Origin of the sequence: Cellvibrio sp. UBA7661, from assembly GCA_002483365.1 — a bacterium.
Classification (GTDB): Bacteria; Pseudomonadota; Gammaproteobacteria; order Pseudomonadales; family Cellvibrionaceae; genus Cellvibrio.
On sequence record DLHT01000009.1, the window covers coordinates 16,844 to 74,514 of the forward strand.

Below are 57,671 nucleotides of genomic sequence, written 5' to 3' on the forward strand. Positions count from 1 at the left end.
TAGACGAAGGGGACATTTTGAAAGCTGTCTAGATGACAACAATAAAACGTACTTCACTAACAGATTAAAACGTATTGCTTACTGCTTTAACCTCTCTTTGAGAGAGAAGTTGGAGCGGGAAACGAGACTCGAACTCGCGACCCTAACCTTGGCAAGGTTATGCTCTACCAACTGAGCTATTCCCGCTAAATGTGGCGTCCCCTAGGGGACTCGAACCCCTGTTACCGCCGTGAAAGGGCGGTGTCCTAGGCCACTAGACGAAGGGGACCCGGACCATCTGGGCATTAACCGTTTTTCAACAAGTGTCTGCGTCAGAAGTGGGGCGCATTCTAGGGATCGCCCCCGTTCGTGTCAACACTTTTACTTCTTTTTTTATCAGAGTGGAAACAAGCACTTAGCGGTTATATAGGCCGCCCAAAACGCAAATTCTTGCGCCAGTTTTTTCAATGCTATACTTATCTGTAACTCTATGCCCAACATTTAACCAATAAGGTTTTAAAAACATCATGTCAGCTTATGTAATAGCCGCAGTATTTCTGCTTCTGATTTTGTTGGCTGGATATCTATTCTTGTCACATTCTATTGAAAAGCGCCGTGCACAACGACAGCGACTTATTACTGCGCTTCGCGCCAGAAGAAATACCTTTCGCGATCTTGCTACCGGATTCCCTGCCGGATTTTTATCGAATGACCTGACCGGTTTACTTTATCGCGCCATGATCGACTGCTGCGAACAGTTGTCGCGCCTGGAACCCAAGGACCCAACTCACGCAGAACAGTTAAGCCTTTATAGTAATTTGCTCGCAGCCCAAAAAGACAATCAATCTACGCAAGGGAGAGTCCGCCTGGACAATCCCCAACAAATCAAAGAAGCGCATCATTTATTACAAGAGCTATACAAATTTGTGCTGCAACAATCAGCAATGCAATTGATCAATCAAGTGCAAACCGATGCCTATACCGACCAAATCAATCGCTTGGTACTGCAGATATCTGTTGATGGTCATGCTTTTAATGCTCGACAAGCTCAGCAAGTGGGCAAAACGCGCCTGGCTATTCACCATTACGGGCTGGCTCGCAAAGCCTTGGCTGCAGAAAATGCCAGTCACGGCTTTGATAAACAGATCGCCCAACTTGACGCAGTCATTGCGAAGCTACAAGAAAAGGCTGATGCCGCACCAGAAGTCACTAATACTGAAAACCCGGCAACGACAACCACAACAAACAATGCAGATACTTCAAGCAAAGAATGGAAACACTTTGACGAAGAAAATGCAAAATGGAAAAAGAAACAGATTTACGATTAAACAAAAAAAGGTAACCAACCAACTTCCTAAAGCAACCAGTTACAAACTGGCGTTAAGGATAATTCAAGACTCTCTTTATCTGTTCGATATTCATAAGCACCCATTCACGATTAACGGCTCCCCAATCAACAACTCGATAAATACCTGCATTATTTTCTAATATAATTGCTAATTCATGGATAGCCGCCAATGTGTCTTGTGCCGTGCGCCGAGGCATTCCCGTTGCGGCAATAATCCGGGGCACACTATTACTGCCCTGCTCTATCAGCCAGGTTACATAAATGCGTCGATAAAAGCTGGTTTTGGTCTTGCTGTACTCTTCCATAGATTAATACCAAATTATAATTTTTCTTTCAGTGCTGCTTGCATAAGGCCGAACTTGTTTCTTTAAAAAAGCCAATCAGAAACAATACGACCTACAACAGTTGCGAGTCTTGTAAATTTTTTGTCGACTCTACCGAAAAGCACTCAATGTATTCGCCCTGCGCTATTTCACCAATAGATTTTTTAAGTGGCACACGACGCGGCGTAAAACTGAATAAATCACTGCGCTCCGCATAGTGACGCACCTTATGGCTCACCAATACCTCACCAGGCTCTGCTGCAGCCTCCATACGTGCAGCCATGCTCACAGCAACACCTTCCAAATCAGGAATATCGGTAACTTCGTTGTGAACAACAACCACTTCACCTAATTCCACACCTATCCGCAATTCAAAACCCGCAGCACGCAGTACATTACGCATCATGCAGGCACACGCCAAACCTGCTGTTGCATTTTTAAACGTGACACGTAACGAATCCCCTTCCATGTTTGGATGGCCTGCCGTCCATTTTTTCAAGATAGGTTTTATCAGCCCACGAAATAGCGATAACTTTTCCGAAAGCTCATCATTCCCCCATTTCGAAAAACCTTTTAGATCCATAAACAAAATAGTTAATTTACGTACCTGATCTTTTTCATAATCAGCAGCCAGCTCAAGTAGCCTGGGCCAAAACTCTTCGCGTATGGCAGCCATTTTTTCTTTTAATTGCAGATGCAGCTGTGTATTGGTGCGTAACATCAACTGCGCCAGTTGGATGCGCTCAGCTTCGGCCTGTAATTGGTTTTTTAACTCGGATGGGTTATGACTTCCAACCTCTTCCACAACAAACTTTACCAAGGCACCGCCCGCCACATCACTGATCGATTTCAAGTGCAATATCGTTCCCCAATGGGATGCAGCCAAATGCTCAATAAAAATAGGTAGTGTCGCCAATTCATGATCGGCAAGGCGATAGGGATAGCGCAACTCAACCGTAATCGATTCAGCAAAAATTCGTTCGAATTCATGCGCTCGATAGATTGTTTTTTCTTTGCCGTTTTTATCCCAATAAGCATATCCACATTGAATGTTTGCAATGCTCCATCCCGCACTGGTAATTTTCCACAATTTGCACCCAGTGATATTGGCTCCTGTGAGTTTAACTTTACCCAAATGTGCGCCGCGTAAATCGGCATCGACTAAATTAGCACCGGTAAAATCAGACTTGTGTATATCCATATGGCTTAAATCAACTCCCTGTAAATTAGCTGACTTAAATACCGCACCAACCAGCAGTGCATCACGTACATTGGCTCCAGACAAATTAACACCACTCAGAATGGCATTGGATAAATCTGCACGCTGTAAATTTACCTCGGCAAGGTTGGAATTACTTAGATCAACGCGTGCCAATTGCTGATTTTCCAAATTACTACCAGCAAGCGATATATCGCGCAAAATTAAGCCGCTAATATCATGTCCGCGAAAATCAATATTTTCCAACCGCGCATTGCGGGTATTGGCAGTGAGCATGTTGGCACGAAACAAAATTGAATGACTTAAATCGCAACTCGTAAGATTTGCTGCAATTAATTTTGCGTGGGATAAATCATTATGCTGAAACTGTGCAGATTGAAGGTTTGCAAGAATTAAATCGGCGTATCTAAAACTGCAATGCGTGATGCGGGAGTTGCGCAGCGATACTTTGGATAAATCATATTCATCAAAATTCATCCCTTCCAATTCAACACCATCAAGGTTGATTTCACCCATCAGTTGGTGTTTTCGCCAATGATTCCAGGATGAAGCCCCCTTTTTTAATTCTTGTAATATTTGCTCTTTGTCCATGTGCGTTTACATCTCATGAGTTTCGGGAGGCGCAGCATATCAACAGCTCCTTCCGCAATAACGGAAGGGATAATAAGCACGCCAGACTTTCGCTATCTTTCCAAACGGGGCTCATTTTATCTGCTGTGTATTTATTAGCCATAATATTCTGCGAATTTTTATTCAGGGCAACACAAAATCGGCAATCCTGCCCCAATGCTTTCACTCGCGGGACGCTTTCTTTATAGTACGTCCGCTGATTTTCACCCTGTTGGCAAATGCCAACCTTTTTTACCGAGGTCTAGCCCCATGGCTCAATACGTATACAGCATGCATCGGCTTGGCAAAGTTGTGCCACCCAAGCGTGAAATTTTAAAGGACATCTCCCTGTCGTTTTTTCCCGGCGCCAAGATTGGTGTGCTCGGTCTGAACGGCTCAGGTAAATCCACCTTGTTGCGCATCATGGCTGGTGTGGATCAGGATTTTAACGGCGAAGCCCGCCCAATGCCGGGTATCAAAATCGGCTACCTGCCGCAGGAACCGCAACTCGACCCTAACAAAGATGTATTAGGCAACGTGCAAGACGGTGTACGCGAAGCCGTGGATGCGCTGGCCGAGCTGGATGCCATCTACGCCGCCTACGCCGAACCCGATGCCGACTTTGACGAGCTGGCCAAGAAACAAGCCAAATGCGAAGACATCATCCAAGCTTGGGACGCCCACAACCTGCAGCACACCTTGGAAGTTGCCGCCGACGCCCTGCGCCTGCCGCCATGGGATGCCGACGTAACCAAACTCTCCGGTGGTGAGCGCCGCCGTGTGGCGCTGTGCCGCCTGCTCTTGTCCCGCCCCGATATGTTGTTGCTGGACGAACCTACTAACCACCTTGATGCGGAATCGGTTTACTGGCTGGAGCAGTTCCTCCACAACTTCAGCGGTACCGTGGTGGCGATTACCCACGACCGCTACTTCCTCGATAACGCCGCCGGCTGGATTCTGGAGCTCGACCGCGGCCACGGCATCCCCTACGAGGGTAACTACACCAGCTGGCTGGAACAAAAAGATGCCCGTTTGGAGCAGGAGCAGCGCGCTGAAGCTGCACACCAAAAAGCGCTGAAAACCGAATTGGAGTGGGTGCGCCAAAACCCCAAAGGCCGCCAAGCCAAGAGCAAGGCGCGTCTGGCCCGCTTTGATGAACTGCAATCGCAAGAATTCCAGGCGCGCAACGAGACTAACGAGATCTACATTCCGCCGGGTGAGCGTTTGGGCGATAAAGTCATCGTGTTGGAGAACGTCAGCAAGGGCTACGGCGACCGCCTGTTAATCGACAACCTGTCGCTGAGCATTCCTAAAGGCGCGGTAGTAGGTATTGTCGGTGGTAACGGTGCGGGTAAATCCACCCTCTTCCGTATGATCGCTGGCACTGAGAAACCTGACAGCGGTACTGTGACGATTGGTGACACAGTAAAAGTCGCTTACGTTGAGCAAAGCCGCGAAAATCTGGACGATAAAAAGTCCGTATGGGAAGCGGTATCCGATGGCTTGGACATTTTGAAAATCGGCAACTACGAAGTGAACTCCCGTTCCTACGTCGGCCGTTTTAACTTCAAAGGTTCTGACCAACAAAAACGTGTGGGCGAACTCTCCGGCGGTGAGCGTGGCCGTTTGCATTTGGCCAACACCTTGAAACAAGGCGCAAACGTACTCTTGCTCGACGAACCTTCAAACGACCTGGACATCGAAACCCTGCGCGCCTTGGAAGATGCGATCCTCGCTTTCCCGGGTTGCGTACTGGTGATCTCGCACGACCGCTGGTTCCTCGACCGTATTGCAACCCACATCCTCGCCTACGAAGGCGATTCCGATATTGTTTTCTTTGAAGGCAACTACACGGAATATCACGAGGATTTCGTCAAACGTAAGGGGCATGATTCACAGCCGAAGCGGATGAAATACAAACCGCTCAAGGCGTAAAAAGATCGAAAAAGGCAGCTCACACGAGCTGCCTTTTTTGTTTCCGGGGATCACAATAACCACACTACTGCTTATAAAAAACGATAAAGAACCTGTTCATAGGAGAACCCATGCTACATAAAATCCTGACGCTCCTTTCACCGCTCCTGCTTCTACTAATAGGCCCCAACGCCTATGCAGCTGATGGAGCCAACCTTGACTTAACCCAAACAACTGCAGGTTGGTTTTGCGTAGGCTTATTTGTCATTGCTTATGCGTTTGTGATGCTCGAAGAAAAATTGCATTTACGTAAATCCAAACCAGTACTCGCGGCTGCCGGTATTATCTGGGTCATTATCGGTTGGATTTACACACAACATGAACAATCTGCCTTAGCAGAGCAGGCCTTCCGTCACACGTTGCTTGAATTTGCGGAGTTGATGTTATTCCTGTTAGTTGCCATGACGTACATCAACGCCATGGATGAGCGCGGGCTGTTCAATGCATTGCGCGGCTGGCTGATAAAAAAAGGGTTTAGCTATCGTCAATTATTTTGGATTACGGGATTGATGGCTTTTTTTATCTCACCGATTGCCGACAATCTCACCACAGCATTGCTGATGTGCGCCGTGGTATTAAAAATTGCCGAAAATGAAAAAGCGTTTATCAATATGTGTTGCGTTAACATTATTGTAGCGGCTAACGCTGGCGGCGCATTTAGCCCCTTTGGTGACATTACCACCCTAATGGTCTGGCAAGCTGGAAAAGTGGATTTTTTTACTTTCTTCCATTTATTCCTACCATCGCTTACTAATTTCCTTGTGCCCGCAGCCATCATGAGCTTTTTTATTCAAAACAAAATTGCGCAAAAAGACGAGGAAGATTTATTTCTGGAAACACTCACCTATAAAGAAGGTGCATTCCCTATTCTGCTTTTGTTTTTGGCTACCATCGCCAGTGCGGTACTCGGACATGTGCTCATTCACATGCCGCCAGTATTGGGTATGATGCTGGGGCTGGCGTATTTAAAAATATACGGATTCTATTTACGTAAAAAAGGCATTGTCGATCTTAAAAAAGTAGAAGCAGTACAATCCGATTTTATGCCGGACAAAAATGAAAATCCGGTCACTAAAGTTCCCCTGCCTTTTGATGTCTTCCAGCCTTTAGCGCGCCTGGAGTGGGACACCTTGCTCTTTTTCTACGGGGTTATTATGTGTGTAGGAGGGCTTGGTTTTATGGGCTATCTGACACTCATGTCTGAATCACTTTATGGCAATTTTAGTGAAACAGTTTCCAACATAAGTTTGGGGTTGGTTTCTGCCGTTATCGACAATATTCCTGTGATGTATGCAGTGCTCACTATGGCACCGGATTTCTCGCATGGTCAATGGCTGTTAATTACCCTGACGACCGGCGTTGGTGGCAGTATGCTATCCATTGGTTCAGCCGCAGGTGTTGCACTGATGGGGCAGGCTCGTGGTTACTATACCTTTCTGGGGCACTTGAAATGGACACCGGTAGTTGCGCTGGGCTATTTCGCAAGTGTGTATGTTCACCTTTGGTTGAATCACTCACTTTTTTAAAATGATCAACCAACAACTTAAACGCGATTAATAACGCAGGCGCAGATACTACTGCGCCTGCGACAATACTTTTTCAATATCTACGCCAAATACCATCACCCCCAAGGGTTCAGATTTTTGCCCATTTGATTCGTTACTGATTGGCTCTGCGGAAGCGCCACTAAATAACGGAACGCTTAAATGTAACTGAAAGCGCTTGGTTGATTCATCGTAATTGATTGCGCCGAAATGCAAGGTATTCGCTGGTTTAGCAAATACTGTTGTGAATTTTTCTTCATCACCTTGCCAATAGTCTGACGTCATATCGCTGATGGCAACATTAATACCGCGTTCATCAGTCACTATAATTTCCGTAATCATATCTTGCGATTGTTTTTTGATTTCACGTAATTGTGCCGACAACTCCTGATCAACCAAATCCAGCGAATAAGAAAAATCGCCTTGCAAAAAGGTTTTTGTCCATTTTTTATCGCGCTCAATAATATCCTGTTTACTTAAAGAGCGATTTTTTACATTGTGACTTTTAAGTATCGATTCCAGTTTTGGCAGACGTTTCCAACGTTCAATTTTACGGATAAGCAAGTCCTTGATAAGTTGCTGTTCGTAGTCCGTCACTGCAAACTGGGCTGTCGCACAACCGGTTATGTGCTGATTAAATTGCACAAGAAAATCCGGGTTCTGATTTAAAAACTGCTCATTAAAATAAACGCCCAAAGGAACATAACGGAAAAAACGCGATTGGAAATGATCAGGATCTACTTTCAATTCTTTGGCAGCATGCAAAAAATTTTCCCGATCTGCCAGTATTACGTCGATACGTTTTCCCTGTAATAACCTGATCAACTGCGGCAAATTATTCGCGCTCATATCAACAGGATAACCCGCCTCTGCCAACCAGGTTTCCTGTTGGCTACCCAAAATCGACCCCAACTTATAACCTTCACGCCAGGATTCAGGCGCAATAGTGTCTGCGCGCCAGAACCAATACCAATTTTCCAGCACCATAGGAGCAGACAAGACCGCGTAAGGGTCAATTTGGCGCATAGGGATTGCGGTAAAAAAACCGTCGATGCGATTACTTTTAACATCTTGATAGGCGCGCCGCCAGGGAATCACTTGCACGCTGTAGTCACGCGTCATTTGCTTAAAAATACATTGCAAATGCGGAAGCAATGTTTGTTCGCTACCCACGGGCAAATCCGAGGTAAATGATGACGATATATTAGTAGCAAGATTGACTACATGAGGCTGATGGGATAACACCCCATCATCTGACTGGGCCACAGACTCCACAGCAAGGACGGCTGATAATAATGTTATTAAAACTACTCGCATAACAGCGCTCCTTAACGCTTGCCAATAAACCCTACAAACCTCTGAAAGTATAATCGTTAAAACTTTTCCTGCCGGGCTATCTATCGGGCTATAAGTACATAGTTGAGTGTTTAACGGCACAAATCCGATAAAAAATCAGGTCGCAAGACTTGCTCTACGCCCAGGGCAAGTTGCTCGATAGATTCTTCACGCAAACTATCGATCGATAGTTTGATAGGCTCACCGCTATCAGTCACTAACCCCGCCCATTCCAACAACAGCGCAAGCGCATCCGGCTGATCAAAAATACCGTGAACATAAGTTCCTAATATTTTTCCATCATCACTGATCGCACCCTCTGCCATCAGGGTTTCATGCCGATACAAATATCCTGCTGGTTGCTGTAATGCAGCACCCTCACTGACACCACAATGAATTTCATATCCACATATTGGGGTCTGCTTATCCCATAAATAACCATGACATTGATGTAGCTGCTTGAAGGGTTCCAATTGTGTCGTCATTGCAAAGTAGCCCAATCCGACAGAGCTTCCCGCTACGGACTCAATTCCCAATGGATCATGAATATAAGAGCCAAGCATTTGAAATCCACCGCATATTCCTATGAGTTTTCCACCATAACGCAAATGGTTTTTTATTTGCGGCTCCCATAATTGGTCTCGCAAAAATTGTAAATCCGCACGCACGTTTTTACTGCCGGGGATAATCAACAAATCACAGGGGGGAATTTTTTGCTTTGGCCCCACCCAAGAAAAATCGATTTGGGGATGCAAACGCAAACTGTCAAAGTCTGTGTGATTGGAAATACGGGGCAACGCCAATACCGCTACACGCAATGCTGCATTTGGTTTGCGTGAATGTTGTGTCAGCGCATCTTCCGCATCCAAATACAAGCCTTGAAAATAAGGGATCACACCCAGCACCGGTTTTCCGGTTTTTTGTTCCAACCAATCAAGGCCTGATTGCAATAATCCCATATCGCCACGAAAACGATTGATAACAAAACCGATGATGCGGGCACGCTCTGATTCACTTAATAATTCGAGGGTGCCAACCAAATGCGCGAATACACCACCACGATCGATATCGGCAATTAAAATAACCGGGCAATCCGCTGCTTCGGCAAAACCCATATTGGCAATATCGCGATCACGCAAATTAATTTCTGCGGGGCTCCCTGCACCTTCTACAACAATAACATCGTATTGTGCTTGCAGCCGCTGATAGGAATCCAATACAAATTCCATCGCCCTGGTTTTGTAATCATGATAAACCGCCGCATCCATATCGGTAATCGCTTTTCCCTGCACAATGATTTGCGCTTTAGTATCGCTGGTTGGTTTAATCAGAATGGGATTCATATCGGTATGCGGCTGTAAACCCGCCGCTTGTGCCTGTAACGCTTGCGCGCGGCCAACTTCCCCACCATCAATCGTCACCGCCGAATTCAACGCCATGTTTTGCGGCTTGAATGGAGCCACTGATACACCACGCTTTTTCAGGATGCGACACAGTGCCGCAACCAGCGTAGATTTACCCGCGTCGGACGTGGTGCCCTGCACCATTAGGGTTTTGGATTTTTTAGGCATGTTGCAACATTACCACTCAATACCCTTTTGTGCTTTTACACCGGCATTAAAAGCATGCTTGACTGACTTTACCTCACTGAAAGTATCGGCCAAATCTTCCAGATATTTTTTTGCACCTCGCCCGGTAATAATCACGTTTTGGTTGCGTGGGCGATTTTGTATTGCCTCAATCACTTTATCTTTATCGAGATATTTAAAATTCAACATATAGGTCAATTCATCCAACAACACCAAATGAATTTCAGGATCGCGAAACACATGTTCACACTCTGCCCATACTTTTTCAGCTGCTGCTTTATCCTGCTCGGCATTCTGGGTTTCCCAGGTAAAACCAGTGCCCATCACAAAATATTCAAGCTTGGGCGACTCACCACGAAAAATACTTTCCGTTAAAAAGTTTTTTTCACCGCACTCCCAGGTACCTTTAATGAATTGCACGATAGCAACTTTGTAACCATGCCCGAGACAGCGCAGTGCAGTACCAAAACCCGATGAGCTTTTACCTTTTCCATCGCCAGTTAGTACGATGACAACGCCGCGCTCTTCGTCGGCGCGTGCAATCGCAGCATCAACAATTTCTTTGCGTTGTTGCATGCGTTCTTTATGACGCTGGGCTTTATCACTATTGTCATTTGCATCATGGACCATGGAAACCTCCATCAATCAAAAAAGAAAAATGCCTTCAAGTAGCACTTGAAGGCATCACGTTAACAAGTAAACAGATTAATTGCCATTAGAAGCGATAACTAATGCTTGCCTCGTAGTTACGCTCTGGCTGTGGATATTGCCCCCATACGGAATGCAAACCCGCATAGAGTTCATTGGTAATATTATTGATACGGGCACCGAACTCCCATTGATCATATTGATAATTAATGGCCGTATTGAATACCACCAATGCGTCCAATCGCGGTGCGCTGTTAGCTTCATCATTTGCTCTGTAACGCGAACCGGTGTAAATACTTTCCACGGTGAGGTTTAACGAATCAATCGGCGTAAATACCACCGCTGCACTACCGGTATGCTCCGCAACAAACGGGACCTCTTTACCATCAAAAAGACCATCAACTACTTCTGCATCGGTAAAGGTATAGTTGAAGCGCAAAAACAACTCTTTGCTGATCGCAGAGTTTACATCCAGCATAAAACCTTTACGCTCTGAATCCGGCAAATTGATATTGGCACCATTGTAAAATTTATTGTTTGCAACAGTGCTATCGTAAACAATTTCATCGTTCAAGGTCATGCTGTAAAGCGAGTAGCTGACACTGGCAGCAGCGGACTGCCACTGGGTGCCTATTTCAAATGATTCGCCGGTTTGCGGCTGCAAAAAAACAACATCTTTCGCAACCAAACCATTTTCATCTGCATTGGCAAAACGGAAGCTTTCCGAAAAGCGGCCAAATGCTCGCCAGGCATCCGTCAATTGATAGCTCAAGCCAAACTCACTTGCAGTCAAGTCATCTTCTTGTTTCAAGACTTCAACCGCGCCCTGATTTTCATCTTGCACTTCTGACTGACGCGCGCCCAGAGTCGCCGTCAATTTGGGCAGCAATGGATAAACCAATTGCGCGTAATAACTATGTTGTTGCTGGCGGGAGTTGACCGGAGCCCATAGATTATTACTCTCATATTCGCTATCCAGATGATCATATCCCAAGGTCGCTATCGCAGTGCCATTCGCAGTTGCATATTCACCAATCAAACGCGGGGTGAAACTTTTAACACGCACAGAATATTCTGTTGGATCCGGTGTATTGCCACCCCAATAATCATCGTAAAAATGAACACCCTCTTCATTGCGATCAGAATACTCAGCTTGCAACTGCCAGTGCTCTGAAAAATCAACGCCTCCACCAACGCGCCAGTTATCAGTGTCTTGATTGCTGTAATCATTAGGTGAATCTGTGTGACGGCGATCAACGGCGGCTTGCATGTCGCTGATAGTGCCGGGCAAGCGCAACTCATCTTTTACTTGCTGTCCATCGATAAAAATAAAACCGTATTTCGCATCGTAGCGAACACTTGCCATCACATTTTCGTAGGCAGACTGGTTGTTGTCGCGATAATTATCAACATTGCGTTTTTGTGCAGTCAGGTTATAGCTAAAACCATTTTCAAAACCCTGACTAACGCGCGCGCTGTAATCTTCCAGATTATCCGAACCCGTTGCAGCACTGAGTGCCCCATCCGTTTCACCGGCTGCAGCACGCTTGGTAATGATGTTGATAACACCACCAACTGCTTGATCGCCATAAAGCACACCGGCACTGCCCTGCACAATTTCAATTCGCTCAACATCTTTCAACGCAACCGTATTTAACGCGGGAGCAGCAAGCGATGGATTATTGAGTTTACGGCCATCTACCAACACCAACACATTGTTGGCACCCGACAAACCACGCATGGATACAGTTACGTTACGCGCACCACTGCCATCGGAATCGGTTAATTGGATACCCGCCTGGGTGCGCAGCACTTCTGATAACAACTTCGCACCACTGATACGAATTTCTTCATCGGTAATGATCTTGATTTGTGTTGCCACCGGCATTTGCGCCGTTTCACTGCGCGTTGCACTGACGTAAACAGTTTCCAGTTTTTTAGTGCTGGTTTGATCGTCGGCTTTTTTGTCTGCTGCAAATACCTGCGCAGAACTCACAGCAACAATAGCAGCGCTCAAATGCGTGAGTGTGAAGAGAGTGGTTTTAGAAAGCATGAGATTCCTCAATCCTGAATTAGGGATGAGGGAGGGAAAGCGGAAAAAGATGCAACGGGCATAGCCCGTAAAAATACACAGATTTCCACCGATGTAGCCCTCCGCGACATCGTGAACAAATAAGAGCATGGCTCTGGTATTGAGGCTGGTATCGGACTCATCGATGCAGATATACATCATCGATTTACCGTTGCGGGGGCAGTGCCGGGATTGCTTGTCTTTATTCATCATTGAATGAATGGACAGGCGCACCGGCTTCCCATTGACTCTGATCCCGGCTACATCCCGCTCAAAGAATGATCACCCATCAGACACCTCGGCGCGCAAGGTACGGGGTTAGGCAAAGTGAGTCAAGCGATCATTCATCGCCACCTTGCGCTCGCGGGAATGGCTGTCACACACAGAAATTCCCGTTTCATCCTTGCCCCCAATTTACGACAAAGACGGGTTGCTTCTCTAAAAGACGGATTGTTTCTCTAAAGGACAGGTTGCCCTGTAAATTGTTATAATATAACATTGCTAAAAATTACGGTGCCTGCAGGCGCAATCCTCTTGATTTAGCAGTTTGATACGGAGTGAATAGATGAAAAAGTCGTTGTTATTTATGGCGATAGTTGCCGCCAGCCAATCTGCCCTGGCACAAGTGCAGGGCATAGTGCGCGATGACATGGGGCAGCCAATCGCCAATGCAACACTCGAAGTCGTCGGTGCCAACCTGCGCATTCAAGCCAATGAAAAAGGCCAATTCACTGTTCCCGCCCAACCCGGCAAGGAAGTTGAGCTGCATGTAAAAGCACCATCGTTTATGCACAAAACCTTTCATGTCACCCAAGGTTCGCAACAAACCGAATTGGTATTGGGTAACACCGCAATCGAAGTGGTGAACGTGATTGGCCTGCCCTGGCATGCATCCAATATGGAATCTGCCCAACCCGTGAATGTGTTAAGCGGTGAACGGCTGCGCGATCGCCAGGCATCCACACTGGGTGAAACACTCAAACATGAGGTCGGCGTGCACTCCAGCTATTACGGCCCTGTGGCAAGCAGCCCAATCATCCGCGGCTTGGAAGGCCCGCGTGTACTCATCACCCAAAACGGTTTGGATGCGGGCGATGCATCGCGCATTGGCCCAGACCATGCCGTGGCGACAGAAGCTTCTACTGCGCGTCAAATTGAAATCCTGCGCGGCCCTGCCACCTTGTTTTATGGCAGCGGGGCGATTGGCGGTGTGGTGAATATTGTCGATGACCGCGTACCACAGGGTTTGGATACTTACGGCGAATGGCGGCTTGAACGCGATTCGGTTGCCAATGACAAACTAGTATCCGCGAGCGGCAATTCCGGAGTAGGCAATGTTGGCGTGCACCTCGATGGTTTTTGGCGCAAAGCGAACGATTACAAAATTCCCGGCGCGGCAGAAATCGAAACCCATGAAGAACACGAAGAAGAAAATCACGCAGAGCACAATGAAGATCGTTTAGCCAACTCATCAACGGAAGCGAAAGGTTTTAACCTCGGCACCAGCTACATTATGGATGAGGGTTTTGTTGGTATTTCCTACGGGCATCTTGAACGCCAATACGGTATTCCTGGCCACAACCACGGCGATGAAGCGCTGGATGTCTATGCCGACCTTAAACAAGACCGCGTGCAATTACTGAGCGAACTTTCACTCGATCACGATTGGTTTAGCGCAGTGAATTCCCGTTTTGGTTTTACTGATTACGAGCACAGTGAAATCGAAAATGGCGAAGTGGGCACCACTTTCAAAAATGAAAGCCAGGAAGCGCGCCTTGATTTATTCCATCATCCGATTGCCGACTGGCGCGGAGCATTAAGCTTTCATTTTAAAAATACCGATTTTGAAGCCATCGGCGCTGAAGCATTTACACCTCCAAGCTCAACCCACAGTCTGGCAATTGCATTAATGGAAGAACGCCATTTTGGCGACGTGTTGGTGCAATTAGGTGCACGTATTGAACAGGTGAAAATCAGTGCCGATAATTTTCAAGTTGACTTCAATGAGCATAATCACGATGAAACAGAATCTCATGCGCAAGAACACTTGCGTGTATTTTCCATTGATAACGAATCAACTCCATTTAGTGCATCCGCTGGACTGGTATGGGATTTCACACCCGGCTATAACATCGGCCTCTCTTACACCCATGCGGAAAGAACGCCATCAGCCGCTGAATTATTATCCTTTGGACCGCATATAGGCTCAGGCTTATATGAAGTTGGTGCACTGTTGCAATTAATAGAAGACGATGACGGCGATTTCCATTTTGATCTGGCGCGCAACGAAGTAAAACCGGAAACATCCAACAACATAGATATCTCATTGAGAAAATTTGAAGGCGATGTTGGCTTCATCCTGAACGCGTTTTACAACCGCATTGATGATTACTACTATCTGACCGACACAGGTTTAACACACGAAAGTGAACACGCGCATGATCACGCTGAAGACGCCGGCGAAGAGGATCACGATCATGAAAGTGAATTACCTGTTTTTATTTATCGAGCACAAGATGCAGAACTGTATGGCTTTGAAGGTGAAGTGCTATGGCAGTTCACGCCTGCGGTAAAATTAAGCCTCACCAGTGATTACATTCGCGCAACACTTAAAGATTCGTTAGAGAGCAGTAGCGATCTGCCGCGCATTCCGCCCCTGCGCGTTGGCGCCAGAGCTGAATACGAGTTAGGTAAATGGCGCGCAGAAATTAGCGGCCAACATTATTTTGAACAGAACAATGTTGCCGCACTGGAAACCGCATCCAATGCTTACACACTGATTGATACGCAAATCAGTTACAGCATCAGTGACAACCTGAAAATTTATCTAAAAGGCAACAACCTGACAGACGAATATGCGCGCGTGCATGCATCTTTCCTGAAAGACAAAGCGCCCTTACCTGCGCGCAGTTATGCACTGGGCATCAGCGGCAATTTTTAATATTCATTAATCAAAGGGAATGATGATGGGATGAAGCTGGCAAGGGTTGCAGCTCAATCAATCGCCGTTGAGAATTTTGCAATTGCTCGATCCCCCATTGATAGCGGGGGATCGAGTTAAACAACGCATCAAAGCTGCCATCCTTCTGGGCAATAATCAAACCTTCTGATAATCGCTGTGCCAGTTTTTTATTATTCTGGTTAACAAAAAAATACACAGGGTTGGGATAACTTAACATCAACTCCTGTTCAATTTTTAATTCAAGTTCCGGATAAAAATTTACTTCCGATTGAATCTGATACAGGCCTCGAGAAAAGTAATCAAACCGCTTGGCAGCCAGCATTTTGAATAATTTTTCATAACCGACAGCCAATACCAGAGGCAAACGGTTGTGTTGCATGATGGCGGCATCTGTCCATTGTGCACCTATGCCCCCCTTTAGTTTGCGCAAGTCATCAAGTGATTTAACGGCTGAAAACCGGGGCTGATCATCCTTTCGAATAAGCAGCACGCGATAATTATTAAGTTCTTTCAATAAGGAAATTCGCACCGGCAGTAGTTGCTGTTCAAATTCCATACTGGTAGGAGACCAAAGAACATCTACAGCTCCATGAGCCAACCCCGCACGCAAGCGCTTATCTTCTAACCGATAGGGAAGCATCCTTATCTGTGCCTTGCCCCATTTGTCTGCCGTTTTATCCAACGTCAATTGCAGCAAACGATAAAAATAATAATCTTCGTTTTTAATATCTGAAATAAGGGATTGACGGATCACTATTTCATGAGCCGCATTTACATTCGCCTGAGCCAGACCAACACCGCTGTAGAGCAACAGGTAAATGCCGATACAACACAGTAGCTGATGCACAGGTTTTGACATAACTATCCCTAAATTTATGTATGAGTGCTGAAGGATAAGTATAGTTCTACAACCCATAAAACCAATCCGCACGGTAAAAATAAATTGCATATCCAACAACAGCAATAGATTAAATTATTTATGCCCAAAACACTGGGGAAGAACTAGACTACACGATGGGCCATTTGGAGATTCACACAAGGATTTTTCATGACGCAACAAACCAAACCCTCATCCCTAACACTGAACTCTGCCAAAATGCGCAGCAGCGATCGCTCGTCAACCCCGGCTACCCCGACTATCCACCAAAGTGCAGCCTCACTTGCCAGCGACCAGGCCACACTTATTGCACAGCATTTTTCTCATTATTTAGTCCCCGGTATCGCAGACTCAGAGTCACTCAAACAACAAGTTTATGCACTGCGCCATAAGGTCTATTGTGAAGAGTTGCATTTTGAAGAAACCAATTCACAGCAAATAGAGCAGGATTTTTTTGATAATCGCTCCCTGCATTGTTTCATTCGTCACTTAAGTTCCAATGCCATGGCGGGCACCTTACGGGTTATTACCAGTAACAATGCACAAGAGCTGCTTCCTATCGAAGCTTACTGTGCCCATGCCATGACACACACAAGTTTAACGCCGCGCAATTTCTTGCCACACCACATCTGCGAAATATCGCGTCTTGCTGTACCTGCTGCGTTTCGTAAACGCCAAACAGACCAGATTGAAGGAAGTGCAACCGGGGTTATTAACGAACACACATTTTCCACGCAAGAATTGCGCTTCTTTCCGTATATCGCCATCAGTTTATATTTATCGGCAATTGCTATTTGTTACAAAAGCAGACGCTACCATGTATTTGTGATGATGGAGCCCAGGCTTGCACGCAGCTTGGGCTTTGTAGGAATTCACTTTACCTCAATAGGCCCCACCGTGGAGTATCACGGTAAACGTGCGGCCTACTACGTGGATGTGCGCCAAGTGCGAAAAACACTGAGCGCAGGCTATAAACAGCTATTACACGTAATTGAACAGGAATTATTTTCACGAAAAAACTAATCCTGCCCAACTGTTATCGGCGATTAACGATTGTTAATGCCAGGTCAATTTTTCTTTTGGTTTTGTAAAATCACACGCGGTTCAGCAACCGGCACTAATTTGCCATCGCGCAACTGAATCGCTTGTGATGCCCCCATACTCGGCCATATTTTCAAGTCGTGACCTTTTTTCTGCAGTGCTTGTTGGATTTCAACAGGCATAGCCGCCTCTACAAATAACACATTGGGATTCCACTGTTGATGAATACGCGCTTGTGCCATGGCTTTTTCAACCGGCATTGAATCGTTAAGCGAATACAATAAAGTTTGTACCACTTGCGAAATAATCGTAGGCCCACCTGCTGCACCCAGTGTCATGACCGGCTCATTGTTTTTAAATACCAGTGTCGGGCTCATACTGGACAACGGGCGTTTTTTCGCAGCAACGGCATTTGCATCTGATCCCACCAAACCAAATGCGTTAGCCGCACCAACTTGTGCAGAAAAATCATCCATCTGATTATTTAACACCACACCGGTTCCGGGAATAACCACTTTGCTACCAAAGCTGGTATTAACGGTTGAGGTAATCGCCACCCAATTACCTTCCATATCGGCAGCAGCGATATGTGTAGTGTGTTTATTCATTAAATGTTGGATGTCTACATCAGGGTTGCCATGTGCAATATCGGCAGTAGTTTTTTCCAAGCTAATTTTTTTCGCGATCGTTTGTGCATAGCGTTTATCCGCCAAGCTCAATGGCACCTTGGTAAAATCACTGTCGCCCAACCAGTGCGCGCGATCTGCAAACGCAAACTTCATTGCCTCGGCAATTAAGTGATAGCGCTCTGCCGGTGCCAGTGTATCCAAATCAAATTGTTCAAGAATATTTAAAATTTGTGCGACGTGAACACCACCAGAACTGGGCGGTGGAAAACCATAGAGAGTGTAGCCCGCAAATTCAGACACAATCGGCTTGCGCATTTTCATCTGATAGCTAGCAAAATCTTTGTCCGTGATGACACCGCCGTTGGCCGCCATCCAGCGCCCGGTTTTTTTTGCAAAATCGCCATGATAAAAATAACGAGGCCCCTGTTTGGCGATTGCCCGATAAGTCGCAGCCAGATCTTTTTGTTGCAGTATTGAAAACGCCGGTAGCGGTTGATTATTTTTATCCAAATAAATTGCGGCACTGGCAGGAAACTTTGCCAAATTATCCGCTGTTGCGGCTATGCGCTCAGCCAATGCAGGTGAAATCGGAAATCCTTTTTCCGCTAAGTCAGCGGCAGGCAAAATAACATCGCGAAAGGTTAATTTTCCGCCCAGCTTTTGTAATTTATCCAGTGCGGCAACTGAACCGGGAATACCCACCGCTAAAGCCCCTGTGCGGCTCAGTTCAGGATCGGCCTTGCCATTTACAATATACATATCGCGCGTTGCCGCAGCGGGAGCCATCTCGCGCCCGTCAAGCGCCAATATGCGGCCATCGGCCAAGCGCACCAGAATAAAACAGCCACCGCCGATACCCGAGTTGTGGCCGTCCACCACACCCAGAGCAAAGGCGACTGAAATAGCGGCATCAACCGCATTACCACCACGTTTGACCACCTCCATAGCAATGCGGGTTGCCTCCGGGTTAACACTGGCAACCGCGACTTTACCGTCGGGGCTCACCTGGGCGTAGTCCGTTTCCGGAAACTCGGCATGCGCCACCAGTGCGATGCAACATACACTCAATGCTAAAACGATTTTTTTCATTTCAATAACCGCGGTTGTGAATAATAATTGCCTGAACCTTAATACAAATGAGGCGAGTTATACAAACTTATCATGGAAAGCGAGCGGTCTGCGCTTAAAGCAGGAGATTGAAGCAGGCGATTATCCAGCTGCTCCAAACAAGGCGCGCAGATGGAATTATCAGGGAAAGACCAGGTCATAAAAAATCCGTTAACGAGTTAAGTATAAAAACATGGACAATAAAATCAGTAGTACCCGTCTCTACGGCTTGGACACATTAAGAGCTCTCGCCATTATTTTGGTGCTGATCTATCACTACCGCGTTGTTGTAAGCAATGAACTGTTATTCGGCTTTATCACCCGAATCGGTTGGGTGGGCGTGGATTTGTTTTTTGTATTAAGCGGTTATTTGATTGGCGACCAAATACTTCGCGCCTACGCAAAAAAAGAAAACTTTTCGCTTAAACATTTCTATGCGCGACGTTTGTTGCGCACACTGCCCAATTATTATGTTGTGCTTGCGCTGTACTTGCTCTTGCCCGCGTTATTAAGCCCTACGTATACAGCACCGCTGTGGCAATTTCTGACGTTTACCCAAAATCTTGATATGCGGCCAATGGAAACCTTTACCCATTCATGGTCGCTCTGCGTTGAAGAACAATTTTATTTGTTGTTTCCCTTGATGTGTATGCTGGCGCTCGCCCGTGGCGCAAACCCGGTACGCATGTGGGTCATTATTATCGCAGGCTTTATCGCGGCAATACTGATACGCGCCTATATGCTCAATGCACATGGCGGAACCCAGATAACGGGCAAAGATTATTACGAATTCATTTACTATCCCAGTTATTCGCGATTTGATGAATTGCTGCCGGGTATCGCCATCGCGCTACTAAAAAACTATCACCCTTCCCGATATGAAAAACTACTTCGTTATGGCAACGCTTTTTTTGTGGCAGGGTTGGCGGGATGCGGTTGGGTATTTTATGTATTTTTAAATCTGGCCTATACCCAAGAGACAGGCACGAGCACATGGACTCCCGTCATTGGCTATTCGCTCTTGGCCATCAGCTTCGCCTTGCTGGTAATGGCAGCGCTCTCTCCTTGTTGCTGGCTCTACCGCCAAAAAATTTCTGGCGCTGCCAGTCTCGCACTTTGGTCTTATGCTATTTATTTAATCCACAAACCGCTCTACCAATTATTGGAAGATCCCGTTAAAAACCTCGGCATCAACACCGATGGTTATCTGGGCATGGGCATTATTGTCTTGATAAGCATAATAAGCGGTTGGTTGCTATTTAGATTGGTTGAAACACCTTTCATGAATTTACGAACTCGCTGGTTTCCCTCCAACAATAAAACCGCACAAGTTCCGGCCGGTGCATTGAAAGAATAATGCGAACAGGGTGCGTAGCCGCGTTTTGCATACTGGTTTACACTCCCACCACCAACGTAAATACATTCACAGGAGATGACTGATGTACAGTGCAATCAAGCGTGCGAAGAGAATGACAACAACAGTTTCAACAAAGGCGTTTTTGTTGGCAAGCAGCCTGTGCGTTTCACTGCCGGGTATTGCCGCCGAAGGGATGTGGACATTAGACAATTTGCCGCATGCTGATCTGGAACAACGCTACGGTTTTAAACCCTCTGCTGCCTGGATTGATAAGAGCATGCGCAGCGCTGTACGCCTTGCCGGTGGTTGCTCGGGTTCATTTGTATCAGCCAATGGGCTGGTACTGACCAATCATCACTGTGTGATTAATTGCGTGGAAGATTTATCCAGCCCAACGCAAGATTTCATGAAAAACGGTTTTCTCGCCAGGAACAACCCAGAAGAAAAACAATGCCCCGGCGTAGAGGTGAATCGTTTGGAGCATACCAAAGATGTTACTGAGCGCATGCAAAAAGCGCTGGTAGGGTTGAGCGGAAAAGCGTTCAGCGATGCCAAAAAAGCCGAGCAATCATCCATTGAAAAAGAATGTATGGCCGATACTGGTAATAAACGCCGCTGCGATATTGTCGAGCTGTATGGTGGTGGCCAATATTATGTGTATCAGTATTCGCGCTATCAGGATGTGCGCTTGGTATTTACACCGGAATATGCGTCCGGATTTTTTGGCGGTGATCCGGATAACTTTAATTTCCCACGTTACAACCTGGATATGGCATTACTGCGCGTATATGAAGACGGCAAACCGATTGCCAACCGCGATTGGTTTCCAATCAACACCAAAGGCGCAAAAGAAAATGAATTGGTGATGACACTCGGTCACCCGGGCACTACGCAGCGCTTACTCACTATGGCCGAGCTGGAAACCCAACGGGATCTGGTTTTGCCGTTCCGTTTATTATTTGCAGCAGAATACCGCGGATTATTATTGCAATATTCCAATCAGGGCGACGAGCAAGCACGTATCGCACAAACCGAATTGACTCTGGTCGAAAACGGATTAAAAGCGCGTACCGGTATGTTTCAGGCATTGTTATCCCGCGATGTCATGGAGCAAAAACGCGAACAGGAAAATACATTCCGCAATTGGGTTGAAAGCGATGCGACGCGTGCAAAAACCTATGGCAATCCGTGGCAAACCTTAACCCAAACCCAAACAACATTCCGCAATATGTATGTGGATTATGTGATGCTGGAATTGGGCATGGGCATTATGTCCCAGCAAATTACCTGGGCGCGCACTTTGGTTCGCGGTGCAGAAGAACGCAACAAACCTGATCATGAACGCTTGCGCGAATTCTCCAACGCCAGCTTACCGGCTGTACAAGCGGGGCTGTTGGCTGAATCGCCGTTATACAGCGATTTTGAAACCATGAAACTGGCATGGTCACTGAGTAAACTGCGTGAAAAATTGGGCGTTGATAATCCCGTCGTCAAACATATTTTGGGCAAAGAATCGCCCGAGGCATTGGCCAAACGCATCGTTTCACACAGCAAATTGAGCGATGCTGCACTGCGTAAACAATTATGGGAAGGCGGTGCCGATGCGATAGCCAAGAGTGATGATCCCGCTATCGCGCTTGCAAAAATTATCGATACCTACGCACGTAAAGTACGCATGGATTACGACCAGAACATTGAGCCCGTGCAAAAAGCAGCGGCAAGCCAATTGGCTCAAGCCCGCTTTGCGTATAAAGGAACGCAAGTTTATCCCGATGCAACTTTTTCACTGCGTTTGTCGCATGGCGTGATTCGCGGCTGGGAAGAAAAAGGAGAAATGGTTACCCCATTTACTACGCTGGCCGGATTGTTTGACCGCGCAACAGGCTACGACCCATTCAAGCTGGCCGATAGCTGGAGCGCGGCGCAGAAAAAAGTCGATAAAAAAGCGCGCTTTAATCAGGTATCAACCAACGATATTATCGGCGGCAACTCCGGTAGCCCATTGATCAACGCGAAAGGGGAATTAGTCGGGTTAATTTTTGACGGCAATATCAATTCACTGGGCGGCGCTTACTTTTTTGATGAATCAGTCAACCGTAGCGTATCGGTACATCCGGCGGCGATGGCAGAGGCATTAAAGAAAGTCTATAGAGCCGATCACTTGGTAAAAGAATTAAAGTTGAAATAAAAATTTATCAGCAAGGTCATATATAAATCATTGCATATGACCTTGCGATAACTTTACACAGGTAGGTTGGTGCTGAGCGCAGCGATGCCCAACACACACAGCACCGCACCGCACCGCACCGCATTTAAAATTTTAAAAAATCATTACTCCTGCTGCCGGTACATTAACGCGTTCACCAAGGTTGATGTTTTCACCAGTAACCCTCTCAGTGCGCTCACCACGTAAATTATCAGGCACGGAAAATTCAGCCGCACTCTGTGGGTTCAAATTTATTACCACCCACACACTGGTTTTTTCGCCGTTCTTTTCACCTTTCTTTTCGCCTTTCTTTTCACTGACGTTTTCGCCGATATTTTCAACTAACCACACATTTTTATTATCAACGGGGTAATAACGGATTTCGTCCGGCAACTGCAACGTAGGGTTGCTATTGCGCACGCTGATCAAGCGTTTGTAATGATTCAGCAGCGATGATGGATCTTGCGCTTGGGCAGCAACAGAAACCCCGGTGCCCTGCAAGGTTTTCCAATAATTGGCAAACCAGCCTTGATGGTTTTGCATCCACGGAAACCATTTGGCTTGGTCTAACCAAAATTCGCCAGTGCTATTAAAACCAGCACTATCTTCCTCGCTCCACTGCATAATTGCGCGGCGATATTGGTCATCTCCGGTTTTGTATTGCGATACACCAATTTCTTCGCCGTAGTAAAGATACAAAGGCCCCGGAGTGGTCATTAATAAACTCGCTGCAATCTTCGCTTTTGCAAAATCATTATTGAGCGACAACATAATCCGGTTTTGGTCGTGATTGGTCAGGAAAGGCGAAAAATAATGCAGTGGTGCAGCGGCTTTACGCGCATTCAAATTCGCCCATAAATTTTCGCGATTTTGTTGCAGCGTACTATTACCCAAGGTGCCAAAATCAGCCGACTGTTTTACCGCCGGGTTCAGTATGTCGATAATCACATTGCCAAAATCAAAATCGAACGCTGAATCCAAACCTTTACCTTCATTGCGGTAGCGACCAACTGTTTTTAAATCAGCCCAAGCTTCTGCAACTAACATGGCATCGGGTTTTATCGATTTCACATGCTGCGAAAAAATAGTCCAGTAATCGATAGTGCCTTGAGTATCGGCTTGCAGCGGATAACCGCCCTCTTCCACCGCATAGCGGACTGCATCCAAACGGAAACCATCAACACCTTTTTCAAGCCAGAAAGTCGCAAGTTTATTTAACTCATCAATAACCACTTGTTTGGTGAGATTTAAATCCGGCTGGCTGCCACCAAAGGCACCGTAGTAATACGCCTTGCGCGTGTCGTTCCAATGCCAAACTGCTGCCGGATTGGATTCTGAAGACCAGGGTTGACCCCAACCACTTTGCGGGCGCTCGTCGCGCCAAATAAAGTAATCTTCGTAACCGGGTTCTTTGTTGGCCGATTTAATAAACCATTCGTGTTTATCAGAGATGTGATTCAACACTAAATCCAGAATGACTTTCATATCGCGCGCGTGCGCTTGCTGGATGAAATGCTCGAAGTCGGCCATGGTGCCATAGTCAGCTTCTACATTATAAAAATCCTGGAAATCGTAACCGTGATACGAGGGTGCTTCGAATACCGGCGTCAGCCAAATACCGTTCACCCCCAAACCTTTTAGATAATCCAGTTTGTTGGTCATCCCCTGAAAATCGCCGCTACCATCGCCATCCGTATCGTAAAAAGAGCGCGGCCAGATTTCGTAAAAAATCGCGTTGTGCCACCACTCATCAGCCTGCTCATTAACCGGGAGCGACAAATATTCTTCTGCTGCTGCACTACTGGTGCTAACGGCAGATGCAGGTTTTGAGGCAGTGTTGGGATCAGAACAACCGGCGAAGGCAAACGAGAGGCTTAGGGCTAACAGAAATGCGGATGGTCGCAGGAGAGTTTTCATGCGGGAGCTCCATGGCTATTGGCGTTATAAAATGGGCGCTAAAAGTAAAGCCCATTACAACGCCGGTGCCAAGGAGTTATCGGTCAACGGCAGATGAATACGTATGCGCTGATGTATTGTTAACCGAATCAGGGCAAATCGGTTTCAGGCACTTTGCTCGCCAGAATTTTATCGATACGGCGACCATCCATATCCACAATTTCCAATTGCCAGTTTTGCACCACAACTTTGTCGCCCGTGGCAGGCATACGCCCCATGAGCAACATGATCAGACCGTTGAGGGTTTGGTAATCCCCTTCTTCAGGAAGGTCTTCAATTTCCAAACAGTCTTTTAATTCCAGAATGGGCAGCATACCGTCAAGCAGGAACGAACCATCATCGCGGCGGACAACGTAAGCATCTTCGCCTTCGCCCATCACGAATTCACCGGTCAGTGCTTCCAGTAAATCTTGCAGGGTCACGATACCTTTGAGATCGCCATATTCATCAACCACAAATACCATTTGGCTGTGCGATGAACGGAAAAATTCCAGCAGCTCCATGCCGGTAAGCGATTCAGGCACCACATGACAAGGCTGCGCCATCGACTCCAGCTCAACCGTGCTGCCGCGAATGGCTTCTGCCAACAGTTCTTTCGCATTAATAACACCAACAAGGTTATCAATTTGTTTGGTGCAGACCGGAAAGCGCGAGTGCGGCGACTTCATCACACGCTCGTAGTTTTCTTCCAGGGTGATGGCGGTATCAAGATAAATAATGTCTGAACGCGGCACCATAAGCGACACGATACTGCGGGTTTCAAGTCGCAACACATTTTTTACCATTGCATGTTCTTGCTGCTCCAACACACCGGAACTGGAGCCTTCATCAAGAATTGCGTGAATATCTTCTTCGGTCACCTGACTATTATTTGTCTGGTGGAAACCCATAATGCGCATTAAGGCGCGAGTCGAATTAGATAAAAAGTGCACGAATGGCTTGGTAATAATTGCGAGTAGCTGCATCGGGCGAGCAACGAGGCAAGCGAGGCTCTCAGCACTTAACTGCCCAATACGCTTGGGTACCAATTCGCCCACAACAATAGAAAAATAAGTGATAACGACAACCACGAGGACAGTCGCGAAACTATCGCTGAAATTGACAGGAACACCCAAGCTCTGCAACCAAAGGGCGAAAGGCTCGGCAAGAATGGATTCACCAAAAATACCGTTCAGAAGGCCTATTGAGGTAATACCAATTTGTACCGTAGATAAAAACTGCGTGGGATCTTCTGCGAGCTCCAGCGCGGCTTGCGCTGAGCGGTTTCCTTTGGCGGCAATCGCCATCAGACGCGATTTTTTGGCGGTAACGATAGCAATTTCCGACATTGCAAAAATGCCATTCAATACAATCAGGCCAAGTAATATAAAGATTTCCATGGGGTCCTACTGGTAAAGCGCTCATGCGCGGGAGGGCGAGTATAACATCGTAAACCGGCACTAATACCAGCCCCCGGTGTTACTCACTATGACAGCCGCACAGCGACTGACCGATTGCCTTTATTATTGAGAAGAATTATCATTAACAACAATTTGTTATTTACATTCATTCGTTGTTTTTCGCCCTACACGGGCGGTAGTCAGGCAAATGCAATCCAAACACGTTTCCTTGTTGTTCTTTTTGCTCGTAGCAGGTGCCCATGCGGGTATTCTGGCGGCAGTTGTCTTGTGGCCCACCCCTCCCAAGCCAATTGAAATTGTGCAGCCCACTATTCAGGGTATGTTGATAGCGGCCGAGCCAGAGCCAACTCCTCCGCCACCGGAACCTTTACCGCCCCCACCACCGCCAGAGAAAAAACCGGAGCCCAAACCCAAGCCAAAGCCGCCACCCAAAGCGCCGCCATCGGAGCGCGCGGTAAAAGCACCTGAACCGGAGCCACAGCCGCCGGTTCAACAACCTGCGGAAACCAAGCCCGCTGAACCTGCGCCTCCGGCACCGGTTGCTCCTCAGATTACTGACGCAACCCCATTGAATAATCCTGCACCGATTTATCCTCGGTTGTCAGAAGACAGATGCGAACAAGGTACAGTGTTATTGGATGTACTGGTAAAAGCAGATGGAACAGTAGGTGAGGTAAAGATCACAACATCTAGCGGCTTCAAATTATTGGATCAAGCAGCACAAAAAGCCGTCGCTCGCTGGCGCTTCAAACCCACAACGCAAGATGGCATAGCAATTGATGATTGGTATGAAATACCCGTCGAATTTAGTGCTCGAAAACGCAAGTGTAAGTAGTCTCCATGTTTAGGCATTCATATATCTATTTCAATTAACGAGGTTTTTATGGATTCACCCTATGGCATTGCTTCCGTATGGGCACAAGGCGATGTGCTGATCAAAGCCGTCGCGATTATTTTATTGATCATGTCCATCGCCAGTTGGTGGGTGATTGTTGTGCGCGCCTGGGGCTTATGGCGTTTGCGCCGCCCATCCCAAGGCCTGAATGACTTCTGGCATGCGCAGAGTTTCGCCGAGGGCTTACGCACACTGGGCGATGACCGCACTACTCCCTTCCGCCATTTGGCAGAAGAAGGACAAGCCGCACTAGACCATCACAGCAACCACAAAGATGACCTGCACGGCCATTTACCGCTGGCAGAATGGCTGACTGCCTGCCTGCGCGGCTCCATTGATGAAAGTGCCGAACGCCTGCAACGCGGCTTGGCGATATTAGCCTCGGTAGGCTCAACCGCGCCGTTTGTGGGGTTGTTCGGTACGGTATGGGGTATTTACCACGCACTGGTCGGGATAGGTATTTCGGGCCAGGCAAGTATCGATAAGGTTGCAGGTCCGGTCGGTGAGGCATTGATCATGACCGCGTTTGGTCTGGCCGTCGCCATTCCTGCAGTGTTGGGTTATAACGCGCTCACCCGTGCCAACAAGGGCGTACTCAACAAGCTCAACCGCTTTGCCCACCAACTGCATGCATATTTCATCACCGGTAGCCCGCTGCAAAATAAAGGGGCTATTACCAAACTGACTCCGCGTAAAGAGGGCTAGACCATGGCTTTTGGTGGAGGATTAGATGACGAAACTGAAGTCATGAGTGAGATCAACATGACGCCGCTGGTGGATGTCATGTTGGTGTTGCTGATTATTTTTATCATCACCGTGCCGGTCTTGACCCATTCGGTAAAAGTGGATTTGCCGCGCGCCGATAACACCCCGAATGAGCTGAAACCGGAAACTATTAATCTCGCGGTAAATGTCGACGGGCAAATTTATTGGAACGAAACACAAGTCACTCTGGAGGAGTTGGAATTGCGCCTGGCCGCAGAAGCCGGCAAACAACCCCAACCGGAAATCCACATCCGTGGCGATAAAGCTGTGGCTTATGAACACGTCATCAAAACCATGGCAGCGGTACAACGCTCAGGGCTTTTAAAGTTAGGTTTTGTCACCGAGCCCGGCAACTAGCCGGGCTTTAGCGTTTATTTCACGACAGGAATAAACACATTTTTTGCTGCTGGCCGCAACAAAATCCGGTTGGCATACGCACGCACTGTGCTGTCTTTTTTCACCAGATCCTGATTGTGCGGCGCATTCACCAGATAAGTCACAATCGGTGCAAGCATGATATCTGCAAGCGTAAATTGCTCACCCACCAAAAAATCGCGCTCACCCAGTTGTTGTTCCAGTACTGCCACCGCGCGCATGACATCGGGCATAGCAGCAGCGACAACATCCTCACGCACTTTGCCATCTGCCCCTTTGGGAAATAAAAACTCCAGCAGATAATTGCGCACAATAGCTTTATCAATATGCGCCGTAATCGCCGCGCACCACTGGTCGATCTGCGCATTTTGCCAGGCATCATCGGCCTGTAAGCGTGAGCGATTGTATTGGTTGTCCAAATAGCGACAAATAGTTTGGGTTTCATACAGTGGACGCCCGGCATCGAGTAATACCGGTACTTTGGAAAAAGGATTAAGCGTTTCCAATCCCGCTGTGCGCAGCGCATATTCGCGTCCATCGACGCTGGTTCCCAAGGTGTATTCCACACCAATTTCTTCACAGCAAAACTGCACCGCGCGGGTAAACGAACTGAACTGCACGCCAACAATATGAAGCGGATGTTGATCCATAAATAACTCCTTGGTCATAAATAAGTAAGCCCGGATTAGCCTTGGCAATCATTAGCGACAGGCATAATATGATCAAGAACATATTTTGAATTCAACGAGTGACATTTATGGCCTGGAAAGAATCCCACAAACAGGAATCCCGCCAACGCATCCTGCTAGCGGCAGCCGCTTTATTTACCCGCAAAGGTTTTAATAATGTCGGGATCGATGAAGTGATGGAAAGTGCCGGCATGACCCGCGGTGCTTTTTATGCGCACTTCAATTCCAAAATCGAATTATATGAACAAGCAATAATGACAGCGGGCATAACCGCTGCGCAGCGTTTTAATAATAACGCCGTAGATCACATGGGATTGATTGAAAATTACTTGAGCGAAGAACAGCTTAACTCAACGGATATTTGTTGCCCCATGGCTTGCCTGATCAGCGATGTCGCACACGACGATGACCGTGTGAAAGATATTTATACGCGCTTGTACAAAGGTTTCACCAAACACCTGGCCAAATTTGATAACAGCGATTGTGACGATGCTGATAACAATGAGGATAAAATTCTCATGCAATCAGTAGTGATGATTGGGGGCTTGGCGCTGGCGCGCAGCCTGACCGATAAAGCACTCGCTAAAAAAATCTTGCGCTTAAGCAGTAAGGCCGCCCAACAACTTCATACTGAAAAAGTCTGAATGGACCCAGCCGAATTAATGATGATTGAGATGCTTTTTTGTCAGCGCCATAAAACGCGGGGTTGGGCCGATATCTTCATAAATCGCATCGCCCATTTCATCGGTAGCGACGACTTTGGTTCCCTGTACGTAAGGAAAGCTGGCCTCTAATTGCGTCAAAGCAGCAGACACCAATTCACTCAACAACTGCTCTTTGGAACGCTTGGGATACATTTCAGCCAATGCATTTAATTTCGCAGCATCTTCTATCTGCAAGTGTATGACGTAAGTCTCTTGGGTGAGTTTACCTTGGGCGTGGTTTTCCCATTGCGTAACCAGTTCTTTCAGCGATGACATAGCAACCTCGTTTACATCCAGCATCAATTAGGAAATGACAGGTTGTAAAAAATCAGTACCGTTATTGGTTCACAGCCTGTTTTTTTACAACCTGTTGTTAGTGTAGATCAGGGATTCACTCTGGCAGTGAAGAACGGATAACTCTTTTCATACTTTACACTCCTTGCGCTTGCAGATTATTTGCATTGATAACATCCGCCAGTATGGCGATGTATTTATCCATATCCTCTTCGCGCACCTGCGCATAGCCCAGCATTAATCCTTTGTGCAACACCTTGCCTGTCGCTAATTTACTGAGTGGTTGCACATAAATTCCCTGCGCCAACGCCGCTTGGCTGATCTGCTCATCATCGCTCGTTTCTGGCAGGGCAATCGCAATATGAATGCCGGACGATCCACCGTAAATCGCCACCCTGCTACCCAGATGTTTTTCAATCGCCGCAACCAATGCATCGCGCCGTGCAGCGTATAAGCGGCGCATTTTTTTCAAATGATTCGCAAAATAACCACCGCGTAAAAATTCCGCCAGTGCCAGTTGTTCTGCGCTGCGCCCACGCAAATGCCCCAAGCGCAGCAGGTTGCAAAAAGCCTCCACCAACCCCGCAGGTACCACCATAAAACCAATGCGCAATGCAGGAAATACGGTTTTGCTAAAGGTGCCTATATAAATCACCGGCGCATCTTCCACTAGCCCTTGCATGGCGGGAAGCGGCGGGCCATCGCGGCGGAATTCGCTGTCGTAATCATCTTCAATAATCAGTGCGCCCACACGCTGCGCTGCCTCAATTAACGCCAGACGCCGCTCAATACTCATCACACTGCCGAGTGGAAACTGATGTGATGGTGTGGTGTAAATCAATTTAGGCGGGTGCTGTCGCCAATCACTTTCCTGTGGCGCTATGCCGTGTTGATCAACCGCGATTCCAATGACCGTCAACTCCGCCGCTTTCAAGGTCTGGAATGCACCGCCATAACCGGGGTTTTCAACCCAGGCGTTATCGCCCGCGTTGGCGCAGGCATGGGCACAAATGCTGAGGCTTTGCTGGGTACCATCGGTAATAAAAATCTGCTCTGCGGTACAACGTACACCGCGTGTGCTGGTGAGGTGCTCGGCAATCGCCTGACGCAGCAGGGGCTCGCCGGATGCATCGGAGTAGTCGAGCTGTTGATAACTCAAACCACGCCAGGCGCGATCCAGACAGCGCCGCCATATCGGGATGGGAAAATCCGGTAGCGATGGAACCCCGGCAACAAACGCCGTGTAAGTCCCTTGCGGGTCAGATGGCCAGGGCGTAAGCCGCGCGCGCATGGAAACCGGTAAAGGGGCGATGTTGGCTTGCCCCGCTGTATTGCCTGGTTCACCACCCGGCACCCGGGTTGTTTGTGCAACCCGGGTGCTGCCACCTAGCGTCCGCAGCAAACCCTCAGTCACCAACTGTTCGTATGCATAGAGCACGCTGTTGCGGGCGATATGTAATTCCGCCGCGAGTGAACGGCTACCCGGTAATTTCGCACCGGCGGGGATGCACCCTTGCAAAATTGCTTCACGCAAACAGTTGTATAAACGACGCTGCCGCGATTGCCGGACAGCGGGTGTTTGTAACGAATAGCGTTGTTCGTATTCATGAAACAGTAATTGATAGTCCATATCGCAAACCAACTGGCTCCAAAAAATTAGTTATTTGTGGATCTTATTATAGAACCAGATGAGTATTACCCTCTCTTCATCCGTTATCACTTATCGCCACCCGTTATCACTTTTTGCATTTGGAGAGAGCAAGGACTTATGAACAACGCCCCGCACCAACCGCCATCAACGCGTACACGCGTCCGTCGCTTGGCCGAAAAAGCCCATTATGAAAGCGCAACCTTATACAGCATCGTGGATGACGCTTACTGCTGCCATATCGCCTTTAATCAAGGTGAAAGCACTCACTGTATTCCCACTGCTTGCTGGCGCATTGATGATTATCTCTATATCCACGGCTCCAACGGTGGGCGTTTAACCAAAGCGATGCTGGCCAATAATCAGGTATCGGTTGCGATTACCCACATCGATGGCCTGGTGCTGGCGCGCTCGGCGTTTAACCACAGCATGCACTACCGCTCAGCAGTGATTTACGGCGCATTTGAATTAGTGACAGACAAGCAAGCAAAAATCGCGGCGTTGGATGCCTTTATGGACAAGATTGCCAGTGGGAGGAAGCATGAAGTACGGCAGGGAAATGAGCAGGAATTGGCAGCGACCAGTGTGATGCGGATTTCGCTTGCCGAAGCCGCCAGCAAAATCAGTAACAAGCCGCCGGAAGATAATGAGGAAGACAGTGCACTACCGGTATGGGCGGGTGTTTTACCGTTGGTGACTACGCGCGGCAAGCCAGTTCCGGCCAATAATGGCGCAATTCCCGTACCCGATTACGTGAACGATTGGGCGCGCTAGGCGCGCCCGTTTGGCACATATTTAGTTAATACGTTGTTGGCCGCGACGCTTGTTTAAATCCAGTACCAGAGTGATAAAAACGTAGAGAAGAACGAACGGAACCAACCCGTAAAGCACCACATCCTGAAGCTGTGCGAGATAACCCAACGATAGCGCCATCGCAATCAATACCCACACATAAGCAACATAAAGCGCCAGGAACAAGAAGCCTTCAAACCGGTTCAGCACCGAGCCGATAAAGAATACAGGCACACAAAGCGCAGCCACCGCGAGCATGACCGGAATATCAACATTGGCCAGTTGCTCACCTGCCAATAAGGGCATTGGCGATACCAAACCTGAAATACCCAGTACACACAGAATATTGAAAATGTTACTACCCACTACGTTACCGACGGCGATATCGCGCTGGCCGCGGATAGTAGCCACAACCGATGTCACTACTTCTGGCAAGGAGGTACCTGCCGCAACAATGGTTAACCCAATAACGGCCTCATTCACGCCCCATGCAGTGGCAAGTTCAACCGCACTTTGTACTAACCAACGCGCGCCCATCACCAGCAGTACCAAGCCGCCTATGACCAATAACACGTTTTGCCACATAGGTACCTTGGCATTGAGCATTTCCTCTACTTCACCATCGGAAACATCCACGCCTTTTTGTTTGCCCTGATAAAACAAAAACCAGGTATAAGTTACCAATCCCAATGCGAGAATTCCCGCTTCAAGCTTATTGATACTGCCGTCCTGGGTCATGATCACCGCCACAATTGTGATCCCCACCATGATAGGTACATCCTGGCGGATCAGTTGGTGGGAAATAATGAGCGGGGAGATCATGGCGGCGATTCCCAAAATCACCAGCACGTTAAAAATATTACTGCCCACGGCGTTGGCGATGGCCAGCTCTGCCTGACCGGAATAAGCCGCCTTCACACTCACGGCAAGCTCTGGTGCACTGGTACCAAAGGCAACCACCGTCAGGCCGATCACCAATGCAGGAACACCAAAGTTAGAGGCCAAACGTGCAGCACCTTTGATCAGTAAATCTGCACCAACCACTAACAACACCAAACCCGCCACTAAAAGCAACCACGTCATAGTATTTCCCCCGTAAAATTTTTTGCCAAGCTTATAGAGATCACTTGAAAAATAGAACTGAAATTCACCTGTAATTACCATTTATCCGGCCAAACTGAAATTTCGTGCAGAAATGTAAATGGGATGGCGCAGCTCCATTTCGGGGGCTAAGGTTGCACTTACTCTCTTCCCAAAAATTACCCTGATAAATCCAAAATCACCCTAATAAAAAGGAAAACCGCAATGACAATAAATATTCACCGCCCTTCTCTTTTGTCCCACCTGCTGGTGGGCCTGCTGTGTATTGCACCTGCCAGTTTTGCTGCCGATAAAGCATTTGTCTGGCCAAATGGTGCCAAAGCTGCCGTTAACCTTGCCTATGACGATGCCGTACCATCGCAATTGGATAACGCCATCCCCGCATTGAACAAATACGGTTTAAAAGGCAGTTTTTACTTAACACTGGCTGCGGACACCATTGCCCATCGCCTTGCGGATTGGCGCAAAGCGGCCGCTGACGGACATGAACTAGCCAACCATACGCTATTCCACTACTGCTCCGCCTCGGGCCCAGACCGCAGCTGGGTTCAGCCGGATAATGATCTTGATAAAATCCCAGCCGCCCAGTTAGCCATGCAGATCCGTTTGGGCAACAGCATGCTGCACGCGATAGACGGAAAAACCGAACGCACCTTTACAACACCCTGTGGCGATCTAAAAGCGGCCGGAGTGGAATACCTGCCCTTGGTAAAAAATGAATTTGTCGCGATCAAAGCCGCGTTTGGTGGAGTGATCCCCGATATGAACACGCTTGATCCCTATATGGTGACCGTAGCAGTGCCATTTGATGTCACCGGAAAACAATTGATCGATATGGTCAAAGAAGCAGGCGCCAAAGGCACCATGATCAACTTTACTTTCCACGGCATAGGTGGCGATCATCTGATGGTATCGAACAAAGCACACGAAGAATTGTTGAAATATCTGGCGGACAATAAAAATATTTATTGGACGGATACGTTCCTGAGCATCATGAAATATGTGAAAGAACAACAAGCGCAACAACAGAAAACCCAATAACCACAAACAATAACGGGGCAACTTATGCCCCGTTATTTGATTCCGCTAATGCGTTAAACAATTCCCAAAAACAATCTGTCTTTACTTGAGTGCAATAACTCTTCTACCGCTGTGCGCTGATTATTTCCCTGCAACTTTTCCAGCAATTCTGCAAATTCCTGCACGCGCCTGTCGCTATAGGAATATTCCTCCTGATCGGCCAAGGTGTAATTCACAAACTGACTTGTTTGTTTTTCCCTGCTGGCATCCTGCTCAATCCATATATTATTCACGCGGTCATTGGTCATGGATAAAACGCGGCTGGTGCTACCTTCTTCGTGTTCAGTGGTATAGGTGTAATTACCACCCAGATCGTCCAAATACGCTTTGGGGAAAAATTCAAAATGGCTATTGGACAACTCATAACGAGTCTCTTGTTTAACCAGTAAGTTGTCACCATTTTGTTCTGTGCGGGTCTCCTGCTCCAGCGTTAACACCATTGCGGCGGCTTGTACATAAAAGCCAGGATTATGCAGTACAGGCGAACGAAAAGTGGCTTTAAAATCTGGCAGTCCGGAATCAAACGCGGCCAGTGCAGACTCTGCTTTCCCAATATCGGGATCTTGCTCCTTTTGCGTGGGGCCAACGGCAATAAACTCCGAAAATAACGATTCAAATGCATCCATCATAAAACGCTTGGAAGCATTGGGTGTATCGCTTTCATCTGCCGAACGGCTGATTAAATCAATATATTGTTGCAGCAGCTCATGCTCCAGCGTGCTCTCTATAGCGAGTGTTTGCAGCTGGGTTTTGATATCCACTTCATAACCGCGCACATCTTCCGCAACCAAATGCTGGGTTTGTGCAACTTCATCTACAGTAAATTCATAGGTGTGTTCAACATAGGTGTCATTTTCAGGATCGGGGCGCTGCAAGGTGAGTTTGAAATAGTGGATAGTGTCTGTGTCTATATCCTTCAGGCCGCGCAATTCTGCTGTGTCGGTGCGAAAAAATTCATCGCCCATTTCACCCAATTTCGCAGCCAATTTTTCCAACGCATTTTGCTCTTGCTCAGACAATTCACCATCGACGGTAAAAGAGAATTCCAACTGTGCTGTTTCCCGGCCCGATGTATTACGGCTGAATTGGATCTGGATACTATCGCCTTCTTTGGTTTTTATGGTGAGGAAGACTGATTCCTCACGCGTGCCCGATATTTTGGAAAAATCCGGCTCGAATTTCTCAACCGCAGTATTGTAGGGAACATAAAATTTCCGCACTTCATTGCGATACTCAGTGGTCTCACGGCTTAGCGCACCCACTTTGCTGAGCAAATTACTCGGCGTAAAAATAATTTTTTTATCGCTGAGTTGATTGAACGATTGCATCAACGCTTGTGATGTCGCCGTTGCCGCAGGGCCAGTGGGGCTTTTATCGCGCAGCAGATGAACAATCACAGGCTCGACATAGGTTTGTGGAGGCTCAAATGTGCGCCCCAAGGTCACGATTGATGATGGTGTTGATGATGAGGGTATTGACGATGGCGCTGATGGAGATGGAACTGCCTGAGATGGAACTGCTGGAGGTGAAACTGCAGTAGGTGAAATTATCTGTGCAGTATTCGCTGGATGCCGGGCAGCCAGACCAACAGCAGATTCACCGGTTGCTCCAGCAACGGTAGTGGGAACACTGTACATAAGACCAAGCGCAGGTGTGACTTCCATAAAATAGACTCCATCGATTTCCTTTTGATTATCGGCAAGCAAGGCAAAACCTTTAATTGCATTGGCACCCATCGAATGGCAGATTACTTGCTTGATAACATCCAGTCCGGTTATTGAGCCTGAGCAACTGTTCTTTTATACGCAAATCAGACACAAACCAGAAATAAATCGGGAACCGTTTACAAACGATTATGTAAAAAACAACCGGCTTAAACGACATCGATTCATACAAGGATATTTCGCTGTGGATTCACCCGTAACACCACACCATACAACAGCACTGCTGATTTTGAATTCCAATAGCCGCAGCGGCGATACTGCCGATATCGCAGACGGTTTGGGGCTACTGGCCAATAATGGGATACAGGTTATCCAGAAAAAAACATCCAGTGCGCAGCAGACTGTCCAGCACATCGAAGATCACGCGCAGCAGATCCAGCTGGTTATTCTGGGCGGTGGGGATGGCACCATCAGCAGCGCTGCAGCAAGTTTATATAAACATCAGCTCCCCTTTGCCATATTGCCACTGGGCACTGCAAATGATCTTGCTCGCTCGTTGAATATTCCCGCCACTTTATCGGGTGCGTTCCAGGTTATTGTGGATAACCACAGAAGCAGAATTAATTTAGGCGTGATCAATAATCATTATTTTTTTAATGTTGCGCATATCGGACTGGGCGTTAAGGTGACAAGTGAATTAACGCCGCAAGTGAAAAAAACCTGGGGGGTATTCAGTTATCTGAAAGCAGCCTTTGCGGCGTTTAAAAAAAGCCGCCCGTTTCGTGTCGCTCTTCACGTGGATGGAAAAACGCACTATTTACATTCCATCCAAATCGCAGTCGGCAATGGCCGTTATTACGGAGGCGGCAATGTAGTTGATGAAAAATCCGAAATTGATGACGGCACACTCTGCCTGTACAGCCTTCCACCCTCTACTTTATGGAAATTGCTGAGCTATACGTTTTTTCTGCGCTACGGAAAACACCATTACATGCAGGAAACCTTTACCGTTTCAGGGCAGCACATTGAAATAACCACCCGCAAACCCAAAGATATTATTGCCGATGGAGAACTCATCGCTAAAACACCTGCTGTATTTAAGGTTATTCCACAGGCACTGGAAGTCATCAGGCCATCACCCGATTGATACATGGCATTCATGACAAGCCACATCATGACAGGACATCAGGAGCAGACCATGTTTTATATTCTTTCAGACACTGAAGTTGCACTTAATGAATTGTTAGTCGCTTGTCGCGCAAGCATCGACCATTATGAAGCGGCATGCGAGTTGATTGGTGATGAAGATAAAATCACGTTGTTTCGCAGCATTACCAACCAACGCACCGACTTAAGCGAACAATTGGCTGCCGCTATCCGCGAACTGGGGGATCTTCCTGCTGCGCCCGATCCTGACAAAGAAACCAGTGAGATGCTCATCGAACATTTGGGGGCATCGCTTTCGGAAAATGACGCAGACTATATTATGTCGCAACGCATAAAAGCGGAGGAGCAACTTCAATCACTGGTGGATAAAGCCAGGGAAATGGAACGCGAATTATCCGAGGGGCATCGCGCCTTGTTAATCGATTTATCAAAACATATTGATGAAACCATCAAGGCGCTTTTGCTTAATCAATAGCATACAGAATCAAGAACGGGGCGACATTACCCCTTAAAACCCTTACCCACCACATACACTTCGCGCGAACGCGGGCGCGAGGCATCGGGCTTGCGAATCACCACTTTATCGAATGACGTGCGCACGTCTTTCACGTAATCATCGTAACCTTCGCCGTGAAAAACTTTTGCGACAAAATCGCCCTTGGGTTTTAACACGCTGCGCGCCATATCCAGCGCCAGCTCAACCAAATACATAGAAGACGCCTGATCCACCGCATCCACACCGCTGATATTGGGCGCCATGTCAGAAATCACCACATCCGCGCGGTTGCCGCCGAGCTTTTCCATAATCTGGTTAAACACCGCTTCTTCGGTGAAATCGCCCTGAATAAAATCCACGTGCTCCAGCGAATCCATCGGCAAAATATCGGACGCAATTACCCTGCCCTTCACACCCACCAAACGCCCCGCAATTTGCGACCAGCTACCCGGCGCCGACCCCAAATCCACCACCATCATGCCGGGGCGAATCAGTTTGTCTTTTTCATTTAATTCGATGAGTTTGTAAGCCGCGCGCGCGCGATAGCCATCCACCTGGGCTTTTTTCACATAGGGATCGTTGACGTGTTCTTCCAACCAACGGTTACTGCTTTTGGATCTAGCCATATTAAAACCAGGGTTTCACTTTTATGAGGCGTTTAAAACATTCTGTGCCGTATCGCATGCAGATATACATCACATCCGTTAGGGCAACTTATCTTCAGCAGCAGGTTCAGTGGCAGGTATTTTGTCCATCGCACTTAAAAATGCTTGCTCGCTACCATTGGCCGCACGCTTTTTTAAATATTCTTCAGTGAGATAGGCCGCCATTTTTTCGGCAATCGCCGATGCCGCAAACTGATTAATCGATATGCCATCTTTTTTGGCGAGCAATTTAATTTGCTCGTGAACAGAATCAGGCAAACGCAAACTCAGCGTACTCATATCAACCTCTGCTCGTGTAAAAATTCTTGGGGAGTAACCACTTTAATGCCAAACTGTTTTTCAACATCAGCAAAGTCACGCAGATTAAACGTCACCAGATATTGGCTCTGCGACGCTACTGCAGCTTCCAATACCAAATCATCTTTTGGGTCCTTCAGAAACGGGCGCCATAGAAAGAAAATTTCGTGGATGCTGGCGCGGCTCAACACGTAGTTCAATACCGCGTCGATCTCATCCGTCGATAGATGTGGCAACAATTCAGGCCGTTTTAATACCGACTCATACCCCACAAACAGGGGTACGGATAAACAGGGGTTATAACTAGCGGATGGCAGCGCCATCAGCAACTTAAAGGACGCACCCAAGCGGGACTTGAGGGCAGCAACCAATACATTGGTATCTATCACAATTGATGGAATCATATTTGGTATTATAGGTAATACCAAAATTTATGCAATCAGATTTCCGGCCAACAAAAAAGGGAGCCGAAGCTCCCTTGAAGTAACGCAGAGACGTTAATTAAAACAAGCGCCCCAGATTAATCAGTTGGGTTTCACCGCTGTGATCATTCACACCGTCATTATCAGTAACGATATACACATCCCCCTTCAGTGTTACGGCTGTGCCTTCCACTTTTTCCAACAGGGTGCCTGTGGTTGAACCCAACACGGGCTTGATATCTTTGATCAAGGTTTTGGTGATCACATCACCATCATTTACTGCTTGCAGATTGATTTTGTACAAACGCTTGATGGATGCATCCAGGCCACCACGGTTATCGCGTTCCAGGACCATAAATTCACCATTGCCAAGCGATGTAATTTCCGACAACCCCACCCAACCACCGGCATATTGCGAGCTGTACGCATCCAATGGGTAATACACAAATCTCCAGGTTTTGGTAGCCAGATCATAAATACCAATACGCGGATTAGTCTCACCCGCCCACGCACGCTGGAACGCGAGATACAAACTGTTGTTGTATTCCGCAATACCTTCGTAACCATTATTGATTTGCAACGCATTCACTGCTGCAGGTAAATGAATTACTGATTCAATCACGCCGTTGTTATCGGTTTTAAAAATTAAATTCATAGAGACTGCGCTTGCAGCAGCACCTGAACCTTCGGATGCAATCCAGAAACCGCCATCAGCCGCTTTTGCCAAACCTTCCGGATCGATATTCACTGATTTGTCAGCATTGATCATCGCCGCTAATTCAGCATTGGTCACGCTCGCCAAATGTGCGTTCACACCGGAATTGGCAAACACATTGTTGGTGTCCATGATTTTAGTTTCGCCCACAATCAGTGCTGGCTTGCTGCTCACATCCAAAGTGAAAATTCTGTTCTGGCCAAAGAAGCTGTCTTCAATTGAATAGAGAATATCGGGGTTATTGGTATCGCTGGCGAGTGCAGAGAGTGCGCTCCAGGGAATCGGGTTGCCATCGGGGCGATTAACCGATTGAACGGTAGGATATTGCTGCGTTTTCACGTTGTAGTTGTAAATATTCAAACCGGCGCGGATAGCTGCGCTGCGAATATCGCTCTCCGATGCAACTACAAATAAATTGCGCGATGGAATCGCCAAACCACCTTCTGGTGCGGCACTGGCGGGCAATACTTGTTTGAATACTGGCTTGGTCGGATCGGCAACATCGTAAACAAAAATCACACTGGAACGCTCGGAATTCACAAACAAATAACGGTCGCCACCGAACACACCCATTTCAATATTTTCTGGCTCATTGCCTTTGGCATCGGAGCGACGGTCCTGATAATGGCCAAAGCGAATTGCCATATCATCCAGCGATGAACCTGAATCCCAAACGACTTGCCCCTGCTTATTAAACACCGTAAAACCACGGCTGCCGCCATTCAAATCGCCTTCGTTTGCGGTGGCAAAATAATCGTTGTTAATCCAGGTTACGCCATCGGGCTCGCGCAGTTGTGCATTTTTTATTTCGACAGGTTTAATCACTGCGGGGCGATTATCGGTGAGGTCAACATTCACCATATCCACTGCGCCAGCGGTGAAATGATTTGCTACCGTAGCCGTCGCCAAATCAACCAACGCAATATGGTTATTTTCTTGCAAGGTTACTACAGCAATATTATCGGTATTGATATCGACAAATTCCGGCTCCGGATCTGCCGCATACAATGTCGCAATGCCGGTCAAGTTAACATCGCGTGTTGTCCAATTAGCAGGTGTAGCCGCCGTCAAATCAACCACCACCAATTTTCCTGCTGGCAATTGTGGCGGAAGGCCATCGTTCAAATCTTCATCGCGTTGGTTTTCAATCACAATAGCAGCGTATTTTCCATCAGGACTGATTGCGACTGAGTCCGGCTGCCCACCAATGCTGCGTCTATGCACAATAGTTTGGGTTGCAATATCGACAACAACAAAATCGCCAGAGGCATTAATAAAATCAGCAGAAGTATCTACCGCAATCAACGCATAACTACCTTTAACAGCAATCGACGTGGGCTCACCACCCATTGCCAACACACCCTTGGCTTGCGGCGACGCAGGGTTGGAAATATTGGTAAAACCGATTTGCTCTTTAAGTGCATCGGTATAAATCAATGTCATTCCATCGGTGCTGGCCGCAACAATTTCTGCAGCGGTTTCATCATTGGTGTTGCAACTTGCATTGACTTGCATACACGCAGGAAAGGTAGCAATGCGGTTAAAATTCATCTGTGCATTCACAGTTGTCTTATCGCACTGATAGGTAGTTTGCGTTACTTCACTCGCTTGCAAACTATTGTCATTATTTGCATCAACACCGCTTTCAATTTTCACGCCGCCTTTAAAGCACTGGCTGTTACCCGCCACCAGCAGGGTTTGGTTAATCAGGCTTTTTGCACCGTTGCTACCATTAGCCCCATTACTGCCATTGGTTCCGTTAGTGCCGTTTTTGCCATCATCGCCACCACAGCCAACCATCAAGGCAGGCAAGCTGACAATAACGGCCAGTGAGATTATTTTTTTTGCAAATTGCATGGACTGATCCTTTAAAGTTGAATAAGAAGACAATCAGCCCGCAAGAATGGTTATGACGTGTGAACAATTAATTGCAAATTCATGAAGCTTTGGTGACAAAAAGTGCAACTCAACCGGTGCGTTCATCTGGTAGCCGTGCACCAAGCCGCGTAAAATGCCCCTTTTTCCAGTCTTTCATCCTTTTGCCGGAAAGTTACCGGCCAGGAGCCATCATGATCCGTATTACCGAACTGCAACTGCCGCTCGATCACCCCGCTGAAGCACTGCGCGCGGCTATCGTCAAACGCCTGAAAATCAAAGATACCGATTTACTGGATTTCACCGTATTTAAACGCAGCTACGATGCGCGCAAAAAAAACAGCGAAATCACTTTTGTTTATATCATCGACTTGCAAGCGAATAACGAGGAAAAAATTCTCAGCCGTTTTGCCGATGATAAAAATATTCGCCCTGCACCAGACACCAACTATTATCCCGTTGCACAAGCGCCCGCCGATTTAACCGAGCGACCACTCGTGATAGGTTTTGGCCCCTGCGGTTTATTCGCCGCACTGACCCTCGCGCAAATGGGTTTTAAACCGATTGTGTTGGAACGCGGTAAAGATGTACGCAAACGCACCAAAGACACCTGGGCACTCTGGCGCAATAAAGTATTAACACCGGAATCCAACGTGCAATTTGGTGAGGGCGGCGCCGGTTTGTTTTCTGATGGCAAGCTCTACAGCCAAATCAAAGATCCAAAATTCTACGGCCGTAAAGTGATGCACGAATTTGTGCGCGCCGGTGCGCCGGAAGAAATTATGTATGTGAGCAAACCGCACATAGGTACTTTCCGTTTAACCGGTGTTGTCGCCGCGATGCGCGAAGAAATAAAAAGTCTCGGCGGTGAAGTGCGTTTTGAAAGTAAAGTCACTGACTTTATTATCGAGAATGGTCGCATTGAAGGCGTTACTCTAGCCGACGGTGAAACACTGCGCAGCCGCTATGTGGTGCTTGCACTCGGCCACAGCTCGCGCGATACCTTTCGTAAATTACATGAGCGCGGCGTTTATGTGGAGGCAAAACCTTTTGCCGTAGGTTTCCGCATTGAACATCCGCAATCACTGATCGACCATGCTCGCCTCGGCAAATACGCCGGTCACCCTGAACTCGGCGCAGCCGATTACAAAGTGGTGTATCACGCAAAAAATGGCCGCGCGGTTTACAGTTTTTGTATGTGCCCGGGCGGAACTGTTGTGGCAGCAACATCGGAACCCAATCGTGTTGTGACCAACGGCATGAGCCAATACTCGCGCAATGAGCGCAATGCCAACTCGGGGATTGTGGTGGGTATCGAACCAGAAAAAGATTTCCCCGGCGGCCCGCTCGCAGGTGTCGAACTGCAGGAAAAATTGGAATCGCGCGCATTTGAATTGGGCGGACATGATTACTGCGCACCGGGGCAATTAGTGGGCGATTTTATTCGCGGCAAACCATCCAGCGAATTCGGTGAAGTGGAACCCTCTTACAAACCCGGCGTAAAACTGGGCGATTTAGCACCGTCCCTGCCCGATTATGTGATTGATGCGATTCGTGAAGCGCTGCCAGAATTTGGCAAACAAATTCGCGGTTTTGATCGCGATGATGCCGTCTTAACCGGTATTGAAACTCGCACCTCATCCCCAGTGCGCATCACCCGAGATCACGAATCGCTGCAAAGTTTGAATACCCGCGGGTTGTATCCTGCCGGTGAAGGCGCAGGTTATGCGGGGGGAATTTTATCGGCGGGTGTGGATGGTATTAAAGTCGCTGAAGCCGTTGCTAAAGCCATGCTCGCTGATCTGCAAGGTTAATCGCCATGTCATTAAAACTGGATGAAGCCAAAAAACTCCACCACAAAAAATACCGCACCGAATTCGGTTATTTTTTGGTGGAGGGTGAACATTTAATTCTGGAATTGGAAAAAGCGGCAGCGATTAACCCTGCACTGAATCAATGCGAATTATTTGTGACCGAACAGTTCAAAGATTTTCCGAGCCAGTTTAAAAAACATCTGGTCAGCGAAAAACACATGGCGCAGTTGTCCGACACCAAAACGCCGCAAGGGATTATCGCTGTAGCGCCCTTACTGAATAACGCAGGCACTCAAACGGCCAACGAAAAAACCATTTACCTCTATGAAGTACAAGACCCCGGCAATTTAGGCACCATTTTGCGCAGCCTCGCCTGGTTCGGTAACTTCCGCTGTCTGCTCAGCCCCGGCTCGGTTGATCCTTATAACCCCAAAGTGGTGCGCTCCAGCATGGGTGCCATTTTTCATGTACCGATTGAATTGGATGTACCCGTCGAATCATTGGCTGAACGATTCAAATCTATCGCCACACTGGATATGAACGGAAAAGCATTGAGTGATAACAGTTTTAAAAATTTTGACTGCTACGTGTTTGGCAATGAAGCCCGCGGCGTACCGCGTGAGGCACTGCAGGCGATGAATGCACAAGCGTTTACTGTTACAGGCTGCGGGGCAATTGAATCGCTGAATTTGGCCTCAGCGGTGAATATGTGTGTGTATGAGTTAAAAAGATAATTCCGGCGGCTGCAGTAGCAGCCGCAATCAGGAATATTATTTTTCCAAGGGCAAGGTTGCCATCAACCCCTTGGAGAGCAGACCGGGGAAAACACTGTGATGACTCTCCCCTTGCAACACCTCAACATGCAAATTAAATCCTTCATAGTTGCGTGAGCGCAATTGTTTTTCCATCGCTAATAAATCAGTCACCATTGGATAGTAATCATTTTCAAGCGATCCAACAAACATAGCGACATTAACCGGTAGACGGTTATGGGTTTTGGCAAAGGCTTTTTCAAGCGTAAACATAACGCGATTGTCGTACCACAGGGATGGGCTGCCGATAATGTAATCAGTAAACAAATGTGGCTTCTTAAATAAAATATAAGTACCGAGCACCCCGCCGTAGGAATGCCCCACAAAAACCCTTTTGTTTGAATCAGTGCGATATTTCTTCTGCAATAAAGGGATGACCTGACTTTCAATAAAATCGACATACTCTTTGGCGTGACCAGACGCCTTACGAGCCGGGCTAGAACTCCCGTTTTTATCTGTCGGTGAAAATGTAGGTGTGTAATCGCGTGTACGGCTCAGCATGCGATCATCGCCTTTGGAGTAGGAAATACCCACTACAATCGCTTCCTTAACAACGGCTCCTCCCATTAATGCCATAGCACCATTGGTAATCGGAAAAGCCCAGCTAGTATCATTAACAATGATTAACGGGTAAGCCGTTTTTGTATCCTGATATGACTTGGGTAGCTGTACATAAAGTTCATAATCTTTGTTATTGCTGTTTGCATGAATATTAATAGTTTCATAAGCAGGATAACCAAATGGAGGAAGTTGGTTTGCATAACTGCCATTCATAAAAATGACAACACCCAGCACCAGCAACGCAAAAGCTTTTTTGATAAACATGTTATTCCTTTGTTTATTATTAATTATTGACTATTGATTAACAATCACGCCTGCCTTCGCAAAAGCCTGATCCAAATATTGTTCATTCTCTGATGGATGACGCAGCTCAGTATCGGGAATGCCTTTGCTGCTGGCAATAGCGGCAACCCTGCCCTGCTTATGCAAAGCAACTTGCGGGAATTTTTTAGCAATAGTGTCTTTATAGGCTTGCTGGGGCGAAATAATTTTCCAACCTTTACTGCGCAAATGATTTACCAGATCACCAATGAACAATGCCGCTGCATCATTCTCATGCAATAAAAGCACATGCCGAGGCGAACGCTTTAATGTTTTTTTGGCAATAGCATCATAAAACTCAATCGAGTCGTACAAACTATTTACATAAAAATCACGGGCTTTTTCATAATCAATGGTTTTCTTTTCTTCAGCCGCTTTGGTGATAAGCGAACTGATATACCAATCAAAATTATCGACAGTGACATAACCATCTTTATAGCCAAGCTCGGTCAGCAAAGCTTGTAATTGGTTAATATCCGCCAGATCTTTTCCATAATGGAGATAAGGAAAACGGTGAAAGTTCAGTACATTTTTAAAGGATTTTAATGCTAAATGCGCTTTGTAGGCATCCTCAGCGTAGGCATTTACACCTATTTGGCCTGCAGATTGATGGGAAAAACTGTGGTTTGCTAAATGAAAGCCTGCATCCGCATATTGTGTTAACCGATCTGCATTTTGGGAATCTATGTGGCCTGCTTTCACAAAGATCAACGCATCGGGCACATTGGCTTTTTTTAATGCGGCAATAATTTTTTGGGTCCGCTCAACGCCGGTCATTAACACTGAGTCAGGCGTGGGTGCATCATCAAAGGTCAATGCAATCTCACGGGCATTTGACATTGAGGTAACACAAAGCAATATCAAACTGAACAACGACAAAAAACGCTTATCCATAAAAAATCCTGATTATTATGAGGTTAATCCTTTTGGGTCATCCAAAAGAGGGGGTAGAGATAAGAGTAGATAGAAATAGTACAAGGTTTATCGACTATCATCCAACCCAATAGTTCAAACTCATTTTATATGGCTTCACGGCGATAGAACAAAAATCGCGGTTTGGAGTTGCCATTCAAAATAGCCCCAACAATTGTCGAGCGAATAAGTAAATCGTAAATCACAAGGGATATAACAATCGTCAGTAGTGAAATGCTGGCAATTTTTATTGACCAATGCCAAGGCAATTCAGCGAAAGCAATTTGCAGGTAGATAACAATCGGCAAATGGACTAAATAAAGCCAATAGGATGAATCCGCAAGGTAGCGGATTGTTTTGCTCGGGCGAGCAAAAAAGCGTCTGAACAATCCTATCGTCAGTGCAACCAACAACCACATCATAATGGCATGGCTGAACACAAAGCAGACTTTCAAAAATTGGTAGTGAGGATGCGTTAGTTTCGCTGATAGATCGTAAATCAAGCTTGTGATAATTATTCCGCTTACACAAAGCAAAAACTTATTCCATGTAAAATGAGAAAAATGTTCGATCAGTTCTGCTTGACGATGCAGCAACCATCCGAAAATAAAAAAAGCACCATACACCAACAATACCGGAACATTCGGAACCAGTGTTTTATCGGGTGTGTCTACGCTCCAGTAATTCATAAACCACAAGCAAATGGCGGTGGGAATGGCGAGCGCAAATATTGCAAGCTGCGAATTGCACATCCATCGCATCAAAGTATCGACCAGCTTCATCAATGGTTGCTGTATGGGTTGATATACACCTAATAAAAAACGCAGCAATATAACGGTTGCGCTAATTAATAGCAGGTAATACAAAAACCATAGATGCGTGCCTACCAATAAATCAGTTGGTAAATTTGCAAGACTGGCAAACCCCGCTTGTAGTCCAGTCATAATATTCACATCACCGCGCATGCTTTCGCCGCCGATAATCCAGCCGGATATCAACAATGGTCGCAATAAAAACCAACCCACTACAAACGGTACAAGAATGCGCAAAAAACGCGAGCGCATGAAATTGCGTCCGCCTTGGTTATGGAAACTCATATGGCTGAAAAAGCCAGCAATCAGAAAAAATAATTCCATGCGAAATGAATGGGCGATCATAACAAACAGCACAACAACAGAACTGGTTGATACATCCATGACGGCCCAGCCAATAAACATCGGCATAAACGATAAGCTTGTATGAAACACAATGCCTAGTATCAGCGCAAAGGCTCTGGCAGCGTCTAAATAATCCAGCCGCTGGTTGTTAAGTATTGGTTTATTCATAAGATCGCCCAACATGATTACGTTGAATGAATTAATAAAAACTCACTTCATCGACTGCAAAATCAAAACTGCCTTTTGCCATGTCATAGGCAGTAATGCTGATGCTGTTGAGCGTTTTGGGATTGAGCGGTGTCTGTTCAGACCAACTGCGTTTCATTGCGCTAAATGGAATTTTAACTTCATGGAATTTACCGTCGGCAGCCACTGCAATAAGCGCGACGTGATAGTCAAAATTGGAAACCTCTGTACTGTTAGCAGAAACGGAAAGATTGCCGCTATTCACTTTAATCAGCAGACGAACGCCTTCAAAGGCACTGCTATCTTTAGGCGTTCCCTGCGCTTCAAGTGGCAGTGCAATGCTCGCCCAACCCGGTTGGCCGCGCGGAGGAACAATCTCACCTTTTGTAGAGATCACGCCCTTCGCTACCAGCTGCTCGGTGGTTGTATTGCCACCTGCCATAGTGTCATTCACAAAATAGCGAGGAAAACCCAAGCTGGTCTGCTGGGCATTGCTAAAATCATCGACAACCAGAGCCATGCCAGACCCGAAGCTGATACTTGCAGATGCCAATAATGTGGAGAGCAATAAAGGTTGAATAAATATTAACGCGCTTGCCTTACGATTGTTCATGGGGGTTGCTCCATCTTGAGTGTTTTGCCATGAGGCGCTACTGGAATTAACATGCTGTTAACATGCAAGGGTCAAACACAGCATTGCCGTGCTTACCAATAAGTACCTGAGTGAAAAAAAAGGTGACAAAAAATTAATTTTTCGTGTTATTTGATTAAAAATTGATTTTTTTCGGGAGCGGTGACATTTTTTATCGTGTTCTTGTCACCTTTTTTAGAAAACGGGCACTTATTGGCTCAGAGCCAGAGATGAATAACCATGAGCCTATTTAAAAGACGAAAACCGTCGTTCGATTGGAGCGATGCCGATTTGGTTATGGCCTCCCTGGGAGGTGACAGGGATGCCTTTTGCGCAATAGTAACGCGCTACCAAAATCTGCTATGTGCACTGGCCTATTCCGCCGTAGGGGATTTAAAGCACAGTGAGGATATCGCCCAGGAAACGTTTATTGAGGCATGGAAAAAACTCGATACTTTGCGTGACCCGGAGAAATTAAAATCCTGGCTATGCGGCATTCTTCGCTTTAAAACCAGTCACTTTCGCCGCAAAGAAGTCACCCAACCGGCGGCCGATGCCCGCGCACTGGATGACCACGAAAACGAACTGCACACGCAGGGAAAAATTGAGGATGACCTTATCAGCGCCCAGGAGCAGGCACTGTTGTGGCAAGCATTGGAAAAAATGCCGGAGACTTATCGCGAGCCTTTGATTTTATTTTATCGCGAGCAGCGTTCCATTGAACATGTTGCACACCAATTAGAGCTAAGTGAAGACACAGTAAAACAACGGCTATCGCGTGGCCGCAAATTATTACAACAAGCCATGGTAAATTTTGTGGAAGATACTCTGGCAAAAAGCAAACAAGGCACTGCGTTTACCTTGTCCGTCCTGATTGCAATTAACGATATTGCACCCGCCATAAAAATCGCTACGTTTAGCGCAGGTGCAGCAAAAGCCAGTTCTATTTTTAAATGGACTGCAATGCTGGCAACCCTGGCAGCATTCGCTGGCATTGTGAGTTCTTTTTTTGGACTCAGGGCCGCACTGGACCAATCGCGCACCAAACGCGAACGCCGCTGCGTTGTACTCGTTACCCTGCTCTATTTTTTCTTGACGCTAATTTTTATTGTTGGAATGTTAGGACTGCAATATCTTGCCGAAACCAGCGCACAGACAAATCCCGGCAACATAGCGCTTTACGCAATAGCCTCGCAGCTTTTGGTCGCCGCACTTGTTGCCAGTCTTATTATTCTTACGGTGAAAATGTTACGGGACATGCGCACATTAAGAATGCAGGAGCGATTGTTTCATCCCGAAGCATTTCAACACCCCATCGATCAACCAGGGTCCAAACAACGCGAATACAAAAGCCGTATGTGTATTGCAGGTGTGCCGTTATTTCATTTCCGTTTTGGCATGGCAGAAAATGGAGACAAGCCACTCGTTGCCTGGGTAGCAGGTGGTAGTCACGCCTACGGATTACTCTTTGCGTGGGGAGGAGTGGCGATTGCGCCAATCAGCGTCGGCATTATTTCGGTTGGTGTTATCAGCATAGGTGCCATAAGTGCTGGCCTCTTGGGCATGGGCACTATCGGCATAGGCGCTATCGGATTTGGTGCTTCAGCTATAGGTTACAAAGCCTACGGCTCGTTTTCCGCACTGGGCTGGGAAAGCGCGGTCAGCGGCGGCTTCTCCATCGCCAAAGAAGCCGCACTTGGCGCAATACCTTTTGCACAACATATCAATAATGAACAAGCAGCCGATATTGCCAGCTTGGCATTGTTCCATCAAAGCTCTATTTGGATGCTATCGGCCATTACATTATTTGTGGTTATTCCTGCGATTTTATATGCACACATGGTGCGCAAAAGAATGGCGAAAAAATAATTTAAATAGCCCTCGTGCTATCGGCCAGTATTATCAGCTTGAACATATCTGGCAAATTACCACGCATCGCAGCCACGAAGGAATGCATCAATACCAGTTGACCACTAAATGCTGCTGAACTTTTTTGTATCTTTTTTTCAGCAGCAGATAAACCCTGCTGCTGAAAAACCTGCAAGAGCGCAACGCTGTTTTCCTCTGCCGTTAATCTGCGCGGCAATGGTTCGTATCCCAACTGCTTTACCGTTTTTTCCGCAAGCAACCACACAGACCAAGGGTTTTGACCAGTAATCAAATTATCGTGTTGAATCACCTGTTCCAGATAGTCAGCGCCTGCCATAAATTGTGCACCACGCGCCTCTAACCGGGTTTGCAATAAAAAAGGAAATACTGTTTTTGCTTCAGGCATCAGCAATAGTTCTTCTGCATTGGTAAATGCGCTGATTTTTTTATTGGCCACTAACCAACTTCCATCTGCATTTTTAATATTGACCAATGCAGCAGGGCCATGACAAACCGCGGCAATCACCTTTCCCTGTTCCATAAATCGTGATGCCAGATGATGGATCACCGGATTATCGGGAAAATCAAACATTGCACCCTTGCCACCTACAAAATACACGACGATATAATCATCGGGCTGAATTTGATCCAATTTGAAAGTGTGTTTGATTTTCTGCTGGGCATTAGCATCATTTAAAAATGCGTAATCAAACTCCGCCATGTCATCCTCATCCAGCAACGCATAGGGCTCACCACCCTGAGGGCTGGCAATATCAACTGCAAAACCATTTGCTGTAAAAACCCAGTAAGCACGCGCAAGCTCGCTAAGTTCATAACCGGTGACTTTTCCACTCGTTCCGATTGTGCGTACACTGGTGACAACTGCCAGTATTTTCCCACGAGTAGGGGGCAGCGAAGACTGTAAATATGCCAAGCTTTCTGCTTTAGTGGAGCGCAATTTCTCCAACCCACTATTATTTGGAAAAAATGCCATTGCCCAATAAACAAAAGCAGCCAACACTATACCTGCAACCAATAACACACCTGCAAGACTGAATACTATTTTTTTCAACATAACACTCTCCTATTAATGAAATAACAGAAGATAAAATAAATGTCTGACGGAGAATTTCAGGTGAAATCTGCAATATTTTTATGATAAAGAATTGCTACTGGCTTTCCATTGTCTTGGGTAATTGCAAAATAGCTTTGAAATACTGACTATCGGTTTCAACCGAAAACTCACAACAAAATTGATCTGCTATTTTCTTAATCAAGTAAAGCCCAAGTCCGATGCCATTGCTTTTTTCACTTTTCCCACCGGGATGACTAACATCCAAAGTGGGGCAATGAATAATGGTATTTTTAAACTCTAATTTCCCATCAGCATAGGTTATAACCAACAATGGCTCGCTGGCATGTTCTGCTGCATTGCGCAGCAAATTGATAAACAATAACTCCAGCAATTGTGGATTAGCGGATAACATCACGCTAGGCGATAGGTGTAACTCTATTTGAAAATGGTTTAGCCACGGCTGACATTTTAGAATTGCCTCCTCCAAAATCGAATTAATGCGACAAGGCTGTACAGGCAATGACTTTGCTCGTGCCAATGAGAACAGGATATCCACGGTACGCTGCATATGATCGCAAACACCATCAATAGTCACCAGGTCACTATCCTTGAATCCACGCCGGGCAATCAACACGCTGATATTTTTTAATAGTGTCAAGGGTGTCCTTAATTCATGACTGATATTGGTAGAAAATTCTTTCTCGCGTTGCAGTAATTGGTCGCGTTTATCAAAGCTGGTTTGCAATTGATCTGCAAGATACATTAATTCATCGGGCAAGCCCGCTGAATTTAATTGTACTTTTTCATTACCTTTAGTCGCGGCATCACTTTTTGCCAGATCGACATTTTTTACTGCATCCGTTAGTTGCATAACAGGATTCACTATACGCCGTGAAAATTGCACAGCAAGCACAACAGCAACTAGTAATACCAAAACAAATACAATTAAAAAAATACTAAAAATTTCCGGTTGTCTGGTAACTACCAATAAACCTGAAACCTCAGCTAATAAATAACCTGTTTGCTGCCCCAACACTAACTGTCGATAATGATAGTGGGTTTGATCCGGTGTAAATATTTCACCAGACAAGGCGTCATGAACTACAGCTGTCATCACCCAATCTGGCAATTGTTCTGCAGGTAAAAGCACTTGCATAAACTCAAATGGCAGCTCTGGTACACGGTTATGCAATGCAAAATAGCGCTCTATAAAACCTGCCTGCTCTGTAATCCAATTATCCAGCAGCATATCTTCTACAACAAACGCAACCAGCAACGCCAACAAACCAAAAACCAGTGTTAACCCTAACGTCAACCCCAACAATAACGTTAGCGTCTGCTTACGAATGCTGCTTCCCTTAGTCATTTTTCTGAAAATCCTCTTGCGGTAGCTCCAACTTAAGCCCGACATTCATTATTGTTTTTAACACAGCAACACCACAGGCTTTATCCAGTGATTTACGTAATGAATAAATATGCGATTTGAGTGCATCACTTTCGGGAGGATCATCGCCCCAAAGCTGATGAGAAATAAAAGAGCGAGTTACAGGTTGCGGATGGGCTTTTACCAGCAATTCCAAAATGTGGTATCCAATACCAGTTAACGCCAAATAATTCTCCTTGTACTTGGCGATTTTACTTTTTGTATCCAGCGTTAATTCTCCCAGACACATTGATTTTGGCTGATGCAATAGCGGACGACGCGCTAATGCCTCACAACGCAGTATCAGCTCACGCAAATCAAAAGGCTTGGTGAGGTAATCATCGGCACCACTATGAAATCCTGCCACTTTATCTTCAAAGCTGTCACGCGCAGTCAGCATTAATATAGGAGGGGATACATCGGATCTATCTTTAATCGCCGCACAAACATCAAGACCATCGCCATCAGGTAAATTCAAGTCCAACAAAATAACATCATAAATTTGATCAAGAGCCAAACTAATTCCAAGGCGGGCAGTCGATGCAAAATCAAGTTGCCATTGATTGCCCGAGAAAAACTCTTCTATTTGTTTAGCGATAGCGGAATTATCTTCAATTACTAGAATTTTCACAAAAAGACCTGAAGCCCGGAAAACCAGGATTATTATTATGCAAGGGTGAAATTGAGGTGAATTTTACAACATTCTTACCATAAGGCATGGTTACCATACAGTATGATCATATGAAAGGGCCGCACATCAACAGAATAGAAAGTCTATCAATCTGATTTTGATGGGCAATGATAACTCTGTTTAATCTCGCCGCCATCTACTGAATGCAGATGAACATCGAATCCCCATAGGCGATGCAAATGTTTAAGCACCTCTTGCGTAGAATCGCCCAAAGGGCGGCGGTTGTGCATAAAGTGATGTAAGGTCAATGAACGGTCACCACGGACTTCCACGTTATAAACCTGAATATTCGGCTCGCGATTGCCCAGATTATATTGCCCTGCCAAATTTTCACGCAGCTTGCGAAAACCCTTTTCGTTATGGATGGCATCGACGCTTATTTTTTCTTGCTGGTCATCATCGACAATGCTGAATAATTTCAAATCACGCATCACTTTGGGTGATAGAAACTGCAAAATAAAACTCTCGTCTTTGAAATTTTTCATCGCAAACTGCAAGGTTTCTTTCCAGTTGGTTCCCGCAACTTCAGGAAACCATGCACGATCTTCATCCGTTGGACTTTCGCACATGCGGCGAATATCACTCATGATGGAAAACCCTAATGTATAGGGGTTAATGCCACTAAAATAAGGACTGTCATAGGATGGCTGTGTAATTACACTGGTATGGGATTGTAAAAACTCCATCATAAAACCATCGGTTACGTAACCACGCGCATGTAATTCATTTAACAAAGTGTAATGCCAAAAAGTGGCCCAACCTTCATTCATGACCTGGGTTTGGCGCTGCGGATAAAAATACTGGGCAATTTTGCGCACAATACGGATCACTTCACGCTGCCAAGGCTCCAACAACGGGGCATTTTTTTCCAGAAAATACAAAATGTTTTCTTGTGGTTCAGAGGGATAATGGGGAATATCTTTTTCCGCCGCTGCGCTGGCAGATTTAGGAATGGTGCGCCATAAATCATTGACATGTTTTTGCAGATATTCTTCGCGCTCACTTTGCCGACGCTCCTCTTCTTGCGCCGAAATCGGATAAGGGCGTTTGTATCTATCCACACCATAATTCATTAATGCATGGCATGAATCCAAAATATCTTCAACAGCATTGATGCCGTAACGCTCCTCGCATTTGCTGATGTAGTTTTTAGCAAAAACCAAATAGTCAATAATAGAACTGGCATCTGTCCAGGTGCGAAATAAATAGTTACCTTTAAAAAAAGAATTGTGCCCGTAACACGCATGCGCAATCACCAATGTTTGCATCGTCATGGTGTTTTCTTCCATGAGGTATGCAATGCAAGGATTGGAGTTAATCACAATTTCATAAGCCAAGCCCATTTGCCCACGTTTGTAGGAATGCTCCGTGCTGAGCAATTGCTTTCCGTAAGACCAATGGCTATAACCAATTGGCATGCCGACTGAAGAATAGGCATCCATCATCTGCTCGGAACTGATTACTTCAATTTGGTTAGGGTATGTCTCCAGACCGAACTCTGCCGCCAAATCGCCAAGGACTTTATCCACATCCTGAATAAGATCGAAATTCCATTCAGACGTTGTAAATAATGGTTTTTTCATGCGACCTTCTTATGGAAAAGCTCACGGAACACAGGGTAAATATCGGCAACGCCACGAATATGTTGCAATGCAAACACATCCGGAAATTCTTGTTGGATGGTTTCGTACACATTCCATAATGCCTGGTGCTCATTATTGGTGATTTCTATGTAGGAAAAGTATTGGCAACTCGGTAATAAATCATCTGCCAATATATCGCGACACACATCCGAGTCTTCGCCCCAGTTATCGCCATCCGAAGCTTGCGCACCATAAATATTCCATTGCTCTGGAGAGTAGCGGTCTTTAATGATGTCTTGCATTAAACGAAGCGCACTGGATACTACAGTGCCACCGGTTTCACGTGAATGGAAAAACTCATCCTCATCCACTTCTTTGGCACTGGTGTGATGACGGATAAAAACAATTTCGGTTTTTTCGTAATTGCGTTGCAGAAATAGATAAAGAAGAATAAAAAAGCGTTTAGCAATATCTTTGGTTGCCTGATCCATGGAACCCGATACATCCATAATACAAAACATAACCGCTTTGGAGCGAGGCACGGGCTGCTTGATCATTAAATTGTATTTAAGATCGAAGGTATCCAGCCACGGAACCTTACCAATTGATCGCTCTATTTTGGCAATTGCATCCAACAATTCCTGATAACGCTCAAGGTCGCGCTCAGATTCGGGCAGCTGCTCTAGCTCAGCTAATTCCGACTGCAGGGCTTGCAACTGCCTACGCTTACCACCGGTTAACGCCAAGCGACGCATATTGGCTGAGCGCAAGGTACGGACAATATTGACTCTGCCCGGTTGCCCCTCATTGGCAATACCACCTCGCACTGTTTTAAATTCTTCCAAACCGGATAATTGCCGCTTCACCAAATTAGGCAATTCCAAACCATCAAACATAAAATCCAAAAATTCTTCTTGCGAAAGAGTAAAGGAAAAATCGTCTTCACCTTCACCGGAATCACTCGCCTTGCCACTACCACCCTGCCCTTCACCACTTTGTGGGCGCGCAATTTTGTCACCTTCCGAAAAATGTTTATTGCCGGGCAATACACGCTCGTTGTAACCGCCTTGGCCGTGGTGAATGATTGGCTCGCTGATATCACGACCGGGAATACTGACTTTTCCACCTTTATCAATATCAGTAATGGAACGCTCGTTTACCGCATCGGAAACGGCTTTTTGAATTTGATTGCGATAGCGCCGTAAAAAGCGCTGGCGATTCACAGCGCTTTTATTTTTGGCATTGAGACGTCGATCAATAATGTAACTCATAATCTGGCCTTAAGGTGTAGTCCAACCTTAACGTGATTAACGTAAAACGCTTTCAGGTTACCTTGCTCGCTACTGTGATTTTCTCACCCTCAAATACCATTCGGACAGCAAACGCACTTGTTTCTCGGTATAACCTCGCTCCACCATGCGCTGGACAAAATCCTGATGTTTTTTCTTGTCTTGCACAGACGCTTTTGCATTGAAAGAAATAACCGGCAGCAAGTCTTCCGTATTGGAGAACATTTTTTTCTCAATCACAATGCGCAATTTTTCGTAACCGCGCCAATCAGGATTTTTCCCCGAATTATTGGCTTTGGCACGCAGCACAAAATTAACAATTTCATTGCGAAAATCTTTGGGATTGCTAATACCGGCAGGTTTCTCAATTTTTTCCAGCTCATCGTTCAACGACGACCGATTAAGAATTTCACCGGTTTCGGGATCGCGATACTCCTGATCCTGTATCCAGAAATCCGCATAGGTAACATAGCGATCAAAAATATTTTGCCCATATTCCGCGTAGGATTCCAAATAAGCGGTTTGGATTTCTTTGCCAATAAAATCCACATACTTGGGTGAAATGAATTCTTTTAAGGCATTGAGATACTTGTCTTGCACCTCTTTAGGAAATTGCTCCTGCTCAATTTGCTGCTCAAGCACATACATCAAGTGAACAGGGTTAGCGGCAATTTCAGTGGGATCAAAATTAAAGACTTTGGATAAAATTTTGAATGCAAAGCGTGTAGAAAGACCATTCATGCCTTCATCAACACCGGCGGCGTCTTTGTATTCCTGCAATGATTTTGCGCGAAGATCAGTGTCTTTGAGATTTTCACCATCGTAAATGCGCATCTTGGAAAAGATGTTGGAATTTTCCGGTTCTTTAATCCGCGACAATACCGAAAATTGCGCAAGCATACGCAAGGTATCAGGCGCACAAGGTGCTTGTGATAGCGAAGAGTTTTGCAACAGTTTTTCGTAGATCTTCATCTCTTCCATTACACGCAAGCAATACGGCACTTTGACGATATAAACCCGGTCAATAAACGCTTCATTATTTTTATTGTTACGGAAATTTTGCCACTCAGATTCATTGGAGTGAGCAAGGATAATTCCATCAAACGGAATTGCACCCAACCCTTCAGTACTATTGAAATTACCCTCTTGGGTTGCGGTTAATAGTGGGTGGAGCACCTTGATCGGCGCTTTAAACATTTCCACAAATTCCATCAAACCCTGATTCGCACGACACAGCCCACCACTAAAGCTATAAGCATCTGGATCATTTTGCGGAAATTCTTCCAACTTGCGAATATCAACCTTACCTACCAGTGATGAAATATCCTGATTGTTTTCATCACCTGGTTCTGTTTTGGTGATTGCAATTTGGTTGAGGATGGACGGATAAACTTTGACTACTTTGAATTGCGTAATATCGCCCCGGAATTCTTGCAAGCGCTTGGCAGCCCAAGGCGACATGATAGATTTTATGTAACGACGAGGAATACCATAATCTTCCTCAAGAATTTTTCCGTCTTCATCCGGGT

Annotated in this window: 47 protein-coding genes, 3 tRNA genes and 1 riboswitch (2 of these 51 running past the window's edge); of the genes, 18 read left to right on the top strand and 32 right to left on the bottom strand. The window is 46.4% G+C overall.

Annotated elements, in window-relative coordinates; genetic code table 11:
* The 3 genes from B2739_RS07585 to B2739_RS07595 form a co-directional block, all read right to left on the bottom strand.
* Positions 1 to 14: transfer RNA gene (locus tag B2739_RS07585), tRNA-Glu, on the bottom strand; it reaches 79 nt to the left of the window's first position.
* Positions 15 to 110: 96 nt separating this feature from the next.
* Positions 111 to 186: transfer RNA gene (locus tag B2739_RS07590), tRNA-Gly, on the bottom strand.
* A gap of 6 nt (positions 187 to 192) precedes the next feature.
* Positions 193 to 268 (bottom strand) — tRNA-Glu (locus B2739_RS07595).
* Between the two features lie 301 nt (positions 269 to 569).
* On the opposite strand from B2739_RS07595, the gene B2739_RS07600 reads away from it, so the two are divergent.
* Positions 570 to 1,307: a hypothetical protein gene (locus B2739_RS07600; protein WP_331345263.1), complete on the top strand. Its 738-nt coding sequence runs from the start codon at positions 570 to 572 to the stop codon at positions 1,305 to 1,307.
* Between the two features lie 52 nt (positions 1,308 to 1,359).
* On the opposite strand, the gene B2739_RS07605 is transcribed toward B2739_RS07600, so the two are convergent.
* Together B2739_RS07605 and B2739_RS07610 are read right to left on the bottom strand one after the other, a co-directional pair.
* Positions 1,360 to 1,632 carry a helix-turn-helix domain-containing protein gene (locus B2739_RS07605; protein WP_331345264.1) on the bottom strand — a complete coding sequence of 91 codons (273 nt, stop codon included), beginning with the start codon at positions 1,630 to 1,632 and terminating at the stop codon, positions 1,360 to 1,362.
* A 91-nt stretch (positions 1,633 to 1,723) separates the two neighbouring features.
* Positions 1,724 to 3,460, bottom strand: a complete 1,737-nt coding sequence (locus B2739_RS07610) for a pentapeptide repeat-containing protein (protein WP_331345265.1) — start codon at positions 3,458 to 3,460, stop codon at positions 1,724 to 1,726.
* Positions 3,461 to 3,748: 288 nt separating this feature from the next.
* On the opposite strand from B2739_RS07610, the gene ettA reads away from it, so the two are divergent.
* A complete protein-coding gene (ettA, locus tag B2739_RS07615) occupies positions 3,749 to 5,413 on the top strand; it encodes an energy-dependent translational throttle protein EttA (RefSeq protein ID WP_331345266.1) in 1,665 nt (554 codons plus the stop codon).
* A gap of 110 nt (positions 5,414 to 5,523) precedes the next feature.
* Positions 5,524 to 6,978, top strand: a complete 1,455-nt coding sequence (nhaD, locus tag B2739_RS07620) for a sodium:proton antiporter NhaD (RefSeq protein ID WP_331345267.1) — start codon at positions 5,524 to 5,526, stop codon at positions 6,976 to 6,978.
* Positions 6,979 to 7,026: 48 nt separating this feature from the next.
* Here the strand turns inward: nhaD and B2739_RS07625 are convergent, their stop codons facing one another.
* The 4 genes from B2739_RS07625 to B2739_RS07640 form a co-directional block, all read right to left on the bottom strand.
* Positions 7,027 to 8,313: a hypothetical protein gene (locus B2739_RS07625; RefSeq protein WP_331345268.1), complete on the bottom strand. Its 1,287-nt coding sequence runs from the start codon at positions 8,311 to 8,313 to the stop codon at positions 7,027 to 7,029.
* 110 nt (positions 8,314 to 8,423) lie between these two features.
* Complete coding sequence (locus B2739_RS07630; protein ID WP_331345269.1) at positions 8,424 to 9,902, bottom strand: cobyric acid synthase; 1,479 nt, start codon at positions 9,900 to 9,902, stop codon at positions 8,424 to 8,426.
* A 9-nt stretch (positions 9,903 to 9,911) separates the two neighbouring features.
* Positions 9,912 to 10,550 carry a cob(I)yrinic acid a,c-diamide adenosyltransferase gene (cobO, locus tag B2739_RS07635; protein ID WP_331345270.1) on the bottom strand — a complete coding sequence of 213 codons (639 nt, stop codon included), beginning with the start codon at positions 10,548 to 10,550 and terminating at the stop codon, positions 9,912 to 9,914.
* Positions 10,551 to 10,635: 85 nt separating this feature from the next.
* On the bottom strand, positions 10,636 to 12,621 hold the full coding sequence (locus B2739_RS07640) for a TonB-dependent receptor (RefSeq protein WP_331345271.1): 1,986 nt from the start codon (positions 12,619 to 12,621) through the stop codon (positions 10,636 to 10,638).
* 141 nt (positions 12,622 to 12,762) lie between these two features.
* A riboswitch (cobalamin riboswitch) is annotated at positions 12,763 to 12,939 on the bottom strand.
* Positions 12,940 to 13,204: 265 nt separating this feature from the next.
* Between B2739_RS07640 and B2739_RS07645 the strand changes: the two genes are divergently transcribed.
* Positions 13,205 to 15,580 carry a TonB-dependent receptor gene (locus B2739_RS07645; RefSeq protein ID WP_331345272.1) on the top strand — a complete coding sequence of 792 codons (2,376 nt, stop codon included), beginning with the start codon at positions 13,205 to 13,207 and terminating at the stop codon, positions 15,578 to 15,580.
* Positions 15,581 to 15,590: 10 nt separating this feature from the next.
* Here the strand turns inward: B2739_RS07645 and B2739_RS07650 are convergent, their stop codons facing one another.
* Entirely contained in the window at positions 15,591 to 16,550 is a 960-nt protein-coding gene (locus tag B2739_RS07650) for a transporter substrate-binding domain-containing protein (protein ID WP_331345273.1), read from the bottom strand.
* A gap of 99 nt (positions 16,551 to 16,649) precedes the next feature.
* Between B2739_RS07650 and B2739_RS07655 the strand changes: the two genes are divergently transcribed.
* Positions 16,650 to 17,501 carry a PEP-CTERM/exosortase system-associated acyltransferase gene (locus B2739_RS07655; protein WP_331345274.1) on the top strand — a complete coding sequence of 284 codons (852 nt, stop codon included), beginning with the start codon at positions 16,650 to 16,652 and terminating at the stop codon, positions 17,499 to 17,501.
* Between the two features lie 44 nt (positions 17,502 to 17,545).
* Here the strand turns inward: B2739_RS07655 and ggt are convergent, their stop codons facing one another.
* Complete coding sequence (gene ggt / locus B2739_RS07660) at positions 17,546 to 19,237, bottom strand: gamma-glutamyltransferase (protein ID WP_331345275.1); 1,692 nt, start codon at positions 19,235 to 19,237, stop codon at positions 17,546 to 17,548.
* 211 nt (positions 19,238 to 19,448) lie between these two features.
* On the opposite strand from ggt, the gene B2739_RS07665 reads away from it, so the two are divergent.
* Together B2739_RS07665 and B2739_RS07670 are read left to right on the top strand one after the other, a co-directional pair.
* Positions 19,449 to 20,612: an acyltransferase gene (locus tag B2739_RS07665; protein WP_331345276.1), complete on the top strand. Its 1,164-nt coding sequence runs from the start codon at positions 19,449 to 19,451 to the stop codon at positions 20,610 to 20,612.
* Between the two features lie 82 nt (positions 20,613 to 20,694).
* Complete coding sequence (locus B2739_RS07670) at positions 20,695 to 22,800, top strand: S46 family peptidase (RefSeq protein WP_331345277.1); 2,106 nt, start codon at positions 20,695 to 20,697, stop codon at positions 22,798 to 22,800.
* Positions 22,801 to 22,932: 132 nt separating this feature from the next.
* Here the strand turns inward: B2739_RS07670 and B2739_RS07675 are convergent, their stop codons facing one another.
* Entirely contained in the window at positions 22,933 to 24,735 is a 1,803-nt protein-coding gene (locus B2739_RS07675) for an alpha-amylase family glycosyl hydrolase (protein WP_331345278.1), read from the bottom strand.
* 128 nt (positions 24,736 to 24,863) lie between these two features.
* Positions 24,864 to 26,153, bottom strand: coding sequence for a hemolysin family protein (locus tag B2739_RS07680; RefSeq protein ID WP_331345279.1), 1,290 nt, complete (start codon positions 26,151 to 26,153; stop codon positions 24,864 to 24,866).
* Positions 26,154 to 26,361: 208 nt separating this feature from the next.
* Here B2739_RS07680 and B2739_RS07685 point away from each other — a divergent pair, with 208 nt between their 5' ends.
* Genes B2739_RS07685 through B2739_RS07695 form a run of 3 tightly spaced genes read left to right on the top strand, consistent with a single transcriptional unit; the run spans position 26,362 to position 28,191 of the window.
* Complete coding sequence (locus B2739_RS07685) at positions 26,362 to 27,009, top strand: energy transducer TonB (RefSeq protein ID WP_331345280.1); 648 nt, start codon at positions 26,362 to 26,364, stop codon at positions 27,007 to 27,009.
* Between the two features lie 48 nt (positions 27,010 to 27,057).
* Positions 27,058 to 27,774, top strand: a complete 717-nt coding sequence (locus B2739_RS07690) for a MotA/TolQ/ExbB proton channel family protein (protein WP_331345281.1) — start codon at positions 27,058 to 27,060, stop codon at positions 27,772 to 27,774.
* 3 nt (positions 27,775 to 27,777) lie between these two features.
* Entirely contained in the window at positions 27,778 to 28,191 is a 414-nt protein-coding gene (locus tag B2739_RS07695) for a biopolymer transporter ExbD (protein WP_331345282.1), read from the top strand.
* A 14-nt stretch (positions 28,192 to 28,205) separates the two neighbouring features.
* On the opposite strand, the gene B2739_RS07700 is transcribed toward B2739_RS07695, so the two are convergent.
* A complete protein-coding gene (locus B2739_RS07700) occupies positions 28,206 to 28,859 on the bottom strand; it encodes a glutathione S-transferase family protein (RefSeq protein WP_331345283.1) in 654 nt (217 codons plus the stop codon).
* Positions 28,860 to 28,966: 107 nt separating this feature from the next.
* Here B2739_RS07700 and B2739_RS07705 point away from each other — a divergent pair, with 107 nt between their 5' ends.
* The gene (locus B2739_RS07705; protein WP_331345284.1) at positions 28,967 to 29,542 is read left to right on the top strand and encodes a TetR/AcrR family transcriptional regulator; all 576 of its coding nucleotides are present in this window, start codon (positions 28,967 to 28,969) and stop codon (positions 29,540 to 29,542) included.
* Between the two features lie 15 nt (positions 29,543 to 29,557).
* On the opposite strand, the gene B2739_RS07710 is transcribed toward B2739_RS07705, so the two are convergent.
* Entirely contained in the window at positions 29,558 to 29,878 is a 321-nt protein-coding gene (locus tag B2739_RS07710) for a type 1 pili tip component (protein ID WP_331345285.1), read from the bottom strand.
* Positions 29,879 to 30,032: 154 nt separating this feature from the next.
* Positions 30,033 to 31,526 (bottom strand): PLP-dependent aminotransferase family protein, encoded by a 1,494-nt coding sequence (locus B2739_RS07715; RefSeq protein ID WP_331345286.1) that lies wholly within the window; start codon positions 31,524 to 31,526, stop codon positions 30,033 to 30,035.
* A gap of 138 nt (positions 31,527 to 31,664) precedes the next feature.
* Between B2739_RS07715 and B2739_RS07720 the strand changes: the two genes are divergently transcribed.
* A complete protein-coding gene (locus B2739_RS07720; protein WP_331345287.1) occupies positions 31,665 to 32,318 on the top strand; it encodes a pyridoxamine 5'-phosphate oxidase family protein in 654 nt (217 codons plus the stop codon).
* A gap of 21 nt (positions 32,319 to 32,339) precedes the next feature.
* On the opposite strand, the gene B2739_RS07725 is transcribed toward B2739_RS07720, so the two are convergent.
* Positions 32,340 to 33,419 (bottom strand): calcium/sodium antiporter, encoded by a 1,080-nt coding sequence (locus B2739_RS07725; protein WP_331345288.1) that lies wholly within the window; start codon positions 33,417 to 33,419, stop codon positions 32,340 to 32,342.
* A 222-nt stretch (positions 33,420 to 33,641) separates the two neighbouring features.
* Here B2739_RS07725 and B2739_RS07730 point away from each other — a divergent pair, with 222 nt between their 5' ends.
* Positions 33,642 to 34,478: a polysaccharide deacetylase family protein gene (locus B2739_RS07730; protein WP_331345289.1), complete on the top strand. Its 837-nt coding sequence runs from the start codon at positions 33,642 to 33,644 to the stop codon at positions 34,476 to 34,478.
* Between the two features lie 53 nt (positions 34,479 to 34,531).
* Here the strand turns inward: B2739_RS07730 and B2739_RS07735 are convergent, their stop codons facing one another.
* Positions 34,532 to 36,181 carry a hypothetical protein gene (locus B2739_RS07735; protein WP_331345290.1) on the bottom strand — a complete coding sequence of 550 codons (1,650 nt, stop codon included), beginning with the start codon at positions 36,179 to 36,181 and terminating at the stop codon, positions 34,532 to 34,534.
* Positions 36,182 to 36,425: 244 nt separating this feature from the next.
* On the opposite strand from B2739_RS07735, the gene B2739_RS07740 reads away from it, so the two are divergent.
* The gene (locus B2739_RS07740; protein ID WP_331345291.1) at positions 36,426 to 37,328 is read left to right on the top strand and encodes a lipid kinase; all 903 of its coding nucleotides are present in this window, start codon (positions 36,426 to 36,428) and stop codon (positions 37,326 to 37,328) included.
* A 51-nt stretch (positions 37,329 to 37,379) separates the two neighbouring features.
* Positions 37,380 to 37,823 (top strand): hypothetical protein, encoded by a 444-nt coding sequence (locus B2739_RS07745; protein WP_331345292.1) that lies wholly within the window; start codon positions 37,380 to 37,382, stop codon positions 37,821 to 37,823.
* A gap of 26 nt (positions 37,824 to 37,849) precedes the next feature.
* On the opposite strand, the gene rlmE is transcribed toward B2739_RS07745, so the two are convergent.
* The 4 genes from rlmE to B2739_RS07765 form a co-directional block, all read right to left on the bottom strand.
* A complete protein-coding gene (gene rlmE / locus B2739_RS07750; RefSeq protein ID WP_331345293.1) occupies positions 37,850 to 38,470 on the bottom strand; it encodes a 23S rRNA (uridine(2552)-2'-O)-methyltransferase RlmE in 621 nt (206 codons plus the stop codon).
* Positions 38,471 to 38,548: 78 nt separating this feature from the next.
* The gene (locus B2739_RS07755) at positions 38,549 to 38,788 is read right to left on the bottom strand and encodes a toxin-antitoxin system HicB family antitoxin (RefSeq protein WP_331345294.1); all 240 of its coding nucleotides are present in this window, start codon (positions 38,786 to 38,788) and stop codon (positions 38,549 to 38,551) included.
* Positions 38,785 to 39,210: a putative toxin-antitoxin system toxin component, PIN family gene (locus B2739_RS07760; protein WP_331345295.1), complete on the bottom strand. Its 426-nt coding sequence runs from the start codon at positions 39,208 to 39,210 to the stop codon at positions 38,785 to 38,787. The genes B2739_RS07755 and B2739_RS07760 overlap by 4 nt, the downstream gene beginning before the upstream one ends.
* A gap of 97 nt (positions 39,211 to 39,307) precedes the next feature.
* Positions 39,308 to 41,800, bottom strand: coding sequence for an esterase-like activity of phytase family protein (locus B2739_RS07765; RefSeq protein ID WP_331345296.1), 2,493 nt, complete (start codon positions 41,798 to 41,800; stop codon positions 39,308 to 39,310).
* Between the two features lie 212 nt (positions 41,801 to 42,012).
* Here B2739_RS07765 and B2739_RS07770 point away from each other — a divergent pair, with 212 nt between their 5' ends.
* Both B2739_RS07770 and B2739_RS07775 read left to right on the top strand, forming a co-directional pair.
* On the top strand, positions 42,013 to 43,632 hold the full coding sequence (locus B2739_RS07770; RefSeq protein WP_331345297.1) for an NAD(P)/FAD-dependent oxidoreductase: 1,620 nt from the start codon (positions 42,013 to 42,015) through the stop codon (positions 43,630 to 43,632).
* Positions 43,633 to 43,637: 5 nt separating this feature from the next.
* Positions 43,638 to 44,366, top strand: a complete 729-nt coding sequence (locus tag B2739_RS07775; protein ID WP_331345298.1) for an RNA methyltransferase — start codon at positions 43,638 to 43,640, stop codon at positions 44,364 to 44,366.
* Between the two features lie 36 nt (positions 44,367 to 44,402).
* On the opposite strand, the gene B2739_RS07780 is transcribed toward B2739_RS07775, so the two are convergent.
* From B2739_RS07780 to B2739_RS07795, 4 genes are all read right to left on the bottom strand, one after another.
* Positions 44,403 to 45,269, bottom strand: coding sequence for an alpha/beta hydrolase (locus tag B2739_RS07780; RefSeq protein ID WP_331345299.1), 867 nt, complete (start codon positions 45,267 to 45,269; stop codon positions 44,403 to 44,405).
* Positions 45,270 to 45,299: 30 nt separating this feature from the next.
* The gene (locus tag B2739_RS07785; RefSeq protein WP_331345300.1) at positions 45,300 to 46,220 is read right to left on the bottom strand and encodes a polysaccharide deacetylase family protein; all 921 of its coding nucleotides are present in this window, start codon (positions 46,218 to 46,220) and stop codon (positions 45,300 to 45,302) included.
* A gap of 125 nt (positions 46,221 to 46,345) precedes the next feature.
* On the bottom strand, positions 46,346 to 47,563 hold the full coding sequence (locus B2739_RS07790; protein ID WP_331345301.1) for an acyltransferase family protein: 1,218 nt from the start codon (positions 47,561 to 47,563) through the stop codon (positions 46,346 to 46,348).
* A gap of 31 nt (positions 47,564 to 47,594) precedes the next feature.
* Positions 47,595 to 48,194 (bottom strand): CIA30 family protein, encoded by a 600-nt coding sequence (locus tag B2739_RS07795; protein ID WP_331345302.1) that lies wholly within the window; start codon positions 48,192 to 48,194, stop codon positions 47,595 to 47,597.
* A gap of 258 nt (positions 48,195 to 48,452) precedes the next feature.
* On the opposite strand from B2739_RS07795, the gene B2739_RS07800 reads away from it, so the two are divergent.
* Positions 48,453 to 50,081, top strand: a complete 1,629-nt coding sequence (locus B2739_RS07800) for a sigma-70 family RNA polymerase sigma factor (protein ID WP_331345303.1) — start codon at positions 48,453 to 48,455, stop codon at positions 50,079 to 50,081.
* A gap of 1 nt (position 50,082) precedes the next feature.
* Here the strand turns inward: B2739_RS07800 and B2739_RS07805 are convergent, their stop codons facing one another.
* The 6 genes from B2739_RS07805 to B2739_RS07830 all read right to left on the bottom strand — a co-directional run.
* The gene (locus B2739_RS07805; RefSeq protein ID WP_331345304.1) at positions 50,083 to 51,156 is read right to left on the bottom strand and encodes a type 1 glutamine amidotransferase domain-containing protein; all 1,074 of its coding nucleotides are present in this window, start codon (positions 51,154 to 51,156) and stop codon (positions 50,083 to 50,085) included.
* A 94-nt stretch (positions 51,157 to 51,250) separates the two neighbouring features.
* Complete coding sequence (locus tag B2739_RS07810) at positions 51,251 to 52,522, bottom strand: HAMP domain-containing sensor histidine kinase (RefSeq protein ID WP_331345305.1); 1,272 nt, start codon at positions 52,520 to 52,522, stop codon at positions 51,251 to 51,253.
* Entirely contained in the window at positions 52,515 to 53,210 is a 696-nt protein-coding gene (locus B2739_RS07815; protein ID WP_331345306.1) for a response regulator transcription factor, read from the bottom strand. Before B2739_RS07815 ends, B2739_RS07810 begins: the two co-directional genes overlap by 8 nt.
* Positions 53,211 to 53,356: 146 nt before the next feature.
* Positions 53,357 to 54,853 (bottom strand): SpoVR family protein, encoded by a 1,497-nt coding sequence (locus B2739_RS07820; RefSeq protein ID WP_331345307.1) that lies wholly within the window; start codon positions 54,851 to 54,853, stop codon positions 53,357 to 53,359.
* Positions 54,850 to 56,124 carry a YeaH/YhbH family protein gene (locus tag B2739_RS07825; protein WP_331345308.1) on the bottom strand — a complete coding sequence of 425 codons (1,275 nt, stop codon included), beginning with the start codon at positions 56,122 to 56,124 and terminating at the stop codon, positions 54,850 to 54,852. The genes B2739_RS07820 and B2739_RS07825 overlap by 4 nt, the downstream gene beginning before the upstream one ends.
* 69 nt (positions 56,125 to 56,193) lie before the next feature.
* Positions 56,194 to 57,671, bottom strand: the 3' portion of a protein-coding gene (locus B2739_RS07830; RefSeq protein WP_331345309.1) for a PrkA family serine protein kinase. 445 nt of this gene lie beyond the right edge of the window; only the last 1,478 of its 1,923 coding nucleotides appear in the window; the start codon falls outside the window, past its right edge — the gene reads right to left on this strand; it ends in the stop codon at positions 56,194 to 56,196.

What these genes read in the sequence shown, in the direction of transcription:
- B2739_RS07735 (WP_331345290.1), bottom strand. Translation starts at nt 36,181, where the DNA reads ATGGAAGTCACACCTGCGCTTGGTCTTATGTACAGTGTTCCCACTACC.
- B2739_RS07765 (WP_331345296.1), bottom strand. Translation starts at nt 41,800, where the DNA reads ATGCAATTTGCAAAAAAAATAATCTCACTGGCCGTTATTGTCAGCTTG.
- B2739_RS07820 (WP_331345307.1), bottom strand. Translation starts at nt 54,853, where the DNA reads ATGAAAAAACCATTATTTACAACGTCTGAATGGAATTTCGATCTTATT.
- nhaD (WP_331345267.1), top strand. Translation starts at nt 5,524, where the DNA reads ATGCTACATAAAATCCTGACGCTCCTTTCACCGCTCCTGCTTCTACTA.
- B2739_RS07805 (WP_331345304.1), bottom strand. Translation starts at nt 51,156, where the DNA reads ATGTTGAAAAAAATAGTATTCAGTCTTGCAGGTGTGTTATTGGTTGCA.
- B2739_RS07645 (WP_331345272.1), top strand. Translation starts at nt 13,205, where the DNA reads ATGAAAAAGTCGTTGTTATTTATGGCGATAGTTGCCGCCAGCCAATCT.
- B2739_RS07625 (WP_331345268.1), bottom strand. Translation starts at nt 8,313, where the DNA reads ATGCGAGTAGTTTTAATAACATTATTATCAGCCGTCCTTGCTGTGGAG.
- B2739_RS07725 (WP_331345288.1), bottom strand. Translation starts at nt 33,419, where the DNA reads ATGACGTGGTTGCTTTTAGTGGCGGGTTTGGTGTTGTTAGTGGTTGGT.
- rlmE (WP_331345293.1), bottom strand. Translation starts at nt 38,470, where the DNA reads ATGGCTAGATCCAAAAGCAGTAACCGTTGGTTGGAAGAACACGTCAAC.
- B2739_RS07605 (WP_331345264.1), bottom strand. Translation starts at nt 1,632, where the DNA reads ATGGAAGAGTACAGCAAGACCAAAACCAGCTTTTATCGACGCATTTAT.
- B2739_RS07705 (WP_331345284.1), top strand. Translation starts at nt 28,967, where the DNA reads ATGGCCTGGAAAGAATCCCACAAACAGGAATCCCGCCAACGCATCCTG.
- B2739_RS07760 (WP_331345295.1), bottom strand. Translation starts at nt 39,210, where the DNA reads ATGATTCCATCAATTGTGATAGATACCAATGTATTGGTTGCTGCCCTC.
- B2739_RS07630 (WP_331345269.1), bottom strand. Translation starts at nt 9,902, where the DNA reads ATGCCTAAAAAATCCAAAACCCTAATGGTGCAGGGCACCACGTCCGAC.
- B2739_RS07755 (WP_331345294.1), bottom strand. Translation starts at nt 38,788, where the DNA reads ATGAGTACGCTGAGTTTGCGTTTGCCTGATTCTGTTCACGAGCAAATT.
- B2739_RS07610 (WP_331345265.1), bottom strand. Translation starts at nt 3,460, where the DNA reads ATGGACAAAGAGCAAATATTACAAGAATTAAAAAAGGGGGCTTCATCC.
- B2739_RS07745 (WP_331345292.1), top strand. Translation starts at nt 37,380, where the DNA reads ATGTTTTATATTCTTTCAGACACTGAAGTTGCACTTAATGAATTGTTA.
- B2739_RS07675 (WP_331345278.1), bottom strand. Translation starts at nt 24,735, where the DNA reads ATGAAAACTCTCCTGCGACCATCCGCATTTCTGTTAGCCCTAAGCCTC.
- B2739_RS07790 (WP_331345301.1), bottom strand. Translation starts at nt 47,563, where the DNA reads ATGAATAAACCAATACTTAACAACCAGCGGCTGGATTATTTAGACGCT.
- B2739_RS07800 (WP_331345303.1), top strand. Translation starts at nt 48,453, where the DNA reads ATGAGCCTATTTAAAAGACGAAAACCGTCGTTCGATTGGAGCGATGCC.
- ettA (WP_331345266.1), top strand. Translation starts at nt 3,749, where the DNA reads ATGGCTCAATACGTATACAGCATGCATCGGCTTGGCAAAGTTGTGCCA.
- B2739_RS07730 (WP_331345289.1), top strand. Translation starts at nt 33,642, where the DNA reads ATGACAATAAATATTCACCGCCCTTCTCTTTTGTCCCACCTGCTGGTG.
- B2739_RS07640 (WP_331345271.1), bottom strand. Translation starts at nt 12,621, where the DNA reads ATGCTTTCTAAAACCACTCTCTTCACACTCACGCATTTGAGCGCTGCT.
- B2739_RS07680 (WP_331345279.1), bottom strand. Translation starts at nt 26,153, where the DNA reads ATGGAAATCTTTATATTACTTGGCCTGATTGTATTGAATGGCATTTTT.
- B2739_RS07655 (WP_331345274.1), top strand. Translation starts at nt 16,650, where the DNA reads ATGACGCAACAAACCAAACCCTCATCCCTAACACTGAACTCTGCCAAA.
- B2739_RS07795 (WP_331345302.1), bottom strand. Translation starts at nt 48,194, where the DNA reads ATGAACAATCGTAAGGCAAGCGCGTTAATATTTATTCAACCTTTATTG.
- B2739_RS07685 (WP_331345280.1), top strand. Translation starts at nt 26,362, where the DNA reads ATGCAATCCAAACACGTTTCCTTGTTGTTCTTTTTGCTCGTAGCAGGT.
- B2739_RS07670 (WP_331345277.1), top strand. Translation starts at nt 20,695, where the DNA reads ATGTACAGTGCAATCAAGCGTGCGAAGAGAATGACAACAACAGTTTCA.
- B2739_RS07710 (WP_331345285.1), bottom strand. Translation starts at nt 29,878, where the DNA reads ATGTCATCGCTGAAAGAACTGGTTACGCAATGGGAAAACCACGCCCAA.
- cobO (WP_331345270.1), bottom strand. Translation starts at nt 10,550, where the DNA reads ATGGTCCATGATGCAAATGACAATAGTGATAAAGCCCAGCGTCATAAA.
- B2739_RS07785 (WP_331345300.1), bottom strand. Translation starts at nt 46,220, where the DNA reads ATGGATAAGCGTTTTTTGTCGTTGTTCAGTTTGATATTGCTTTGTGTT.
- B2739_RS07695 (WP_331345282.1), top strand. Translation starts at nt 27,778, where the DNA reads ATGGCTTTTGGTGGAGGATTAGATGACGAAACTGAAGTCATGAGTGAG.
- B2739_RS07690 (WP_331345281.1), top strand. Translation starts at nt 27,058, where the DNA reads ATGGATTCACCCTATGGCATTGCTTCCGTATGGGCACAAGGCGATGTG.
- ggt (WP_331345275.1), bottom strand. Translation starts at nt 19,237, where the DNA reads ATGAAAAAAATCGTTTTAGCATTGAGTGTATGTTGCATCGCACTGGTG.
- B2739_RS07775 (WP_331345298.1), top strand. Translation starts at nt 43,638, where the DNA reads ATGTCATTAAAACTGGATGAAGCCAAAAAACTCCACCACAAAAAATAC.
- B2739_RS07650 (WP_331345273.1), bottom strand. Translation starts at nt 16,550, where the DNA reads ATGCAATTTATTTTTACCGTGCGGATTGGTTTTATGGGTTGTAGAACT.
- B2739_RS07810 (WP_331345305.1), bottom strand. Translation starts at nt 52,522, where the DNA reads ATGACTAAGGGAAGCAGCATTCGTAAGCAGACGCTAACGTTATTGTTG.
- B2739_RS07700 (WP_331345283.1), bottom strand. Translation starts at nt 28,859, where the DNA reads ATGGATCAACATCCGCTTCATATTGTTGGCGTGCAGTTCAGTTCGTTT.
- B2739_RS07770 (WP_331345297.1), top strand. Translation starts at nt 42,013, where the DNA reads ATGATCCGTATTACCGAACTGCAACTGCCGCTCGATCACCCCGCTGAA.
- B2739_RS07780 (WP_331345299.1), bottom strand. Translation starts at nt 45,269, where the DNA reads ATGTTTATCAAAAAAGCTTTTGCGTTGCTGGTGCTGGGTGTTGTCATT.
- B2739_RS07665 (WP_331345276.1), top strand. Translation starts at nt 19,449, where the DNA reads ATGGACAATAAAATCAGTAGTACCCGTCTCTACGGCTTGGACACATTA.
- B2739_RS07825 (WP_331345308.1), bottom strand. Translation starts at nt 56,124, where the DNA reads ATGAGTTACATTATTGATCGACGTCTCAATGCCAAAAATAAAAGCGCT.
- B2739_RS07715 (WP_331345286.1), bottom strand. Translation starts at nt 31,526, where the DNA reads ATGGACTATCAATTACTGTTTCATGAATACGAACAACGCTATTCGTTA.
- B2739_RS07720 (WP_331345287.1), top strand. Translation starts at nt 31,665, where the DNA reads ATGAACAACGCCCCGCACCAACCGCCATCAACGCGTACACGCGTCCGT.